At 61.9% G+C, this 41663-nt stretch carries 43 protein-coding genes and 1 pseudogene; 6 read left to right on the top strand and 38 right to left on the bottom strand.

What is annotated here, in order from left to right:
* Positions 1–289, top strand: a 289-nt coding sequence (locus tag ATC00_RS17765; RefSeq protein WP_161951928.1) for an alpha/beta hydrolase, incomplete at its 5' end; no start/stop codon positions are given.
* Between the two features lie 221 nt (positions 290–510).
* Positions 511–687: a hypothetical protein gene (locus tag ATC00_RS32630; RefSeq protein WP_161951927.1), complete on the top strand. Its 177-nt coding sequence runs from the start codon at positions 511–513 to the stop codon at positions 685–687.
* On the opposite strand, the gene ATC00_RS31265 is transcribed toward ATC00_RS32630, so the two are convergent.
* From ATC00_RS31265 to ATC00_RS17700, 14 genes are all read right to left on the bottom strand, one after another.
* Entirely contained in the window at positions 665–889 is a 225-nt protein-coding gene (locus tag ATC00_RS31265) for a DUF2934 domain-containing protein (protein ID WP_072642920.1), read from the bottom strand. The genes ATC00_RS32630 and ATC00_RS31265 overlap by 23 nt on opposite strands.
* 123 nt (positions 890–1012) lie before the next feature.
* Positions 1013–1630 (bottom strand): nitroreductase family protein, encoded by a 618-nt coding sequence (locus tag ATC00_RS17760; RefSeq protein WP_064253810.1) that lies wholly within the window; start codon positions 1628–1630, stop codon positions 1013–1015.
* Positions 1627–1884 carry a hypothetical protein gene (locus ATC00_RS17755; protein WP_064253809.1) on the bottom strand — a complete coding sequence of 86 codons (258 nt, stop codon included), beginning with the start codon at positions 1882–1884 and terminating at the stop codon, positions 1627–1629. Before ATC00_RS17755 ends, ATC00_RS17760 begins: the two co-directional genes overlap by 4 nt.
* 3 nt (positions 1885–1887) lie before the next feature.
* A complete protein-coding gene (locus ATC00_RS17750) occupies positions 1888–2964 on the bottom strand; it encodes an LLM class flavin-dependent oxidoreductase (RefSeq protein ID WP_082912402.1) in 1077 nt (358 codons plus the stop codon).
* A 10-nt stretch (positions 2965–2974) separates the two neighbouring features.
* Positions 2975–3910: an ABC transporter substrate-binding protein gene (locus tag ATC00_RS17745; protein WP_064253808.1), complete on the bottom strand. Its 936-nt coding sequence runs from the start codon at positions 3908–3910 to the stop codon at positions 2975–2977.
* Between the two features lie 67 nt (positions 3911–3977).
* A complete protein-coding gene (locus tag ATC00_RS17740; protein ID WP_064253807.1) occupies positions 3978–4922 on the bottom strand; it encodes an ABC transporter substrate-binding protein in 945 nt (314 codons plus the stop codon).
* 71 nt (positions 4923–4993) lie between these two features.
* On the bottom strand, positions 4994–6763 hold the full coding sequence (locus tag ATC00_RS33980) for an amino acid ABC transporter permease/ATP-binding protein (RefSeq protein ID WP_072642921.1): 1770 nt from the start codon (positions 6761–6763) through the stop codon (positions 4994–4996).
* A gap of 56 nt (positions 6764–6819) precedes the next feature.
* Positions 6820–7371: a GNAT family N-acetyltransferase gene (locus ATC00_RS17730; protein ID WP_064253814.1), complete on the bottom strand. Its 552-nt coding sequence runs from the start codon at positions 7369–7371 to the stop codon at positions 6820–6822.
* 16 nt (positions 7372–7387) lie between these two features.
* Positions 7388–8575 (bottom strand): M20 aminoacylase family protein, encoded by a 1188-nt coding sequence (locus ATC00_RS17725; RefSeq protein ID WP_064253806.1) that lies wholly within the window; start codon positions 8573–8575, stop codon positions 7388–7390.
* Positions 8576–8592: 17 nt separating this feature from the next.
* The gene (locus ATC00_RS17720) at positions 8593–9936 is read right to left on the bottom strand and encodes an LLM class flavin-dependent oxidoreductase (protein WP_064253805.1); all 1344 of its coding nucleotides are present in this window, start codon (positions 9934–9936) and stop codon (positions 8593–8595) included.
* Positions 9937–9959: 23 nt separating this feature from the next.
* The gene (locus ATC00_RS17715) at positions 9960–10955 is read right to left on the bottom strand and encodes an MsnO8 family LLM class oxidoreductase (protein ID WP_064253804.1); all 996 of its coding nucleotides are present in this window, start codon (positions 10953–10955) and stop codon (positions 9960–9962) included.
* Between the two features lie 203 nt (positions 10956–11158).
* Positions 11159–11986 (bottom strand): ABC transporter ATP-binding protein, encoded by an 828-nt coding sequence (locus ATC00_RS17710; protein ID WP_064253803.1) that lies wholly within the window; start codon positions 11984–11986, stop codon positions 11159–11161.
* Entirely contained in the window at positions 11983–12768 is a 786-nt protein-coding gene (locus ATC00_RS17705; protein WP_064253802.1) for an ABC transporter permease, read from the bottom strand. The genes ATC00_RS17710 and ATC00_RS17705 overlap by 4 nt, the downstream gene beginning before the upstream one ends.
* A gap of 8 nt (positions 12769–12776) precedes the next feature.
* Positions 12777–14189: an ABC transporter substrate-binding protein gene (locus ATC00_RS17700; RefSeq protein WP_064253801.1), complete on the bottom strand. Its 1413-nt coding sequence runs from the start codon at positions 14187–14189 to the stop codon at positions 12777–12779.
* A gap of 340 nt (positions 14190–14529) precedes the next feature.
* On the opposite strand from ATC00_RS17700, the gene ATC00_RS17695 reads away from it, so the two are divergent.
* Positions 14530–15333: a Crp/Fnr family transcriptional regulator gene (locus tag ATC00_RS17695; RefSeq protein WP_082912401.1), complete on the top strand. Its 804-nt coding sequence runs from the start codon at positions 14530–14532 to the stop codon at positions 15331–15333.
* Between the two features lie 21 nt (positions 15334–15354).
* Here the strand turns inward: ATC00_RS17695 and ATC00_RS17690 are convergent, their stop codons facing one another.
* The 6 genes from ATC00_RS17690 to ATC00_RS17665 form a co-directional block, all read right to left on the bottom strand.
* Positions 15355–16311: a HEAT repeat domain-containing protein gene (locus ATC00_RS17690; protein WP_064253800.1), complete on the bottom strand. Its 957-nt coding sequence runs from the start codon at positions 16309–16311 to the stop codon at positions 15355–15357.
* A 1-nt stretch (position 16312) separates the two neighbouring features.
* Complete coding sequence (locus tag ATC00_RS17685; RefSeq protein WP_064253799.1) at positions 16313–16546, bottom strand: 4Fe-4S dicluster domain-containing protein; 234 nt, start codon at positions 16544–16546, stop codon at positions 16313–16315.
* 12 nt (positions 16547–16558) lie between these two features.
* Positions 16559–18298, bottom strand: coding sequence for a fumarate reductase/succinate dehydrogenase flavoprotein subunit (locus tag ATC00_RS17680; RefSeq protein ID WP_064253798.1), 1740 nt, complete (start codon positions 18296–18298; stop codon positions 16559–16561).
* Positions 18299–18314: 16 nt separating this feature from the next.
* Positions 18315–18596: a gamma-butyrobetaine hydroxylase-like domain-containing protein gene (locus ATC00_RS17675; RefSeq protein WP_064253797.1), complete on the bottom strand. Its 282-nt coding sequence runs from the start codon at positions 18594–18596 to the stop codon at positions 18315–18317.
* A 133-nt stretch (positions 18597–18729) separates the two neighbouring features.
* Positions 18730–19050: a 4Fe-4S dicluster domain-containing protein gene (locus ATC00_RS17670; protein ID WP_064253796.1), complete on the bottom strand. Its 321-nt coding sequence runs from the start codon at positions 19048–19050 to the stop codon at positions 18730–18732.
* Complete coding sequence (locus tag ATC00_RS17665; protein ID WP_064253795.1) at positions 19050–20663, bottom strand: FAD-dependent oxidoreductase; 1614 nt, start codon at positions 20661–20663, stop codon at positions 19050–19052. The genes ATC00_RS17670 and ATC00_RS17665 overlap by 1 nt, the downstream gene beginning before the upstream one ends.
* Positions 20664–20735: 72 nt before the next feature.
* On the opposite strand from ATC00_RS17665, the gene ATC00_RS17660 reads away from it, so the two are divergent.
* Positions 20736–21545, top strand: a complete 810-nt coding sequence (locus ATC00_RS17660; RefSeq protein ID WP_064253794.1) for a phosphate/phosphite/phosphonate ABC transporter substrate-binding protein — start codon at positions 20736–20738, stop codon at positions 21543–21545.
* On the opposite strand, the gene ATC00_RS17655 is transcribed toward ATC00_RS17660, so the two are convergent.
* Genes ATC00_RS17655 through ATC00_RS17635 form a run of 5 tightly spaced genes read right to left on the bottom strand, consistent with a single transcriptional unit; the run spans position 21527 to position 26879 of the window.
* Positions 21527–22489, bottom strand: coding sequence for an oligopeptide/dipeptide ABC transporter ATP-binding protein (locus ATC00_RS17655; protein WP_064253793.1), 963 nt, complete (start codon positions 22487–22489; stop codon positions 21527–21529). The two genes, ATC00_RS17660 and ATC00_RS17655, sit on opposite strands and share 19 nt — an antisense overlap.
* Positions 22486–23463 (bottom strand): ABC transporter ATP-binding protein, encoded by a 978-nt coding sequence (locus tag ATC00_RS17650; protein ID WP_064253792.1) that lies wholly within the window; start codon positions 23461–23463, stop codon positions 22486–22488. The genes ATC00_RS17655 and ATC00_RS17650 overlap by 4 nt, the downstream gene beginning before the upstream one ends.
* Positions 23460–24293, bottom strand: coding sequence for an ABC transporter permease (locus ATC00_RS17645; protein WP_064253791.1), 834 nt, complete (start codon positions 24291–24293; stop codon positions 23460–23462). The genes ATC00_RS17650 and ATC00_RS17645 overlap by 4 nt, the downstream gene beginning before the upstream one ends.
* Positions 24294–24296: 3 nt before the next feature.
* Positions 24297–25259, bottom strand: coding sequence for an ABC transporter permease (locus ATC00_RS17640; RefSeq protein WP_234782350.1), 963 nt, complete (start codon positions 25257–25259; stop codon positions 24297–24299).
* A 57-nt stretch (positions 25260–25316) separates the two neighbouring features.
* A complete protein-coding gene (locus tag ATC00_RS17635; protein ID WP_064253789.1) occupies positions 25317–26879 on the bottom strand; it encodes an ABC transporter substrate-binding protein in 1563 nt (520 codons plus the stop codon).
* Between the two features lie 224 nt (positions 26880–27103).
* Between ATC00_RS17635 and ATC00_RS17630 the strand changes: the two genes are divergently transcribed.
* Positions 27104–28090 (top strand): fatty acid desaturase, encoded by a 987-nt coding sequence (locus ATC00_RS17630; RefSeq protein WP_234782349.1) that lies wholly within the window; start codon positions 27104–27106, stop codon positions 28088–28090.
* A 352-nt stretch (positions 28091–28442) separates the two neighbouring features.
* On the opposite strand, the gene ATC00_RS17625 is transcribed toward ATC00_RS17630, so the two are convergent.
* From ATC00_RS17625 to ATC00_RS17590, 8 genes are all read right to left on the bottom strand, one after another.
* Positions 28443–29078, bottom strand: a complete 636-nt coding sequence (locus ATC00_RS17625) for an RBBP9/YdeN family alpha/beta hydrolase (RefSeq protein ID WP_064253788.1) — start codon at positions 29076–29078, stop codon at positions 28443–28445.
* 136 nt (positions 29079–29214) lie between these two features.
* Positions 29215–30045: an ATP-binding cassette domain-containing protein gene (locus ATC00_RS17620; RefSeq protein ID WP_082912399.1), complete on the bottom strand. Its 831-nt coding sequence runs from the start codon at positions 30043–30045 to the stop codon at positions 29215–29217.
* Positions 30042–30857, bottom strand: coding sequence for an ABC transporter permease subunit (locus tag ATC00_RS17615; protein ID WP_064253787.1), 816 nt, complete (start codon positions 30855–30857; stop codon positions 30042–30044). Before ATC00_RS17615 ends, ATC00_RS17620 begins: the two co-directional genes overlap by 4 nt.
* Positions 30858–30897: 40 nt before the next feature.
* Entirely contained in the window at positions 30898–31839 is a 942-nt protein-coding gene (locus ATC00_RS17610; protein ID WP_037390731.1) for a sulfonate ABC transporter substrate-binding protein, read from the bottom strand.
* A 258-nt stretch (positions 31840–32097) separates the two neighbouring features.
* Positions 32098–33123 (bottom strand): sulfate ABC transporter substrate-binding protein, encoded by a 1026-nt coding sequence (locus ATC00_RS17605; protein WP_064253786.1) that lies wholly within the window; start codon positions 33121–33123, stop codon positions 32098–32100.
* Between the two features lie 197 nt (positions 33124–33320).
* A complete protein-coding gene (locus tag ATC00_RS17600; RefSeq protein ID WP_064253785.1) occupies positions 33321–34364 on the bottom strand; it encodes a sulfate/molybdate ABC transporter ATP-binding protein in 1044 nt (347 codons plus the stop codon).
* Between the two features lie 88 nt (positions 34365–34452).
* Positions 34453–35478, bottom strand: a complete 1026-nt coding sequence (locus ATC00_RS17595) for a sulfate ABC transporter substrate-binding protein (protein WP_064253812.1) — start codon at positions 35476–35478, stop codon at positions 34453–34455.
* Positions 35479–36135: 657 nt separating this feature from the next.
* Complete coding sequence (locus ATC00_RS17590) at positions 36136–36651, bottom strand: shikimate kinase (protein ID WP_234782347.1); 516 nt, start codon at positions 36649–36651, stop codon at positions 36136–36138.
* Positions 36652–36731: 80 nt separating this feature from the next.
* Here ATC00_RS17590 and ATC00_RS34080 point away from each other — a divergent pair.
* A pseudogene (locus tag ATC00_RS34080) lies at positions 36732–36896 on the top strand (Tn3 family transposase); the annotation flags it as partial.
* 100 nt (positions 36897–36996) lie between these two features.
* Here the strand turns inward: ATC00_RS34080 and ATC00_RS32215 are convergent.
* From ATC00_RS32215 to ATC00_RS17570, 5 genes are all read right to left on the bottom strand, one after another.
* A complete protein-coding gene (locus ATC00_RS32215; protein WP_072642922.1) occupies positions 36997–37191 on the bottom strand; it encodes a hypothetical protein in 195 nt (64 codons plus the stop codon).
* A 57-nt stretch (positions 37192–37248) separates the two neighbouring features.
* Complete coding sequence (locus tag ATC00_RS17585; protein WP_064253784.1) at positions 37249–37797, bottom strand: flavin reductase family protein; 549 nt, start codon at positions 37795–37797, stop codon at positions 37249–37251.
* Positions 37798–37940: 143 nt separating this feature from the next.
* Positions 37941–39110 carry an FMNH2-dependent alkanesulfonate monooxygenase gene (gene ssuD / locus ATC00_RS17580; RefSeq protein ID WP_064253783.1) on the bottom strand — a complete coding sequence of 390 codons (1170 nt, stop codon included), beginning with the start codon at positions 39108–39110 and terminating at the stop codon, positions 37941–37943.
* Between the two features lie 88 nt (positions 39111–39198).
* Positions 39199–40746: an FAD/NAD(P)-binding protein gene (locus ATC00_RS17575; protein WP_082912398.1), complete on the bottom strand. Its 1548-nt coding sequence runs from the start codon at positions 40744–40746 to the stop codon at positions 39199–39201.
* 16 nt (positions 40747–40762) lie between these two features.
* Positions 40763–41663 (bottom strand): acyl-CoA dehydrogenase family protein (locus ATC00_RS17570; RefSeq protein WP_064253782.1); only part of this gene is annotated, 901 nt, incomplete at its 5' end.

The following is a 41663-nucleotide window of genomic DNA, read 5'->3' as shown; positions in this document are numbered from 1 at the left end:
GTCGGTGCTGTCGCTCGCTCAGACGATTTACCCCTACTTTCCGGTTGCACTCCTTATCAAGGATCCGTTCCGCTCCGATCTGAGAATAGCGAAGGTCAGGCAACCGAAGCTTTTCATCCACGGGCGACGTGACCCTATCATTCCGCTCTCTTCGGGCGAGGCCCTATATGAGATCGCATCCAAGCCCAAGCAAATGCTGATCTACGACGGCTCCGGTCATAATGATCTTTGGGATGCCCCGATGGTCGACGACATTATCCGTTTCGTGGAGCGCTTCAACCACGCCTAGTAGCGTATCCGAGTATCTGACGACGCGGATCGCAGCGATCCCGCATCTTCGCCAGAGTTCCGCTTGACACATTGTGCGAGTCGAAGCAGAGCACGGGCGCAACAGACGCCGCGACCTTTTCCGCGTTCGGCGCAAGTGCCTACGTAGATGGTGCTTGCGCGAACTTCCGCTTCCCACCACTGCGACCGTCCGAACCGGAAGGATCGACCCTGTCGCGACGGATGGGAACCGAAAAGATCGGCCCACCCGCGACGCTGATGAAGGCGAATTCTCGACCCGAAGCCGACCTCGGCACCAGTCAACCAGAACGGCTGGATCCCGAGCCGATAGCGGCTATCGCGCTTATCTGGGCGCCGGTGATGCGCTCGCATCGCGTCACCGTCGAGCAGATGGCCTGAGTTCACTGGCGGCTTTCTTATTTCTGACAGATCCGTTGCCCGACCGGTCCGAAGCAGCGGCACCGACGCCGGATTGGCTTTCAAGTTCTTTTGCAGCCTGGTGCCAATGGCGCTCATGGTATCCGTCAAGCCGGCCTTCGCGCTCCCAAATCTCGTAAGCACGCCTGCGAACGCGCTCGACCAATTCGTTTTCCGTTGCCATCGTTTTCTCCTTGTTACTTGTGCCGCTGTCGTCACGTCGGCGCGAAAAAGCGATTCCGTGCCAACCGAGTGGACGCAGTTGCGCACGGGAGTAACGCTGCACCGCTCCCGGGAACTTCGCCCATCAGGTGACCGTCCTCGAAGCAGAAGCAAAGTGACCCTCGGAGATAATTTCCGAAAGCGCCTTGCGATGGCTCGGGGCTTCGCGCTGCTGAAGCGGCTCTGGAAGTTGCGTCTTGTCCCCGATGCGGCCGATTGCGACGGCGGCCTCGACCCGGTAATTCTCGGGAACGCCGAGTTCCGTTCGCGCCCGCTCGTAATCGATTCCCGCCATGCCGTGGGCCTGCCAACCCGAATGGGCCGCCTGCAGGGCCAGTGCGCCCCAAGCGGCGCCCGTGTCGAAGGAGTGCGTGTACGAGGGAACCTCTTCCGCCGCGCCTGGCGGCAACAGCGAGGTTTTCGAAAGCACGAAGATCAACGCCGACGCTCGCCGAGCCCAGCTTTGGTTGAATTCATTGAGCAGGCCCAGCAGCTTTTCCCAGCCGTTTGCGCCGCGGCGCGAGTAGATGAAGTGCCACGGCTGAGCATTGTAGGCGGACGGCGCCCAGCGGGCCGCTTCCAGTATCTCGAAAAGCTCGCCTTGCGAGATTTCGATGCTTGCGTAGGCGCGAGGCGACCAGCGCTCCAGAAAGAGCGGATTGATCGCATGTTCTGCAGTACGGGAGTTCACATTCACGGTCATTGATGTCTTCCAATCTTCAACGTCGCGTTTGAGTTGTCATGCAAGGACGAGTCACCAGTTTTTGTATCGGCCGCGCCGCCGCCTGAGGCTCGTGAGCTCTTCGGAGAGTTCGGCGATGCGATCTCGGAACTCATCGCTTGTCCCGTGTCGAAGTCATCGAACCCGAAGCAATCCCGTGCCTCATAAAGCTCAAGCCGGCCCTGCAGGAAATCCCGAATCGCATTCAGGCGTTCAAACTGTCTGAGCATGCTCATGGCTTATCTCCGTTTGTCGCATGTGAGGGGCAAGGCTGTCCCCCCCTCATCGCTGTCGCTGGCGTCCGGCGCAACCCAGCCAAGCTCGGGCGCGATGCGGGTCACGGCGTCCTCAAGTATCTGGCGATAGTTCTCCTCTTCGAACTCGTACGGCAGTTCGAGGCGAAGCTCGCTCACCGCCGGCAGGAGCGGATCGGCAAACAGCCGCTCCAGAATTTCCTCCGAGGTGCCGACGAGGTCGCGGGCATAGAGCGTCCGGTGTTCGCCTTGGGGCGAGAGCGTTCGCGCATGACGCCCGGCCGCATATTCGCGGTAGCGCAGCCGAGTCAGAGCATCCGCACTGTCGAAGGGCACGATGACCCGGCCGAGCGCCACCCGCTTTTCAGTGCCGCCAGACGAGCGATAGGAAGCAAGCTGGCGCGCCTGCGCGACGAAGAAATCATCGGTTTCCTCGCCGGTCGTGACGTTGCCGATCAGCAGGTTAAAGCCGTTCGCCCCCGCCCATTGGGCGGAACGAAGCGAGCCGCCGCCATACCAGAGGCGCTCAATGAGACCCTTGGCGTAGGGCTGCAGGCGCGGGCGCTTCGGGCCGAAGGGAGTCGTGAGGACGTTATCGTCGCCGCCGAGGAAATTGCCGCGCAAATTCTCGGCGAAGCGAAGCACGCGCGCATGCGAAAAGTCGTAGCCCGACCAGTCCCCATCGAAGGCCAGCGGAGCGATCAGGTCCAGATGCGCCGGCCGGCCGGCGCTCAACCCCACATTCAGCCGGCCGCGCGATAGCACGTCGACCGTCGCCAAATCCTCGGCGAGGCGAAAGGGATTCTCGTAACCGATCGGGATGACGGCGGTGCCGAGCTCGATCCGGCTCGTCCTCTGGGTTGCCGCCGCCAGGAATGCGGCCGCCGAGGAGATGCCGGGTTCGAGGTGCCTCTGGCGCACCCATGCGCCTTCAAAGCCCAGCCCCTCGCCGTATTCCAGGAGTGCCAGCGTCTTCTCCAGCCCGTCGAGCGGATCGTCGTCCCGGTAATTTCCCGGACTGAGGAAGCCGATATGGCGAATCGAGATTTTGCGGTCGGTCATGTCGCCATCCTCAGAACTTCGGCAGGCCGGGAGGATTGGTTTCCGATCTGGGCAGAGCCTCCTCGGAGAGACGCCAGCGCTCGAGGATCCTGGCATAGGCCCCGTCCTTGATCAGGCCGTTGGTGGCAATCGTCAGCGCATCGGCTAAACCGCTGCCCTTGCGCGTGGTGATCGCCACATCGGATCGCTCCGGCCAGCCGGCGCTGAGCGTCCCCACGCGCTTGATGTTCTTGTCGCGCGCCGCAATGAAGACGAGCTGTGCGTGCGGCTGGACAATGACGTCGGCACGACCGGATGCCAGCGCCAGCAAGCTTGCCGCCTCGTCATCGTAATATTGCAGTTCGATGGATTTGCGGCCGTTGGCGACATTCTCCTCGCTCCACTTCAGAAGGATGCGCTCCTGATTGGTGCCGGCCCCGACGATGATCCTCAGCCCTGCGGCATCCTTCGGCTCCCCGATCGAGGTGATGGCGCTGTCGGCTTTGACGAAGAAGCCGTGAAGACCCTGGCGATAGGAGGAGAAATCGAACTTCTCCTTGCGCTGTTCCGTAACCCCGACATTGGAGATCACTGCATCGTATTTGCCGGAGGTGAGCCCCAGCGGCCAGTCGATCCAGGCGACCGGTACCAGTTCCAGGGTCAAGCCGAGGCTGTCGGCGATGGCCTCGGCATAGTCAGGATCGGCTCCTACGACCGTCCTCGCATCGGTCGCATAGGTGGCAAGCGGCGGCCCGCCCGGGCTCACCGCGACAGTAAACTTGCCGGGGGCGACGAACTTGAAGTCGGCGGGGATCGCCGCGATCGCCTTTTCATTTCTTGTCGCCTGGACGCGGCCGGGCTGCTCGGGACTGAGGTCGAAACTGGCATCGGCCTGAGCCGGACTGAAATGAAGGAGCGCCGCTACCGTTGCGGTCACGACCGTGCGAAGTACCGGAATGCCAATCATTGCGTGCGATCTCCTTTGGAAGGCGAGAAGACCGACGGTCACCCGCCGGTCGAAACGAGCGGGCCGATCACGAGCCGCTTTTGGGCAGGCCCGGCGGGTTAGTCTGCGACGCCTCAACCGCCTCGTCGCTGATGCTCCAGCGCTTCAGCACCTCGCCGTATTTGCCGTTCTTGATCAGATCGTTGATGGCTATGGTGATCGCGTCGGCAAGGCCGGCGCCCTTGCGGGTCGTAACCGCGATTTCCGCCGTCAGCGGCCAGCCACCGCTGACGATGCCGACCACCTTGGTGTCCTTCTTGATCGAAGCGGCATAGGCGCGGGTGGAGTTCGGGTTGAACTCGGCTTCGGCACGCCCCGCCTGCAGCGCCAGGTCGGCGGCGGCGCGATCGTCGTAATACTGCACCTCGATTGGCTTCAGGCCGGCGGCGACATTCTCACGATCCCATTCGAGGATGATCTTTTCCTGGTTGGTGCCGGCGCCGGTGATGACCCTGAGCCCGGCCACGTCCTTAGGCTCCTTGATCGAGGTGATCGGGCTGTCCGCCTTGACGGTGAAGGCAAGCACGTCCTTGCGGTAAGTGGAAAAATCGAATTTCTCCTTGCGCTCCTCGGTGACCGTCACGTTGCTGATCACGGCATCGTATTTGCCGGAACTCACGCCGAGCGGCCAGTCCGCCCAGGCGATCGGAACGAGTTCCAGCTCCAGCCCGAGGGAATCGGCGAGAAGCGAGGAAAGGTCCGGATCGGCGCCGACGACCGTCTTCGAATCTGTCGCATAGGTGCCGATCGGCGGATCCCACGGGCTGATGGCCACCGTGAATTTGCCCGGCGTGACGAACTTGAAATCCGGCGCGATCGCCTTAATCGCCGCCTCGTTCCTCTCGGCCCGGACACGATTGGAGGTGTCGGGGCTGAGGTCATATTTCTCCTGACCCAAGGCCGGGCCGAGCCCGATGGCCGCCGCCGCGATTACACCGGCGAGAAGCAGTTTTGACGAACCGAAGACTGACATGCGTATTTACTCCTTTTCATCTCGGAATTTCGGATTGTATCGTTCAGGTGCGCACCGAAGGCTGGGGGGATTCAGAGAACCCGGGCCAGGAATTCGCGGGTACGGGGATGCTGTGCTTCGCTGAAGATCAGCGCCGGCGGCCCTGCCTCAAGCACCCGGCCTGCGTTCATGAAGACCACGGTGTCGGCGACCTCGCGGGCAAAGCCGATTTCGTGGGTCACGATCACCAGCGTCGTGCCGGTGCGGGCCAATTCCTTGATCACGTCGAGCACCTCGCCGACGAGCTCGGGATCGAGCGCGGAGGTCGGCTCATCGAAGAGCAGCACTTTCGGGCGGAGCGCCAGGGCACGGGCGATGGCGACCCGCTGCTGCTGACCGCCCGAAAGCTGGCGTGGATAGGCATTGATCTTGTCGCTCAAACCGACGCGGGCAAGCAGGTCCTGCGCCAGCCGGATGGCCTCGGCTCGTTCGAGACCGCGCACGTGCAGCGGCGCCTCGATGAGGTTTTCGAGCACCGTCAGATGCGGGAACAGGTTGAAATTCTGGAACACCATGCCGATGTCGGCGCGGCGCTGGAGGATGTCCTTTTCCTTCAATTCGTAGAGCGTGTCGCCTTTCTGACGGTAGCCGACAAGTTCGCCGTCGATCGAAATAAAGCCGTCTTCAACCCGCTCGAGATGATTGATCGTCCTCAGCAGCGTCGACTTGCCGGAGCCGGAGGGGCCGAGAATCGCCGTAACGCTGCCGGCGGGCAGGTTCAACTCGATATCGTCCAGAACCTTGAACGAACCAAAGCTCTTGGAGATGCCGTGAACGTGGACGGCGCCGCCGAGACGGGAGACCTGGGCGTCACGAAACCCGGCCTTGCTCTGCGGCGCTGAGGAGACTTCCGGCACGGGGCGGCGGATGCGCGCCAAGAGAGCCTGAAACGGCAGCGGCGCCGGATTGCGAATTGCGCCCTTCGAGAAATATCGCTCAATGTAGTGCTGCGCGATCGAGAGGCCAGTCATGATCACCAGGTACCAGACGGTCGCCACCATCAGGAGCGGAATGACCTCGAGGTTGCGGCGATAGATGACCTGAACAGTGTAAAAGAGTTCCGGCAGCGCGAGGACGTAGACCATCGACGTGCTCTTGGCGAGACCGATAATCTCGTTGAAGCCGGTCGGCAGGATCGAGCGCATCGCCTGCGGCAACACGATGCGGAACGCTTGCCGGCGCCTCGGCAGGCCAAGGGCGGCGGCCGCCTCGTGCTGGCCGTGGTCCACCGAAAGAATGCCGCCGCGGACGATCTCGGCGAAGAAGGCTGATTGATTGAGGGTGAGCCCCAGGAAGGCGGCCGCGAACGGCGTCAGCAATTGCGTCGTCGGGTAATTCACGAACACGGTGTCGGTGAAAGGTACGCTGAGGGTGATCGTCTCGTAGAGGTAGCCGAGATTGTTGAGCACCAGCAGCAATACGATCAGCGGGATGGAGCGCAGCAGCCAAATATAGCCGAAGGAGAGACTGGCTAGGAGCGGCGATTTCGAGACCCGGGCAAGCGCCAGCGCAGTACCGAACAGCGAGCCGGAAACGGTCGCAAGCGCGGTAAGCAGCAGCGTCCGTCCGAGGCCGGCCAATACCGGCTCTGCGAAGAACCACTCGGCGAAGACGGGCCAGCCCCAACGCGGATTGGTCAGCACCGAGTAAAGCACCGCCGCGATCATGACGCCGGCAAAAATCGTACCGAGGGCACGCCCCGGGTGGCGCGCCGGGACGATCCGGTAATGGGCATTACTCTGCCTCGCATCGCTTCGTCGTTCGATTTCGGCGCCCGCCGCATAGTCGGTCAGAAGTGCCATGCTGGATCCTTTCGGATTTGAGTGAAGGCCGCGCCTTGGTCTGGGCGCCTGCGGCGTCAGGGATGGTTCGCCAGGAGTGGCTCCTGTGGCAGCGGCCCGCCCAACAGGGCGGCCGAGGCGACGAGATGGGAGATGTCCTTCTCGAAGGGCAGTGTCTTGTAGGTTTCCGGATCGGCCTCGATGTCGAAGAGTGCCGTGTAGCCATTGGTGAGGTAGAGCCCGACGGCCTCCGGCTGCCGGAACCCGGTCGTCAAATAGATCCGCGAATAGCCTTGGCGTGCCGCCTGCGCCTCGAGTTCGAGCAGCACCGTGCGGGCCAGGCCCCGGCGGCGCAGGTCCGAGCGCGTCCAGATGCGCTTGAACTCGGCCGTACCCACGTCATAGTGCTTGAAGGCACCACCGCCGATCGTTTCTCCGTCCCGGAGCAACAGCACGAAATTGCCGTGCGGCGGCGCGAAGGCTTCGGGCGGATACCGATTGAGCTCGGCCGCGGCCCCCTCTTCGCTGAAATAGTTGCCGTAGCGGCTGTCATACTCGTAGATGAGTTGGTCGATCAGCGGTTTGGCGCGCGGATCGAGTGGGGTGGTATAGGCAAACGTGTCGCTCACTTTCGCCAATCCTTGTTCATGCAAGAAAGGTTTCGACCAGGCGCACCCAGTAGCGGGCCGCAGGCGCGATGATCGCGTCGTCGAAGTTGTATTGGGGACTGTGCAGGGAAGCCGTGTCGCCGTTGCCGACAAAGAGGTAGCTGCCCGGCTGCTCTGCCAGAAAGAATGCGAAGTCCTCGCTTGCCGTGCGCGGCTTGAATGCGGCCTCGATCCGGTTTTCGCCGAAAGTATCGATCGCCACGCGGCGGGCGAAGGATGTCTGTTCCTCGTGATTGACGACGGCCGGGAAGCCGAGCCGATAATCGACGTCGGCGGTTGCGCCGAAGCTTTCGGCCTGTGCCCGGGCCAGCGCCGGAATCCGTTCCTTCAATTGCTGGCGGACCGCCTCGCTATAGCTTCGGACCGTCAGTTTGATCTCGACTTTTTCGGGAATCACATTCGAGGCCGATCCGCCATGGATGGAACCGACTGTAACGACGGCCATCTCCCGTGGATCAATGTTGCGCGAAACCACGGTCTGCAGAGCAGTGATGAACGAAGCCGCGGCGACGACCGGGTCGACGGCGTTCTGCGGCTCCGCGCCGTGCCCGCCCTTGCCGATGATCCGGATGACCGCCTGGTCGACCGATGCCATGGCCGGCCCCGTCACGAAGCCAAACTGGCCCACGGCAACGCCCGGCCAATTGTGAAGGCCAAAAACGGCGTCGACCGGGAAGCGCTCCAACAAGCCCTCCGACAGCATCTTGCGGGCGCCCGCTCCGATCTCTTCCGCCGGCTGAAAGATCAGCCTCAGCGTGCCGGAGAAATGGCCGTTCTCGGCAAGATAGCGCGCGGCGGTCAGGAGAATCGCGGTATGGCCATCATGGCCGCAGGCATGCATGACGCCGGGATTCCGGCTCGCATAGGAGAGGTTCGTGGCCTCGTTGATGGGCAGCGCATCCATGTCCGCCCGGATACCGATGCTCCGGGTACCCTCGCGCCGCTGGAGAGTGGCGACAACACCGGTGCCGGCAATACCTCTGGCAACATCGTATCCCCAGCCGGCGAGCAGGCCGGCGACGACGTCACTGGTGCGGCTTTCCTTGAACGCCAGTTCCGGATACCGGTGGAGATCGTGGCGCAGCTCGATCATCTCCTCGATATAGGCTGCGATGCCTTGCTCGACGTCGTTTATGAATTGCGCGTTTTTGGTGATCGCGTTCATCTTGGCACCTCCAGCCGTCAGGCGCGGACCTTTTTGGGGGCTTCCTGCGCGGCGGCGGTGTACCGGCTCTCCCGGTAAGGGAGCCCGAGATGGCTACGAAGCGTCGTGCCCGTCAGCGAAGGCTCGAAATAGCCGCGCCGTTCAAGGATCGGCAGCACATGAGCGGTGAAGTCGTCGAGGCCCTCGGCGATCACGGGAAACCCGAGAATGAATCCATCGGCAGCGTCCTCCTGGATCCAGCGGATAATCTCGTCGGCGATGTGCTCGGCAGTGCCGATGAAGGCGGTCCTCGGCGTCGCGACGTCGAGCGCGATCTCGCGCAGCGTCGCCCCGGTTTCGCGCGCCGTTTTCTTGATGCGGTCAGTCGTGGCGCGGAAGCTGTTCTTGCCGATATCGCCGAGGTCGGGAAACGGCTCGTCGAGCGGATAGGCGCTGAAATCGTGGTGATCGAAGAAGCGACCAAGGTAGAGGAGCGCCTCCTCGATCGTCACGAGGCCGCGGACGGCCCGGTATTTGGCCTCGGCCTCCGCGGGCGTCGCACCGACGATCGGGGCGATGCCTGGAAAGATGCGTATTTCCGAGGCACTTCGTCCCTGCGCAACCGCGCTTTGCTTGACCTGTCTCAAGAAGGCCTTCGCCTCCTCGATCGGCCCGCCATTGGTGAAGACGGCGTCGGCATGCTTGCCGGCGAGCCTGATGCCGGCATCCGACGCGCCGGCCTGGAAAACGACCGGCTGCCCCTGTTTCGAGCGGCCGATGTTCAGAGGCCCCTCGATCTGGAAGAAACGCCCCTTGTGGTTCAGCCGACGCATCTTCGTCTTGTCGACATAGACGCCGGTCTCGCGGTCGCGCGGGAAGGCATCGTCATCCCACGAATCCCAGAGCCCCTTGGCTGCATCGAGGTATTCATCGGCGATCTCGTAGCGCAGCTCATGCTCTGGATGCGGCTTGCCATAGTTCCGGCCCGAGCCCTCGAGCGGGGAGGTCACCGCGTTCCAGCCGGCGCGCCCGCCGCTGATCAAATCAAGCGAGGCGAATTGGCGGGCGAGGGTGTAAGGATCGCTGTAGGAGGTCGAAACCGTACCGACGAGGCCGATCGTCGAGGTGGACGCCGCCAGCGCCGACAGGACCGAGATCGGCTCGAAACGATTGAGAAAATGCGGGATCGACTGTTCGTTGATGTAGAGGCCGTCAGCGACGAAGGCAAAGGCGATGCCGGCGGCCTCCGCCTTCAAGGCGGTTTCGACGAAGAAGCCGAAGTTGACGCTGGCATCGGCCGGCCCGCTCGGATGCTTCCAGGCATTCATGTGTCCGCCCGGTCCCTGCAGCATAATGCCGAAAGTCACTTTCTTGCTGGTCATCGCAATGATCCTTCTGCGAATGGTCAGGCGGCGAGGGAAAGCCGCGCTCTGGCGATGAGCTCGATGGAGGTGAGGCGCTCGGCGGCACCGACGGCGGGGGTATCGATGATGAATTCCGTCACGCCGTGGCGCTGGTGCAATGCATCGAGCTCGTCGTGCACCTGCTGCGCCGTCCCGTGGACCACGCTCGGGGTTTTCTCCTCGATGCGGTATTCGGCAACACCGGCCTGACGGGCGAATTCCGCGGCCTGTTCCTCGCTGCCGACATTGACGCTCTGGCCGTCGGCAAGGAAAACCTTGAAGATTTTCACGCCCGCGACGCGCTCGCGTGCCCCACCCTCGGTTTCTGCCGCGAGCGCCGCGAGCGCCAGGATCGGTCGGTCACCACCGGACGCCTGTTCGTAGGCCTTGAACGTCTTCTCTAGATTGTCCGGATCGCCGTTCAGGTGCCCGGCGAAGACGAGCTTCCAGCCCTTTTCGGCCGCGAGCCTGGCGCTCTCCACGCCGGCTCCGAGCAGGAAGCGGTCCGGCGCGGTTGGCGGCAAAGGGGTCGCGAATAGACCGCCGTCCCGACCCTCGTCCGGATCAAGATAGCGGTTGAGATCGGCAAGCTGCTCGGCAAAGCTTTGCCGGCGCGAAGGATCGACCGCCGCCTGAAGCGCCCGCGTCGCAAGGGGCAAGCCGCCCGGCGCCTTGCCGACGCCTAGGTCGACGCGTCCGGGCGCAAGCGTGGCGAGAAGGTTGAAGGTCTCAGCCACCTTGTAGGTGCTGTAGTGCTGCAGCATCACACCGCCTGATCCGACGCGGATCCTGGACGTCCTCGCAAGGAGATAGGCGATCAGCGTTTCCGGCGCCGAACTTGCAAGACCCGCCATGTTATGATGTTCAGCAACCCAGAACCGGCAATAGCCCAATTCCTCTGCCCTGGCTGCGAGCGCGGCCGTTGCCTGCAGCGCATCGGCGGCCGTTTTTCCTTCATCGAGGGGGCTCTTGTCGAGCAGGCTGAGCTGGTAGGCCATGGAGCTGTTCCGGTTTCCGCCAGGACTGAACTCCAGTTAATACATAAATTTTATGCACTTTAAGAAATGCGGTTCTGTTTGCGCCTGCGAATGAGGAAAGTTGTCGCTTCTACCGCCGATTGAAGAGGCGTTTACCGTCCTCAGCCTCCTGCCCGTGCTAACCGATCGACGTCAGACATTCGAGGCGCCCACGCCGGGCGGACCTAGCCGAGCGGCGAAAGTCGGGCCAGGGTGTCCCCTCGCCTGTCGCTGTGAAGCAAGTGCAGGCAGCGCCGTTTCAGGCGCATGAACTCGCTTGATGCGATGATCTTTGTGGTTCTCGGTCTGTCAAAGGGGACTTTGATTTCTTCGTGAATCCGGCCGGGCTGCGCCTGCATGACGATGATGCGGTCTGCAAGCAACAAGGCTTCGTCGATGTCATGGGTGACGAAGACGATGGTCTTGCGGAACTGCTCCCAGATTTCGAGCAACAGTTCCTGCATCCTGAGCCTCGTCAATGCATCCAGTGCTCCGAAGGGTTCGTCCATCAGCAGGAGCTTCGGCTGGTTGATGAGGACGCGCGCGATCTCCACACGCTGCTGCATACCGCCGGAAAGCTCGGACGGATAACGATCGGCAAACCCGCTCAAGCCGACCAGATCGAGCACCCTCTCCGCTTCGAGCCTCCTCTCCGAACGCCCAATGCCGCGCATCTTCGGACCGAAAGCGACGTTGTCGCGGGCATTCTTCCAGGGAAAAAGCGTGTGGTGCTGAAAAACGATGCCGCGCTCCGGATCGGGGCCGTTAACGGCTAGACCATCGACCGAGAGCCTGCCCGCGGCCGGAATGATATGCCCTGCCAATGCACCGAGCAGCGTGGATTTGCCACAGCCGGAGGGACCCAGGAGGCAAACGAACTCGCCGGGCGAAACCTCGAAGCTGACATCGCTGACGGCTTCGAACATCGTGCTGCCGCGGCCAAGCCTGATCGAAACGTGCTCGGCCTCGACTCGTCCGGTCGCAGCACCGGCTATGCGCTTCTGGATGTTCATTGACGGCCTTCCTTCTTGTTCCATGGCAGGAGTGCGGTCCCCGCCGCCTTGAGGAGCGCACTGCTCGCCATGCCGAGCAGCCCGATCACGACCATGCCGACGATGATCTCGGGATAGTTCTGCAAGGTGTAGGATTCCCAGGTGTAGTAGCCGATGCCGAACTGGCCGGAGATCATCTCCGCCGTGACGAGGCAGAACCATGACGTTCCCATGCCGATCACCAGCCCTGTGACGATATTCGGCGCCGCACCCGGAATGATGACCTCGAACAGCATGGCGGCGCGGGTGCTTCCGAGGCTCCTGGCCGAGGCGATCAGCCGCGGATCGACACTTTCCACGCCATGGACCGTGTTGATGACGATTGGAAACAAAGCCCCGGTGAAGGTGATGAAGATCATCGAGAGTTCCGACGATGGGAACATCAGAACCGCGAGCGGGATCCACGCGACGGCAGGGATCGGCCGCAACAGTTCGAGAGGCGTCTGCAGAAAATCCCCGAGAACGCGAAAGCGTCCAATGATGAGGCCGAGCGCGACTCCGACGGCAGCCGCGATCGCATAGCCTGCAAAGACCCGTCCAAGACTGCTCGAGACATGGGCGAAAAGCCGCGGCGAGGCAAGGAAATCGAGCATTGCGATAACCACATCCACCGGCGACGGCACATTCTCGAAGGTAACGATGCCGAGACTCACCTTGAGGCTGGACGCCATCTGCCAAACGAAGAGGCAGATGGCGAGCGAGCCGGCCCGGCGCAGCCAATGTCCGATGAGGGAGCCGGTCATCGGTGGCCTCAGTTGCTTGCCAGGATCGACGATTTCACGCCGGTAAAGTCAAGCACGTTTCCGCCATGTGCCTTTGCCCAGCTTTCCGCATTTTCCTTGAGGAAGAACGCGCTGACCTCGCCGCTGTCGGCACGCACGAACCAGGCCTGCTCGCCGATGAGCTTGATTCCGCTCTCGCGATCCTGGGCGTAGAAGACCCGGATCGCCTTGCCATCTCCTTCTATCGCCTTGAGGGCCTTCAGCGCGTTTTCGGGCGAGGCATAGTGCCTGACCTGCGGTTCTCCATCGACCCAGATCTCGGCGACGCGCTTCGGATCCTTGATTGGCTCGCTGGTGGCAGCATCCTTGGCTGTAAGCGGCAACTGCTCATAGTTCTTGAGGGCCGCCTCGTAATCGAGGCCCGACGCCTTGAACGCAGCGCGAATGAAGCGGTCGTCGACGAAGCTGTCGACGTCCAGCGATCCGTCCGCCTTCTTGAGAGACTTTAGGGTTTCGATGGCCGTGGCGACGGCCTGCCGATACTGAGGTTTCCATGTGAGGTCGCGGGTCTGCAGTCCGAGAGGACCGTGGAACAGATAGTCGACCTCGGCCTCGACACCGGTGACCTTGCCGATCAGCTCGCTGTATTTCTCAGGCTCCTTGGCGATCAGCTGATCCGCCTCGATCGCAGCGCGAAGATAGGCGACGACGATTTCCGGATATTTTTCCGCATAGGAGGCGTCGACCAGAGCGCCATGAAAGGTCGGCGTCTTCGCCTGCGAGCCATCATAAATCTTTCGGGCAAAGCCGCGCCACGGGAAGAGCTCGGCGAAGGGAACGAAATCGGCATGGGCCTCGATCTGGTTTGCCTTGAGTGCGGCGCCGGCGACCTCGGGAGCCTGGGTGATGATGCTCACGTCGCTCTCCGCGTCCCATCCCTGCGCCTTGACAGCGCGAAGCAGCATGCCGTGCGAGGTGGAGGCAAACGGCACCGAGATCGTCTTGCCCTTCAATTCAGGAAGCGACTGGATCGGCGAATCCGTGGGCACGACAATGCCGTTGCCGCTACCGTTCACGCTACCCGAAAGGACGGTGATGAACAGGCTCTTCCGTCCGGCCTTGAGGTGCGCGAGGCCGTTGAAGGAGCCGGGAAAATCCGCCATCACCCCGAAGTCGAGCTTGCCGGCGATCTGCTCGTTGGTGATCGGTGCGCCACTCGTGAAGTTCTTCCATTGAATGTCGTAGGTGGCGTCCTTGTACTTGCCGTCATGCGGAAGATATTTTTCAAGCAGCTTCAGCTCGCGGATGAGCAGGCCGCCGGTCGCGGTGTTGATGGTCGTATCCTGAGTGCCGATCGCCACCCGGATGGTCTCGGCCTGGGCGGTTGAAGCAAAGCCGGTTGCCGCCAAGGCAAGGGCCACGAGATGTGTGCGCAAGTTCATGGTTCTATCCCATAGTCGTGCCGCGGGTTCTTGCCCGCCGGCTTCCAGTTGACTGACCCCAGTGTCGATCGCCGAACCGCTGTCGAGCGAATTTATGAGGCGGCTGTCAAAGCGGGATAAGCAATTATTTGCGGCGTGCCGGCCGGCACTTTGGCGCAAGCGTTCGGCTACTAACCCGGATTTTTGCTTATGTAATAAGCTGTTAGCTGCGGCATAGGCATCCCGGCCGGTGGTGGTAGCGGGACAAACGTCCAAGCTCCTCCGGAAAAGAGCAATGATTTTCCTTTATATTAGATAGATTCTATATAGTTTTATCCGGGGACTGAAGAGGGAAGTCATCATGAGCCTGGAACTACGCACCGAGAATATTGGGAAAGATCGACGGCCGGAACTGCCGCCGGAGCTTCCAGACCCGGTCATCCTGCCCGGCTACCAGGCACTGTTCCTGAGCGAAAGCGTCGACGGATTGGACGAGGGCGCCCATTTCCTCGACGCTTTGAAGCCGGAGGAATGGGCAAGGCTCAACAGCCATGGCCGGCACTTAGCCTTCTCGAGCGGTGCGGCAATCTTCGCCCAGGGCGACAGCCACGACGGCATATTCATCATCAAGACCGGTCAGGTTCGGGTCTTCTATACCGCTCCGTCAGGCCGTGAGATCACACTTGCCTATTGGACGGACGGGCACTTCATCGGCGGCCCGGAAATGACAGGAGGCGGCACGCATATCTGGTCCGGCGAGGCACTCAGCGATTGCGAGATCCTGTTCCTACCGGCCTCCGCGCTCAGAAAACTCGTCGTTGAACTTCCGAGTTTCGCCCTCTGTCTTCTGCAGGGATTGGCCGCGAAGGGCAAATGCTATTCCGCCATGGCCCAGATGCTCGGGACGCGATCGGTCATCGAACGCCTGGCGCAGTTCCTCACCAATCTCGGACAGCTTCATGGCGTGCGCGACGGGCAGGCGGTGATCATCAATGCCAAGGTGACACACGACCAGATTGCCGCCATGGTCGGATCAACGCGTCAATGGGTCACGATGATGATGAAGCGCTTCCAGAAGGAGGGTCTGGTTACGGTGACGCCGCGGCATATCCGCATCGAGCGCCCGCACAAGCTTATGAACATGGTATCGAAGGGCGGCGCCTGACGCCGCCCTTGCGCGAGAGATCTACCCTAGCTTTGTAAGTGCCCAGCGAACCGTCTTGCGCACGTCCGGATCGGCATCGGATGCAAGTTCCATCAGCGACTCCCGTGCGGCGGGATCAGCGATCTCGCCGAGTGCGGCGGCCGCCTCTTTACGCAGAGCCGGGATCTCGCTTTCGAGCAGTTGCGCTATGGCCGGGACCGCCGTCTGCACCTTGAGCTTGCCCAACGCGCCGAGGCTTTTCTGCTGGACCTGCCAGTATTCATCGCCAAGACCTTTCACCAGCACGTCAGCGTCGCAGACCCGACCGATGCGGCCGAGCGATTCCGCCGCGGCCGCCCTGACTTGCCAGTTCTCGTCGCTAAGAGCGGCGGCCACGGCGGCACGGGCTGCGGCTTTCGTCGTGAAGGTCAATGCGTCGACGGCGACGGCCCGGACGCTCGCGTCGGCGTCGCACGTCGCATCGATCAGCGACGGCAGGGTCTCCTCGAGCTTGAGGTAGGCAATGACGGCAAGGGCCTCGGCCCTGACGTTCGGATCCGCGTCGCGCATTGCGCCAAGCGCCGGCCCGAGCGATGAAGACGAGCGCAGCGCTCTCAACCCCCGAAACAACGCGGCACGGACAAAGGCGCTTGGGTGGCTAAGGGAAGGCAGGATTTCCGCTGCCGCTGCCGGGTCCTTGACCTCAGCAAGACTATCCGCCGCTGCTTGTGCGACCGATGGGTCGTCATCCTTCACCAGCTTGGCGAGGGCTCTCGCGGCATCGCGCGTCTCGAACTCGCCAAGCGCGATCGCCACCTGCAAGCGCACGCTCGCATCGTGATCCTCGCCAGCGGCCAAGAGATGTGGCAGCACGTCGATGCTTGCAGTTTCGGCAAGATCAATCACCGCGAGCCTGCGTACGGCCGGGTCTGCGTCGGTGAGCCGCTCGGCGATCTCCTCGGCGTCGCCGAAGTCTTCGAAGGGGTCGAACGCACTCATGTCAGCGCAGCAGATACGGAATGTTGACGGTGACCGCGCCGGTCGGGCAGTCCGTTTCGCACGGCATGCAGTACCAGCATTCGTCGAACTTCATGAAGGCCTTTCCGGTCAGATCGCTGATCCGCAACACGTCGAGCGGGCAAACGTCGACGCAGACGGTGCAGCCTTTGTCGGCAATGCATTTCGCATCGTCGACGACGACGGGAACGGTGGTGGGCGAAAGCGCGAGGGGCATTTTCTCTCCTGGTCAGGCTTGATTGGAAACGCGCAGGCGCTCGTAGGCGGTGCGCTCCTCGTGCTCGATTGGCACGATATAAGGCTCGATCGCCCGCTTTTCGGACACCATTCGGCCGTCGACCTTGCGAAGCAGCGTATGGCAGAACCAATTGTCATCGTCCTTGTCGGGGTAGTCGACACGATTATGGTAGAGGCCCCAGCGGCTCTCGGTCCGATAGAGCGAAGCCTGGGCCGCCATGTCGGCGCAATCGAGAATCGAGGAGACTTCCAGCGAGCGCATCAGTTCATGCGGATTGCGCGCGACGAGCGCCCTCTCGAGATCTTCCCTGACTTCTGCAAGCCGCGCCTGCCCGATCTGCATCTTCGCGGTAACCTTGGGCGGCTGGAGATAGTCGTTGACGAGGCGCCGGGTCTTGTATTCCAGCTGGTTCGGCGGAATGCCGTCGTCGCGCCGGGTCGGCGCCAGCACACGTTGGCGCTCGAGGCTGACCAGTTCGCTGTCGAACTCCGGCAGGTCGATCTCACCCGCAACCCCGGCAGCGTGTTCGCCGGCGATCGCGCCATTGGTGAATGCGCCGAGCATGTAGTTGTGCGGGACACTCGCCATATCGCCTGCGGCATAGAGGCCCGGCACGGTGGTGCGGGCGAATTCATCGACGAAGACCCCGGACGCACTGTGCCCCGAGCAGAAACCGATTTCCGAGATATGCATCTCGATCATCACCTCGCGGTAGTCGGTCCCGCGCGCTTGATGGAACCTGCCGCGCGACGGCCGCTCAACCTTGTGCAAGATCTGTTCGATCTCGCCGACGGTGTCGGGATGCAGATGATTGAGTTTCAGGAAGACCGGGCCCTTGCCCGACTGCAGTTCGTTGTAGAATTCCTGCATCATCTGTCCCGACCAGTAGTCACTCTCGATGAAGCGCTTGCCTTCGCTGTTCGCCGTATAGGCGCCGAACGGACCAGCGACATAGGCGCAGGCCGGTCCATTATAGTCCTTGATCAACGGATTGATCTGGTAGCATTCGAGATTGGCCAGCGCGGCGCCTGCGTGATAGGCCATCGAATAGCCGTCACCGGAATTCGTGGGGTTCTCGTAGGTTCCGAACAGGTAGCCCGAATGCGGCAGGCCGAGCCGGCCCGCTGCACCCATGCAAAGGATCACGGTCTTGGCGCGAAGCACGAGAAACTCGGCCGAGCGCGTATTCACCGCGATGGCGCCCGCTATCCTGCCGTCCTTCGCCGTCAGCAGCCGTGTTGCCATGAAGCGGTTGGAAATCAGGATCCTTTCCCGCCTGATCTGGCGGTAGAGCGCCTTCTTCACCGTGTCGCCGTTCGGCATCGGCAGGACATAGGTTCCGAGATGATGAACCTTCTTCAGGTCGAAGTCGCCATTGGCGTTCTTCTGGAAGCGTATGCCGAAGCGGTCGAGCTCCCCGATGATTTCGAAACAGCGTGAGGCATACTTGAACACCGGCGCCTGATCGACGATGCCGTCATTGGCGATGGTGATCTCCTTGGTGTACTGCTCCGGCGTGGCGTATCCCGGCACGACGGCATTGTTCAGCCCATCCATGCCCATCGAAATCGCGCCTGAGCGCTTCACATTGGCCTTTTCGAGTAGCACCACGTTCAATTCGGGATTTCGCTGCTTCGCTTTCAACGCCGCCATCGGTCCGGCCGTACCGCCGCCGATCACCAGAACATCGCAAGTTACTTCCGTGAGGCCTTCGACAAAATTGTCTTCCATTGTTGTTCCCTAAGCCTCACGAATTGGCGATGTCACGCAGATAGCTCCACGGATAGATGCCGCGGTCATGGCCATCGGAAAAACCCAGGCGCACGGCGTAGGAGCCGATCGTCTCGGCGCTCGTGATGGTCACGTCGTCGAACGAACCCTCCCTGCCCTCGATGGAAGATCGGACGTGATGAGCCGCTCGGCTGAGCGCGCGCAACCGTGAAGCCGGGATGGAGGAGAGATTGCCGTCATCCCACGTGATGGCGAGTGAGCGGCGCTCGGCGTTGATTCTTAGTTCCAAAGGTATCATGGCGTTTCCTGATCGTTGGACGCCATTGTAGGAATCGACCCCGGTTGGACACGCAATAAATTGCCTGATCGGCCGCCGCGGTGAAAAAGCGGCGGCCACTCTCCCTTCCCTGCAGCATTGCTGACTTGTCGCTCTACTGCGGGAGGCGAAAATGGTCGTCGACCCGGCGCAGGTGGCGCGTTTCCTTCGCCCATCCGATCGATCGACGATAACTGCCGAACAAGTTCGCTTGCTTCACGTTTTCCACCGTCAGCCCGTATGAGTTCGCCGGATCGGGATCGACGTAGAGCGAATCCACCGGACAATAGACCTCGCACATGAAGCAGGTCTGGCAGTCGCCCTGGCGGGCGATAACCGGAGGGCCGTCGGCAATGGCGTCGAACACGTTGGTCGGGCAAACCTTGACGCAAAGATTGCAGTCGGTGCAGGTTTCCGTGTCGATGACTTCGATCATTACTCGGCCGCCTCGCGAAAAATCGGTTCTTCAACGGGTTCCGGCCTGACCGCGATATGTCCGAGCCCGCTGACGATCAGCCTGTGGCGCTGTGCCGGATCCTGTTTCGAGAAATCATCCCGGCGGTGCATGCCGCGCGTTTCGGTGCGCGCAAGCGCAGCGCGGTACATCCAGCGCGCCGTCGCGGTCATCGCCGCCACCTCCCGCAGACGAAGCAAGTCTAAGTGGGAGACGCCGCCGCTAGTCTCCAGTCTTTCCCAAAGATCATCGAGGCGATGAACCTCGCGGGACAGAGCAGCCTCGGTCCTGAAATAATTCACGTCGAGCGGAAAGACCGCCTGCTGCACGGCCTGCAGTGCCGCGTTCGTGTCGAGCTCTCGCGCGGCCTCCGCATAGCCCGCTCGACCAAGGCGCCGCAGCACGGGACTGGGCTTTTTCTTCAGCGCAAACTTAGCAGCAGCGGTCCCGGCAAAAGCGCCGGTCGCAATCGCCCACGCGGCATTATGGCTGCCGCCGCCGGTAAAGCCGCCGCAAATCGGCTCGCGGGTCGCATTGTCGCCGGCGGCATAGAGACCCGGCACCGTGGTGGCGCAGTCGAGCCCCGTCAGCCGCAGCCCACCGGTGCCGCGCACCGTGCCGTCGAGCCGAAGCGTAACCGGAAATCTCTCGGTGAAGGGATCGATGCCGCGCCGGTCGAAGGGAATGAAGAAATTCGGTTGTGCGCGGCGCATGATCGCCTTCAACGCGTCGGTCTCGGCGAGATCGAGCCGTGCATAAACAGGCTCCGACAACAGCGTGCGGGCGATGATCGAGCGTCCCCGCGCTGAACCGGCGCCCTCGATCAGGGTTCCATCCTCGCGATAGAACCGCGCGAAACGATAAAGCGCCGTCTTGGTAATCGAGGCGAAGCTCGGCGATATCGCGTAAGCCGACGAGAACTCCATGCCGGAAAGCTCCGCTCCCGCTTCCGCCGCCATCAGGTATCCGTCTCCGGTTAGCACGTCGCAGCCGAGCGCCTTGCTCATGAAGGCACATCCGCCTGCTGCCATGATGACGGCAGCCGCGCGCACGATCCAGTTGCCGCCCTCCTGCCGACGAATGCCGGTCGCGCCGGCGATCGCGCCGGTGTCGTCGCGGACGAGCTCAAGCGCCGGCGAATGATCGAGAATCCGAACACCGGCATTCTTCACCTTGCGGCCCATCAGCCGCATGTATTCCGGCCCCTGGACCGAGATACGCTGCTCGATCCCCTGCTCGTTGGACGGAAACGGATAGCCCCAGGCAGCCAGCCGATTGACGCTTTCCCAGGTTTTGTCGAGGACCGGAACCATCCAGCGCCGCTCAGAGAGATAGCCGCCCATCGCCTCCCGGCTTGCCATGGCGGTTTCCCGCTCGCGCGGATCGGGCGGCACGTACCAGATCTGGGTGCCGGCTGAAGCGGTGGCGCCGGAACTGCCGCAATGCCCCTTGTCGACCAGAACGACCCTTGCACCGGCCGAGATCGCATTGAGTGCTGCCCAGCAGCCAGCAGGACCACCACCCACGACGAGGACATCCGTTTCGATCTCGAGAGAGAATTCCCGATTGCCTGGTGTCGGATCGCGCTCAGTCATGACGATACCTCTTGATCGTGTTTCGTATTTAGTACACTAAAACGGTCGATTATAACTGCAACCGAGGTCCTCATGCGGATTGCCAGCCTTGCAATGTATGTCAGCCCGCCACCGGTCGCGGCGGCGACGACGGCGCTGTGGGCGTTCATTCGGGACGACTTGCGGCGGGAGGGACTCCATGATGTCCCGGAAGGCTTGAGCGCCGACATCCGCTATGACGAAAGCTGGAGTCACCCTGACCTGTTGCTGGCGCAGACCTGCGGCTATCCTTACATCCGGCATCTGCGCGGCAAGGTCCGGCTCGTCGCGACACCGGTCTATTCGCATCCGGGCTGCGACGGTCCGGCGAAATGCAGCTTCATCATCGTGCGCCAGAATTCGCCAGTGCGCGCCCTTGAAGAGCTCCGCGGCGCGCGGGCCGCCATCAACGAAGCCGGCAGCAATTCCGGAGTCAATCTGTTCCGCGCCGCCGTCGCGCCGTTTGCGAGCGGCGGCCGGTTCTTCGCCTCCGTGGTTGAGACCGGAGGCCACCGCGCCAGCATTGACGCCGTCGCGTCCGGTGCTGCGGATGTGGCCGCAATCGACTGCGTCACCTATGGCAATACGCTGCGTTTCGATCCCGAACGCCTGGCCGGCATCCGCGTGCTTGAAGAGACCGTCAAGGGTCCGGGGCTGCCGTTCATCGCTCGCGCGGCGGCATCCGACCGAGAAATCACGGCTCTGCGCGGGGCGCTCAAAAGGGCGATCGCCGAACCGTCGCTGGCCGAAACGCGCGACACGCTGGCGCTCAAGGATTTCGTCGTCCTTGCGGACGCGGATTACGAACCGTTGGCCGAGCTTGAGCGATCTGCACATCGCCTTGGCTACCCGGTCATCGCCTGAACGAAGCCTGTCTCGGACGGAAAATGGCAGGCAACGGCCCGGCCGTCCGACAGGGTCTCGAGCCGCGGCTGCGTCGTTGCGCAAACAGCCCGTGCGACGGGACAGCGACCGTGGAAGCGGCAGCCGGTCGGCGGCTCGTGCGGGCTCGGCAACTCTCCCTTCAGCACAATCCGGTCGCCGCGCCTTTGCGTATCGACTGTCAGGTTCGACGAAAGCAGCGCGCGGGTGTAGGGATGCGCCGGAGTTGAAAAGAGCTGGCGCGTGCTGCCACTCTCGACGATCTGTCCGAGGTACATGATCGCGACCCGATCGGTGACCCGCCCGACGACGTTGAGATTGTGCGAGATGAACAGGTAACTCAGTTGCAGCCGGTCCCTCAGCGATCGCAAGAGGTTGAGCAGTTCGCCCTGGACGGAGATGTCGAGACCCGCGGTCGGCTCGTCGGCAACGATGATTGAAGGCTCGGCGGCGATGGCCCGCACCAGCGCCACCCGCCGGGCCTGCCCGCCGCTCAGTTGATGCGGGTAGCGCGGCAGCAGTTGCTTGCCGAGGCCGATGCTTTCGGCCAGCGCTGCAATCCGCGCCCAGCTTTCGGCCGAATAGGTCCTGCGGATTTTCAGCGGCTCGGCCATGAGCGCGCCGACGGTGAGGCGCGGGGAAAGCGAGCTTGCCGGGTCCTGGAAGAGAAGCTGGACCTTGCGCTGCAGATCACGCCGCCGTGCGGCAGGGCTACCGCCAAGCGCTTCCCCGCCAATCGCGAGCTCGCCCGAAGACAAGGGCTGCAGTCCGGCGATCGCGCGGGCCACCGACGTCTTTCCGCATCCGCTCTCGCCCACGAGTCCCAGCGTTTCGCCGGGGCGAAGTTCGAGCGACAGGCCATCGACGGCGGTCATTCTGCCATAGCGGATTATCGCGTTCTTGAGGGAAAGAGCGAGCGCAGTCATCGTGAAGCATCCTGCCAGCAGGAGAACCTGTGTCCCGCCTCCACCTGCCGATGTGGAGGCGGTTCGCTGCATCGCGCGTGGCTTTCGGTGCAGCGCGCAGCGAAGATGCATCCGGATGGACGACGTGCCGGATCTGGTACGATCCCCGGAATCGTCGCGAGCTCCTGTTCGGGATCGAAGTCGGCATAGGGATCGATCTCGCAGGCAAGCAGCGCGCGGGTGTAGGGATGGAGCGGCTTGCGCAGGACCGCCTTGACCGGCCCGCTTTCCACCACGGTTCCGGCATACATGACGACAACGCTGTCGCAGAGTTCGGCGATCAGCCCCATGCTGTGGCTGACCACCAGCATTGAGGACCGGGTCCGCCGCCTCAGGCGCCGCAGCGCTTCGACGACCTGCGCCTCGACCGTCGCATCGAGCGCCGTCGTCGGTTCATCGGCGATCAGCAGCTTGGGCTCGACCAGCAGCGCCATGGCGATGACGACGCGCTGCCGCATGCCGCCGGAAAACTCATGCGGATAGGCACGCATCCGGCGCGGCGCATCCGGCATGCCGACTTCAGCGAGCACGCGCTCGGCACGCGCCCACAGTTGCGAGCGGCGTTCGTTGGGGAAGCGGCGGCGCTGGATGTCGATCAGTTGCGTGCCGATGGTGAAGAGTGGATTGAGCGCGCTCATCGGGTCCTGAAAGACCATGGCGATTTCGGTGCCGCGCAGGGCTTCTGCCTCTTTCGTGGCAAAGACATTCTCGCGGCCATCGAAGGCGGCGCGGCCGGCAGACACGTCGGCATCATCTGCTAGAAGGCCGAGCAGGGCGAAGGCCACGGTCGACTTGCCGCTGCCGCTCTCGCCGACGAGACCGACGGCCTCTCCATGTCCGATGGTGATGTCCACCGAATCCAGGACATGCGCGGACACGGTGGCGCCGGGATAGGAAACGTTCAGTTTCTCGATGGCGACAAGGGCTTCGCTCACAGGTGCTTCCTCAGCTTGGGATCGAGCGTGTCGCGCATGGCCTCCCCCAGCAGCGCGAAGCCGAGCGTGGCAAGGATCAGTGCCAGGCCGGAAAAGGTGGCGAGCCAGATCGATTGCTCGAGATAGGTGTAGCCGTCGTTGAGCAGACTGCCCCAGCTCGCCAGCGGCGGCCGCACACCGAGACCGAGGAAACTGAGGCCTGCCTCGATGGTGATGACGACCGGGATGTCCATGCAGGCGAGCACGAAGATCGGGCCGATGATGTTCGGAGTGACATGGTGCAGGATGACCCGCCAGCGCTCCGCCCCCAGCACCCTTTCCGCCTCGATGAAGGGGCTGTTGCGGAGCGCGACGGTCTGTGCCCGCGCGACCCGGCCGAAATGTGGGATGAAAACGATGCTGACAAGGAGCACGACGTTTCCCAGCCCCGGCCCCAGAACCGCGACGAGCGCCAGCGCAAGAATCATGCTCGGAAACGCGGTGACGATATCGAAGATTCCGACGATCGAGAAGTCGACCGCACGCGGCGATAACGCGGCCGCAATGCCGAGCGTAACGCCGGCGATAAGCGAAATGGCGATCACCGACAAGGCGACGCCGAGGGCGACACGAGAGCCGTAGATCAGGCGGCTCAGGATATCGCGGCCGAGATGGTCGGTGCCGAGAAGATGCTGGAAGGATGGATCCATCAGCCGCTTTGCTGGCGCGATCGCATTCGGGCCATAGGGTGCGATCAGCGGCGCGGCGATTGCGACCAGGCAGATCACTGTGACGGCAAAGAGCGCGAATCCTCCGCCCGGTCGGCGGGCGATCTGGAGGAGGGCCGGCATGGCTCAAGTCCCCCGCGCTGCGGCGAGGCGGGATCGCTCGCGTGGATCGAGAAGGGTCTGCGTCAGATCGGCAGAAAGATTGGTCAGCACGTAAAGAAGCACTGTGATGAACACGCCACCCTGCACCACCGGATAGTTGCGGGTGCGGATCGCGTCATAGATCAGCGAGCCGAGGCCGGGCCGATTGAAGATCACTTCGACGAAAACGGCGCCGCCGAGAAGTTCGCCGAACCCCATTGCGAGAATCGCGATGGTCGGTAGAATCGCCGGCTTCAAAGCATATTTCATCAGGATCTTCGCTTCGCTGACGCCATAGGCGCGCAGAGTGCGGATGTGGTTCTCACCCAGAACCTCCAGCAGTGACGAGCGCAACAGGCGCGCGATGTAGCCGATCCAGCCGACGGCAAGGGCGGCGGTCGGAAGCACCAGATGCCACAACTGGTCGCCGACAGCACCGGCCTCACCTGCTCCGAGTACCGGGAACCAGCGCAATGTCACCGAGAACGTCATGAGCAGGAAGACTGCGACCACGAAGCTCGGCGTAGAGATGAAACCAACGCTGAGGAACGCCACGACACGGTCCGTCTTGCCGCCGGGATTGCGCGCCGACAACAGCGCCAGCGGCACGCCGAACAGAATGGCCGAAAGCATGGCGGAGAACGCCAGCGCCACCGTGTTGGGCAGCGCCGCCGCAACGAGCCCGGCTACCGGGCGGCCGTTGAAGACATCCTCTCCGAGATCACCGGACAAAAGGTGGGCGAAGAAGACGAGCACGTGCTCGCCGACCGGCCGGTCGAGGCCGATGCGGGCGTTCAGCGCGGCGACGGCCTCCGGGGTCGCGCGCGAGCCGAGAATAACGGTTGCCGGATCGCCCGGTATGAGGCGCGTCAATGCCATCAGGATCACGACAGAACCGGCAACGGCGAGAAGCGCCGTCGCCAGCTTGAAGGCAAGATGAATCCGCAAAGGCGCGCCTCTCATTGCCGGACGCCCCTTTCAGCCTTGGCGAATACCGGCACGGTTTCACGCCGTGGCTTCGGTGAAGGCCGTGTACAGCCAGTTGTTGCCGTTCGGCAGGACACCCGGCTTCAGCCATTTGCGCGAGGCAAAGGCATTGAGGTTGTGGGTGATCCAGATAAAGGCTGCGGATTCATCGAGAAGCTTCTGGGCATCGATATAGATCTTTTCCCGTTCGGCCGGATCGACAGTGACGCCACCCTTCTCATGCAGCGCGTCGAATTCGGCATTTTTCCAACGCTGCCAGTTCCACTGCCCGACCTGGGCCGAAGTGAACCATTGCGTCTGGAAGCCCGGATCGAACTTGCCGTTGAACTTTATGAGTGACAGCTCAAGGTCCTTGCTGGCATCGTTCTCGCCGAGCGCCCAGTAAGCGGCGGATTCCAGCGCCTCGATCTCGACCTCGATGCCGATTTCGGCGAGATTCGCCTGAATGATCTGCGCGATCGCTTCATAGCGTGCGGTGGACTCGATGGTCAGCTTCGTCTTGAAGCCGTTCGGATGGCCGGCTTCGGCAAGAAGCGCCTGCGCCTTCTCGAGGTCACGCGAATAGACCGGGGCGTCCTTCCAATAGCCGAGCAGGCTCGGCGCCAAGAGCGAATTGGCGCGCTGATAGAGTCCGGAATAAGCGCCCCGCAGAATCGCATCGACGTCGACCGCATAGCGGATCGCCCGACGCACGCGAATGTCGTCGAACGGCGCTTTTTCAATATTCGGGCCAAACCAGACATAGTCGATCGCCGGGATCTCGGTGACGCTCGCATCCGACAGCCCGGCAAGCTCCTTGCCGCTTTCCGGATCGATTGCCGTGAAGTCGATCTCGCCGGAGCGGAACGCGATTTCCGCGGTCTTCTGCTCGCCGATCGGCTTCCCGACGATTTGCTGGAAATGCGGTTTTATCGGCCCCTTGTAGTCCGGGTTGATTTCAAGGACGAACTGTTCGCGCGGCGTCCATTCCTTCAGCACGTACGGGCCGCTGCCGATCAGCTTGGTGGCGATATCCTTGCCGAGCGCCTCGAACGCTTTCTTCGAGACGATGCGTCCGGACCCGTCGGCCAGCGCGATCGTGTAGAGGGCCGGCGCCGGGTTCTTCAGAATGATGCGCCCCTCCAGCGGACCGGTCACTTCTACGCGCTCGAGTGCCGCCCAATCCTTGGCATAGGTTACCGGCTTGCCCTCTGCATCGGGCTTGATGAAGCGCTCGAAGGAGAATTTCACATCCTCCGCCGTCAGCTCCCCGTACCCGCCCGTAAAGGTCAGTCCGCTGCGAAGCTTGAAACGGATCTCCCTATCGCTGACCTGCTCCAGCTCTTCGGCCGCGTCGAGCTCCCACTCGATCGAGCCGGGTTTGAAAGAAATCAGCCCCTGCTGCACCGACCAGATTACATTGAGATCGATCGGCCCGGAACGGTTCGCCGGGTCGAGATTGGATAGGTCCTTCTCCACGCGCACCACGATCTTGGTGCGATCGGCACTTGCAAATGCCGGATGAGTGCCGCCAAGGGCGACGACAGTGGCAAGCGATGCGCCGCCGATGAGAACCTGCCGGCGGGTCGGATTGAATGTCATGGGATGCCTCCAGTTTTCGCGGCATCCGACCACACTTGGCCGGTCCGCGCCCTCAACGAAGGCGATTAGAGTTCATTGTACATTAAATCTACAGACTAAATCCACTCAGTCTTAGGTCAATTTCGGAATGCCATTTCGTATTTTCACTTGAGTTGGCAACGGCATTGCGAATCCGTCGTTCGCAGCTCGCTAGCACTTGATCTAAATAGTCGTAATCTATAGAAATGATGTATTACATTACAGTGCTGTTTTTGCAGCACTTTCCTTATATCCCGGAGTTTCGAGTGTTGGCTATCGGCAGTTTTTCTGCTCTCAAGAGCCCATCCATAAGCCGACTGGAATGGCCGACCGTCGCGCTTTCGGGGGCCATCTACGGCGGCTATCTGGCGCTCACGTGGTGGTGGGCGTCACTACCGATGCCGCTGGTCATGGCCGCTGGCAGTTGGCTGATTGCCTGGCACGGCTCGCTTCAGCACGAAGTGATGCATGGCCATCCTACCCGCAATCGGCGGATAAACGATGCGATCGGCTGGGCACCACTGTCCTTGTGGCTTCCCTATGCGATCTACAAGGATAGCCACCTCACCCATCACCGCGACGAGCACCTGACCGACCCGATAGAAGATCCGGAGTCCTCTTACTTCACAAAGGCCGCCTGGGATCGGCTCGGAGCTTTCGGGCGGTTGCTCGCCGCATGGAACAGCACCCTGCTCGGCCGGCTGGCGATTGGCCCGGCCATAATGATCCTGAACTTCCTTGCCCAGGAACTGCGCGTGGTCTTTGAAGAAGGCCGCGAACGTCGGAGGATCTGGCTGAGCCACAGTGCGGGTGTGGCAGCTGTGCTCGCTTGGGTTTTGCTGGTCTGCGATATGCCTCTTTGGCTTTACGTGTTTGGCTTCATCTACGGCGGCGCAGCACTTACACGGCTTCGCTCCTATGCCGAGCATCGCTATGCCGACAATCACGAGGAGCGTACGGCGATCGTCGAAAACAGCAGGCTCCTTGGTTTGCTGTTTCTGCACAACAACCTGCACGTCCTGCATCACAGCCGGCCAGGCATTCCCTGGTACCGGATACCTGCGATCTACCGCCAGAACAGAGATGCTCTCGTCGCCCTGAACGGCGGGCTGGTCTACAACAGCTACCTCGAAATTGTCCGGCGATTTCTCCTGAACCCGCATGACGATCCGCGGCATCCGCGACATCGATGAAATCATCCGGAAAGACGCCTAAGTTCGTCAAATTGGACAGCGACCGACGCGTTATTAGCCTCGTTACCAGCCCGCATGGGCAGTGCGGGATCCCGGCCTACCGAAATTGTCACTGCCTTCGATGTCACCTCTCCGCGCTGGAATTTCCGTCAAGGGCTGGGTCGGAGCGACCTCTTGCCCGCGGGGTGCGGCTCACGGCTGTTGCTGATGGCTGAAATCCTCCACGGCCATGCTGCAATAGCCTCTGTGATCTTCCCTCTCACTGGACGCATTCTGCAGCCGGGTGCAATCACCTGACTGCAGAATGCGGCAAAAGCAAAAGCAAACGCAGAGACAGGTGGCCCACCCAGCTCTAGTTCGGGGCGAGACGCGCACCGGTGAACGCTCTCGGGAATAGCTCGTCCTTCGGTCGTCGCTCAGTAGACAAACGCTCGCTCGATGACCTGAGAAGGTCGAATAAGGCATATCCAACTTGCCAGCGACCGAAGCCGCTCGCGATGTTGATATGCCCGGCCTCGCCGAGATCGATGAGCGCACTGCCCCAATATCGTGCCGTAAGCCGTAATCTTTCCACTGACATGTAGGGATCATTAAGACTTCCGACGACGAGGCTCGGGAACGGCAGTCGCCAGCGTGGCATGTCGCCGAAATTTATTGCGCAGGGATGCAGCTCCTCCGTCGTTTCGAGGTCACATGGCGCCACCAGCAGTGCGCAACGTACGCGTGATGCAAGGGGATGGTTCGCAAGGTTTGCAGCAAGCACGCAGCCGAGGCTATGGGCGACCAGCCCGATATCGCCCGGGCTGGCTTCAATGGCGCTTTCGAGGCACCCCATCCAATTGTCCAGATCGGGACAGGTCCAGTTGTCCTGCTCGACAATTTGGCTGTCCCTATTGTCGCGCGCCCAATGACGCTGCCAATGTTCTTCGGGCGATCCATTGAGCCCCGGAAGAATGAGTGTTTCGATGTCCGGAACCAGTGGTCTCATGCGCGCGATCTCCTTCGCGAGGACTGGCAGCCACTTACATCCGGCATGCCAAGTGCTTCCACGTGCTCGTGCTCGAAGTTTTGTCACTGGCAGCGGATTGGGGTCCATTTCCAATGCCGACGCGGCCATGGTTCGCCTATACCTCGTCGAGAATTCGCGCCTGCAATGAGACGGCTGCGGTGTCCGCTGCCCCACGACGCGGGCGGGGAAGGTCGATCGGCATGTCGAGGGCGATCCCGCCGTCGCGCAGGACGATCACCCGATCGGCAAGTGCGACCGCCTCGGCGACATCATGCGTGATCAGAACCGTCGTAAAGCCGTGCTCGTACCAGATGCGTTCCAGCAGGCGGTGCATCTCCATGCGCGTGAGGGCATCGAGAGCCCCGAAGGGTTCGTCCAGCAGGAGGACGCCCGGCCGGCTCACCAATGCGCGCGCGAGGGCCACGCGCTGGGCCTGACCCCCCGAAAGAACAGCCGGCCAGTCGTTCGCCCGATCTGCAAGCCCGACATCGGCTAGAGCCGCCGCGGCGCTATCGCGCCAATTCTTTGTCCGAGCGATGCCGACATTGCTGATCACCCGATGCCAGGGAAGCAGCCTCGCATCTTGAAACAGGAGCCGCACATTCGACTGAAGCGACTTTACCTCAGCACCGCCCACTGAAATCACACCGCTGCTCGGCCGGTCGAGTCCGGCAATGAGACGCAGAAGCGTGGACTTGCCACAACCGGATCGCCCGACGATCGCCAGCAATTGGCCGGCCGGAATCTCCAGATTCAGCCGCGAGAGCACTCGCCTGCTCGCGAACGATTTCGACAATCCGTCGAGGAGCACGGTCTTCCCATTTACCGGCCGTTCCTCCTGCTTCCGCGGAATCAGCTCGCTGACGACGGTCCGCTCGGTCGGACCCGGCACTTCCCGGAGAAGGGGCCGGCCACGCACACGAAGATGGGATGCAGGCTCGCTCATGATATCGCTTCCCCGGTTGGGTTCATTCGATAGGCGGGATGCCAGGCGAGCGCGCGTGCCTCAATCAGGCGGGTGATGGTATCGGCAGCCTTGCCGAGCAGCGCATAGACGATGACGCCGAGCACGACGACATCGGTCTGCAGAAATTCCCGCGCGTTCATGGTCATGTAGCCGATACCCGAGGTCGACGAGATCGTCTCGGCGACGATGAGGGTCAACCACATAATGCCGAGGGAAAATCGCAGACCGACCAGGATTGACGGCAAAGCGCCCGGAAGGATCACCCGCCAGAACAGAGCCAGGCGGCCGAGCCCGTAAACACGTGCCATCTCGATCAAGCGGACGTCGATCGTGCGTATTCCGTGAAACGTATTCAGGTAAAGCGGAAAGGCGGTTCCTATAGCCACGAGAAAGATTTTCGCCTCCTCGCCGATTCCGAACCACAGGATGACGAGCGGGATGATGGCAAGATGCGGTACGTTGCGGAGCATCTGCATCGAGGTGTCGAACACGACTTCGACAAGCCGTGAAATTCCGGCCAGGATGCCGAGGGCAAAACCTATCCCGCCACCGATGATGAGGCCCTTCAAAGCCCGTTCCGTCGAGATCGCAGCGTTCGTCAGGAGCGTGCCGTTGCGCACGCTTTCCAAAAAGGCCGCGGCGACAGCGCTCGGCGCCGGCAGGAGACGCATCGACAATAGTCCGCTGCGCGAGGCGATCTCCCATATGACCAGAAGACCCAGCGGCAGCGCCCAGGAAGCCAGGAACGTAAGTGCCGCCGCGCTTCTGGGTTGGGGTAAACGGGTTGCCATCAGGACGCCTTTCTCGCCGGCATGGTTTCGTTGCCGCCGGTCACTTCTGGACTGCGTCGGCGATCTTGATCGCCGACGGGATCAGACCGAGCTCATGAAACACGTCGGCGATCTTCTGCTGCGCGGCGACCACCTCCGGCGTGATCGGCTTTACGCCGTATTGCCGCCGCTCGACGGCGACTTCGAGCACCTCCTTCGGAAGACCGAGTGCCGGGGAGAACTGCTCGGCAACGTCGCTGCGGTTGGCATTGATCCAGGTGTCCACCTCGCCAAGCGACGCGACAATGGTATCGACCACCTCGGGATGCGCATTGATGAAGTTCCGCGAAGCGAGATAGAACTCGTGGTTGTCCACCACGCCGGTGCCATTCGTGAGCTGTCTCGCGCCTGTAGCGGCTTCGGCGGCTGCGAGGAACGGCTCCCAAATCACCCAGGCGTCGACGGCGCCCTTTTCGAAGGCGGCGCGCGCATCCGCTGGCGGCAGGAATGAAACTTCTATGTCGGAATAGGAGAGCCCTGCCTTCTCGAGCGCCTTGACCAAGAGATAGTGGACGTTCGAGCCCTTGTTCAGCGCGACCTTCTTGCCCTTGAGGTCGGCAACCCCTTTGAGCGGGCTATCCTTCGGGACGATGATTGCTTCCGCTTCCGGGGCCGGCGGCTCATAGCCGACATAGACGAGCGGGGCCCCGGCCGCCTGCGCAAAGATGGGAGGCGCTTCACCCGTCGTACCGAAATCGACGGAACCTACGTTGAGCGCCTCGAGGAGTTGCGGTCCGGCGGGAAATTCCGTCCACTCGACCGTATAGCCCTGCGGCTCCAGCTTTTCCTCGAGCAACCCCTTTGTCTTCAGCAGAATGAGCGTGCCGTACTTCTGGAACCCTATCCTGACGATCTTGTCCTGCGCATCGGCAACCGTGGCGAGGCCAAGAGCGATACCCCCGGCGAGGGCAATCTTTGCAAGGTACCGTATAGCTGCGTTCATCGATTGGTCTCCCAAAAGCAGTGCATCCTGACCGACAAGGCTGCCACCTACGGCCCCGCGAGCCGGCAACTGCAATGGAGATTGCCGATGTGCCACTTTACGGGCTCGAAGACATCTCTCTCAAATAATAATCTACTAATTTCATCTAAATAATGGACAACATTTTTCTTCGGACCCTGAGCGCCAGTCCGGAAATCCGGAATGACGCTCGGCTGCCGAAACCGCCATTCGCGTGCTGCTGCGAATGGTCATATGCTGTTATTGTCCCGGCTTGTAGATCTGGTCGAAGACCCCGCCATCGGCGAAGAATTTCGGCTGAGCTTCCTTCCAACCGCCGAATTCGTCAATAGTGACGAGTTTCACGTCGGCGAAGCGGGCGGTGTCCTTCGGGTCGGCAAGCTCCGGCTTGAACGGCCGGTAATAGTGCTTGGCGGCGAGCTTCTGGCCGGCATCGCTGTAGAGATAGTTGAGGTAGGCTTCCGCCACCTTGCGGGTGCCCTTCGCGTCGACATTGCCGTCGACGAGCGCCACCGGCGGCTCCGCCTTGATCGAGATCGAAGGCGTGACGATTTCGAAATTGTCGGGGCCGAGTTCCTCGAGCGAAAGATAGGCTTCGTTCTCCCAGGCCAGCAGCACGTCGCCGAGGCCGCGCTGCACGAAGGTGGTGGTTGCGCCGCGCGCGCCGGTATCCAGCACCGGAACGTGCTTGAAGAGCTGCGTCACGTATTCCTGCGCCTTGCCATCGTCGCCGTTGTTGGCGGCGCGCGCCCAGGCCCAGGCGGCGAGGAAGTTCCAGCGGGCGCCGCCCGAGGTCTTCGGATTCGGGGTGATGACCTGGATGCCTTCCTTGGTCAGGTCGCTCCAATCCTTGATCCCCTTCGGGTTACCCTTGCGGACCAGGAAGACGATTGTCGACGTATAGGGCGCGCTGTTGTTTTCCAGGCGGGTCTTCCAGTCGGCGGGTATCTTGCCGGTCGCCTTGGCGATCGCGTCGATATCGGCTTCGAGCGCCAGCGTCACCACATCGGCCTCGAGACCGTCGATCACCGAGCGGGCCTGCTTGCCCGAGCCGCCATGCGAGGTCTGGATTGTTACGGTTTCGCCCGTATCGGTCTTCCATTTTTCCGCGAAGGCGGCGTTGAAATCCTTATAGAGTTCCCGCGTTGGATCATAGGACACGTTCAGAAGTGTGGTGTCTGCCTGAGCGAGACCAGCAGCACCAAGCTGCACGCTACCGAGCACGAGCGACAGTTTCAGAATTCCGGCAATTTTATTCGAAAGCATTCGAACCTCCATTATTTGCTCAGATATATCTATCCATTTAATTGATTGTCACAACGCAAACAGATGACGCGGCAGGCATCGTCCGGGGAAAGACCTATTCTCTTTGACCTTCAACCCGCAATTTCCTGCCCATCTTGAACCGAATCTCCGTTCGCGCCCGCGGATGGTTTGAATTCGAAGCGAACCCGCATACTGAATCATTCCCCCCGAAACAGCTTCCACTTGGTCGGCCGGAACGCGATGCGGGTGCGGTCAGCCGAGGACGCACGCTCGGGCGACAACTCGATTTCAACCGAAGATCGTTCCTTACCTATTTCCAATTCCAGATGGCGGGTGCCCGCCACGCGGCGGCTCGCCGTCACGCGGCCGGCGAGGCAGCCGCTCGAACCGTCGATGAGCTCGACGTCGTGCGGGCGGAAATAGAGGGTTGCCGCGCCGTCCGGCTCGTTCGCGGCACGCAGGCCGATCGGCCTGGCCTCGAACCAGATCTCGCCGCTCGCCAAAGTGACGTTCAGGCAGTTCGATTGGCCGATGAAGCCGTAGACAAAGGGCGAGACCGGGTGGTCGTAAATCTCGTCCGACGTGCCCACCTGCTCGATCACGCCCTTGCTCATCACGACGACGCGGTCGGCAAGCTCGAGCGCTTCTTCCTGATCGTGGGTAACGAAGACCGTCGTGTAGCCGGTGCGGTCGTGAATTTCCCGCAGCCAGCGACGGAGTTCCTTGCGGACCTGCGCGTCGAGCGCGCCGAAGGGTTCGTCGAGCAGCAGCACGCTCGGTTCGACCGCCATGGCACGGGCGAGAGCCACTCGCTGACGTTGGCCGCCGGAGAGCTGGGCCGGATAGCGTTTTTCGAGCCCCGCGAGTTGCACCAGCTCTATGAGGTCGATCGCCCGGCGGCGGATCTCGTCGGCCGGCGGACGCTTCTTGCTGGGCCGCACCTTCAAACCGAATGCAATGTTGTCAAGCACGGTCATGTGTCGGAAGAGAGCGTAGTGCTGGAAGACGAAGCCGATGTTTCTCTCCTGCACCGTCTTCTTCGATGCATCCTCGGTGCCGAAAAGGATCATGCCTTCGGTCGGGCTTTCAAGCCCGGCAATCAGCCGGAGCAGTGTCGTCTTGCCTGACCCCGAGGGGCCGAGCAGCGCGATCAGCTCGCCTGAGTGGATATCGAGGCTCACATCCACGAGCGCCGGAAAGCGACCGAATTCCTTGCGCAGGTTCTGGACGCGGACTTCCATGATTGTCTCGTCCCTTCGATGCCTGCCGCGCCCAGCAGTCGCGGCGCCGTAGCGAAGCTCTTCGCCGTCTGTCGACCGGTATGGAATCCTATCGACCCGGCTCGTAGATCTGGTCGAAGATCCCACCATCAGCGAAGAATTTCGCCTGAGCTTCCTTCCAACCGCCGAATTCGTCAATCGTCACCAGGTTGAGATCGGCGAAGCGGGCAACGTCATCGGGATTGGCAAGTTCTGGCTTGAACGGGCGGTAGTAATGTTCGGCAACGATCTTCTGCCCAGCGTCGCTGTAGAGAAACTTTAGGTAGGCTTCCGCCACTGTCCGCGTGCCCTTTCTGTCGACATTGCCATCGATAAGCGCCACCGGCGGTTCGGCCTTGATGGAGATCGAAGGCGTGACGATCTCGAAATTGTCTGGGCCGAGTTCCTCGAGCGCGAGATGGGCTTCGTTCTCCCAGGCGAGCAGCACGTCGCCAAAACCGCGCTGGACGAAGGTGGTCATCGCTCCCCACGCGCCGGTATCGAGAACGAGAACACGCTTGAAGAGCTGCGCCACATACTCCTGCGCCTTGGCCTCGTCACCGTTGTTGGCAGCGCGTGCCCAGGCCCAAGCCGCGAGGAAGTTCCAGCGGGCGCCGCCCGAGGTCTTCGGATTCGGCGTGATGACCTGAACGCCGCCCTTGGTCAGGTCACCCCAATCCTTGATGCTCTTCGGATTGCCCTTGCGGACCAGAAAGACGATCGTCGAGGTATAAGGAGCGCTGTTGTTTTCGAGCCGCTTCTTCCAATCGGCCGGGATCTTGCCGGTCGCCTGTGCAATGGCGTCGATATCGGCTTCGAGCGCCAGCGTCACCACATCGGCTTCGAGGCCGTCGATTACCAACCGCGTTTGCTTACCGGAACCGCCGTGTGACATATCGATGGTCACCGTCTCGCCGGTCTCCGCCTCCCATTTCTCGGCGAAGGCGGCATTGAGTTCCTTGTAGAGCTTACGCGTCGAATCGAAGGACACGTTCAGGATTGTCGTGTCGGCGAGAGCGGAGCCGATTAAGCCAATCTGCAGAGCTCCGACCACAAGAGCTCGTCTCACGAGCCCGGCAAGTCTATCCGTTCTCATCTCGATCTCCATGCTTCGTCCGGTGAAACTACGCCCCAAACGCTGGATAGGGAAAGCAGAGATGAAGGCAGTTTGCCGCGCGTGTCCGCGATCAACAACGTGCGCATGTCCTTAAGAGCATTTCTCGCCGTGATGATTTCAGGCGAAAAATCACCGGCACGTTAATTGAGGGCACAGCGTTGGTTTTCCGCTGAACAACGACAAGGTGAAACGTATCATGAACGCGAGTATCTCACGCGCTGCTTTTTGACAGGTTGAGCGGTTTTCGGTCGGTTGCTTTCGACCCGAGGAACCGACCTGCACCAGAGAGATGTCAGCACCGGCACGAAATCCATGACACGCCGCACGCTCGCCCTCGCATGACCGGCGAGATTACCGCGTCCATCCGCGCCGCGAGGATGCCGTCGCAGACCTGCACGAAATGTTCGTAGCTCTTGGAGGCTGATGCCCACCGCATCGAGACTCTGGCTAAAAGCCGTCGGATGATGATGCGCCACAAGGCTGTCGATAACGGTTGCGCAGGCTGCACTGGGGCAGAGCTTAGCAATTTCCGCGCCGGCCCATTCGATGATCGTGTCGCCGAGAGGATATCGTAACCGCGCTATCCGTGATCGAGCCGCACCTGGTCATGAAGATACTCTCTTCCGTCGGGCGGGTCTAAGGCACGGGGTGAACGTTCAGATAGGACATCAAAGCCTGCATCGTTTTCATCGCGACCATTTCGTGCGGGCCGTTGTCGGACACCACCGTCACGTCGGCCAAAGCATAAGTTGGGTAACGGTCATCGATCAATTTGCGCAGGGCGCCTTCGGGATCGGGCGTTTGCAGCAGCGGCCGGTTGGCGCGCCGGCGCACGCGGCGGATCAATACGTCGAAATCGGCCTTCAGCCAGATCGACACCGCCTTCTCCGCGACCCGCGCGCGGGTCTCGGCATTCATGAAAGCGCCGCCGCCGGTCGCCACCACTTTCGGCCCTTTGGCCAGGAGCCGCGCGAGCATCCGCCGCTCGTCGTCGCGAAAATAGGCCTCGCCGTGCTGGGCAAAGATTTCCGGGATCGTCATGCGGTGCGCCGCTTCGATTTCGGCATCGGCGTCGACAAAATTGAGCCCGAGCCGCGCCGCGAGCGGCCGGCCGACCGACGTCTTGCCCGAGCCCATCATGCCGATGAGCACAATGCAGCGCCCATCGAGAGCTGTGAGCAGAGCCGCTTTGGGCTGAGAATTGAGAGACATGTTCATGGAAGCCCCGATAACACTCCACCTATATGGCTGACGCCATTGAGCACCTGCGCTCGCGGGGGAAGTTGCTTCCAACAATCTCCTGGCCCATACCTCGCCGGTCGGGTGGGAGCATATCGCTTTTTGGCGACTTCCTTTGGGATCGCGCCTCGAAAGCAACCGGCCGAGCCGTTGCTTAGCGGGAAACCAACGCTATGCCCTCTAATTCGCCAAATCCATCGGTCGAAAATAGGCTTTGCCGCACACGCACGGCGCGGGCGGGACTGTATATGGTGCAGCCTAAAGAACTGGAAAGAAGCTCCAGAACGGCCCGTGTTCACGTTCCCGTTGTTGTTCAGTCCGAACAACTGGACCGCTTTCGTCGTGATTGTGCGTTTGTGCGGGCATGTTCCCGGCGCGGAGTTCATTCGCACCGGCTTTTAGGCGCCAGGGGGCGAAGAAATCAAAAGAAAAGTTCACCATACCGAGCGGCATTTGTCATTCCTCCCGTTTCGGACGCCGAACAGCGTCGCCCATTCTGATTGTTCGTGGCTATCCACCAAGCGCGAAATACCGCCCATCGCGGTAAACCAATGAACCACGATCGCCGAGGCGAATACCGACCACGCGGCCAAGCACGATTGCATGGCTGTGCCGTTCGATGAGCTCCTCGACTTCGCAATCGATGGCCGCCGCCGCATTCTCCAGAACCGGCGCTCCGCTCTCGAGGCGGATCCATTCAGCGCCGTGGTAACGTTCCGCCCCCTTCAGCCCGCCGAGACCGGCGAACTGGTTGGCAAGTGTTTCGTGGTCGTGTCCCACCACATTGACGCAGAAATGGCCATATCGCTCGACGACCGGCAATGTTGAGGCAGAACGGTTAAGGGTGACGATCATGCGCGGCGGATCGATCGAAAGGGCGGTCGCCGACGTGACCGTCGCTCCAGTCCGAGTCTCGCCCTCCCCGGCCGTTATGATGCTGACTCCACCGCCAAGGGCGCGCAAAGCACGTTTCAGGCCCTCGGCATCGACGTGGTGGTTGGCGGGATGGCTGGTGGTCGCTTCGACATCGAATGCGCGCACAGAAGGTTGGACGGACATCTCAATCACTCCTCTGTTGAGTATGAATTTCACTGCATGCTAGCTCTGCCGCGCCAGATCGCGACCCATGAGGAAACACGGTCATGCCTGCGATTGCCGGGGCGAGCGGCTTTGCGCCCGATTGGTCTTCAGGGCAGGGAAAATTAAGAACCCGCCACAACCCTCAAATTGCCGCCGTGACCGCCGCCGCCGAACACCTGGTGCTCGCCAAAGGTCGAACGGATCTGGTTGCGCGGCGGGCCGAGACCGATCTCCGGGAAGAGCAATTCCGAGACGCGATAGGCTTCCTCAAGATGCGGGTAGCCGGAGGCGATGACCGTATCGATTCCGAGATCCTGATACTCCCTCAGACGCGCGGCGACCGTCTTCGGCGAACCGACGAGCGCGGTCCCCGCACCTGAACGAACGAGCCCGATGCCGGCCCAGAGATTCGGCGCCACCTCGAGCTTGTCGCGCCGGCCGCCGTGAAGGGCCAGCATGCGGGCCTGTCCGACGGAATCGGAATTCTTCGCAAATCCCTCTTGCGCGGCGGCGATCGTCTCGTCAGAGAGCTTGGAAATCAGCCGGTCGGCGTCGGCCCAAGCTTCGTCGTCGGTTTCGCGCACGATGAAGTGCAGGCGGATGCCGAAGGTCACTTCACGCCCTTTGGCGGCAGCGGCCTTGCGGACCTTGGCGATCTTTTCGCCGACCTGGTCCGGCGTCTCACCCCAAGTGAGGTACTTGTCGACGAGACCGGCGGAAAACTCGATCGCCGCATCCGACGATCCGCCGAAATAGAGCGGAGGGCGCGGCTCCTGAACCGGCGGGAAACCGAGTTGCGCGTTATGCGCCTTGATGTATTTGCCATCCAGGTTGGCCTTGCCGGTCTCGAGGAGCTGATTGAAGACCTGGAAGAACTCGTCCGCATGCTCGTAGCGCTCGTCATGTGCCAGGAAGACACCGTCGCCCGCGAGTTCCTGGGCGCTTCCACCCGCGACGATGTTGAGCAGAAGACGCCCGTTCGAAACCCGGTCGAGCGTCGAGGCGAGCCGAGCATAGTAGGCAGGCGAGGCGATTCCGGGGCGAACGGCCACCAGGAACTTCAGCTTTTCCGTGAAGGCCGCGAGATTGGCCGCAAGAACGAAGGATTCCTCGCAGGCGACGCCGGTCGGGATGAGCACGCCGGAATAGCCGAGGCGGTCCACAGCCGTCGCGATCTCACGAAAATAGCCCGGATCGGAGGGTCGGCTCAGGTCATCGGATCCGAGATAGGCGCCGTCCCCCGAGGATGGAATGAACCAAAGGAAATTGAGCGGGTTGTCAGTCTTGGTCATTTTCTATCCTTTCAGCCGAAGCGCCAGCGTCTGCCTGCAAGACATCGTGATCCGCCTCTACCTTGCGCCAACCGCAGTCCATTACCGATCATGTGCTGATCATATTATAATCTATAGTTTTACTAAGGAATATTTTTCCAAAAAGAACATCTTCCCGGAGATTATCCTCACCCTCAGGGGAGTAAGCGAATGCCCGTTTTATCCGGTCGCCGCCGAGACGCTCTGGTTGCCGTTGATGGCGGAGACGACCCAAGAGCGCTTCCACTTCGCGGGCAACGAAAGCCGCATGCTCGGTCACCTGCGGTAGACCCATCAGTTCGCCAAAGGTGCCGCGAGCGAGCGGCCCCGCTATGAGCAGGCTTGGATCCGCAAGACCGCTGGCGCCGACGGCGCGCGCATGGAGATCGCAAGCAATGCCGAGCCCGGTTTCGCATGGCGTCAGTGCGCCCGCCTCTTCCAGCGCTGAGAGGAAGGGCTGGGATCTAAGGATGCCTCCGTGAGCGGGACCGGTGGTCACGACGATGACGTCCACGGCAATCCGGCGCCATGCGCCCTGCCCCCTCTCCTTGAGGTCAACTACGATCTCCTGCCCTTCGATCGCCGCAGATGCGATGGAGGCGGCGAGAACGTTTAGCCTGCCGCTTTCCACCGCGCGATCAAGCACCTCCTCGACCTGCGGCGCTATGCGGAAGCGGTGAGCGTCCCAATAGGGTCGCGCAAGGCGGGCGATGCGCCGACGTTCGACAACAGGCAGGGCCCGCCAGATCTGCTGGCCTTGCGCTCTGACGGCATCGAGGACGGGATGCCAGTCGAGCCCCTGCTGCCGAGCCGCGTGAAGCACCTGGCGGATGCGACGAAGAAGTTCTGAGGCGCGGGAGATCGGTTCGGAGACGAAGTCGCCATAAGGATCCTGCGCGACGGCGGGATGGCCTCGCGACCGCAAGCCGCGACGCGAGATGGAAATGATAGGACCATGATGGCCCCGCTGATCGAGCGCGGCGACGACATCGGCCGACGTAAGACCGTTGCCGACGATGAAGACCCGATCCGCGGGCGCAATGACCTCGAACGCCCCTGCTTTCGTCGGATCGGCCACCAGCTTCGCATGCGACAGCACGGGCAATAGGGCTTTCGGCAAAGCAGGCGCCGGATGACTGACCGCGATCACCACGATATCAGCCACCAGCTCCTGACCGTCGCTGGTGGCGATCGTCCACTGGCCCGCCGAGCGTCTGATGCCGAGCACCTGGGCGCGTCGGTGCTCGATCGCCCCGCTCGAGAGATAAGGCACAAGCTCGCTCGCCACATAATCACCGAACACGGATCGGCGGGGATAGGCTCCGCCGTCCGCGGATACGGCACCCGGGTCGCCGGCGAGCGCATCTGCCCGTTCCAGATATGCGAGGAAACTCGCCGGCTCGTCCGGGTAGAGGCTCATTTTGCCGGCGGGCACATTGATCCGATTTGTCGGTTCAGCCGTGTCATAGGCGAGGCCGGCACCCAGCCTGGCGCGCGGTTCAAACACGACCACGCGCCCCTCTGGCCGCTCACTGCGTGCCAGATGCAGTGCGACGGCGGCACCGCTGAAGCCGCCCCCGACGACAGCCACGACTGGCAAAGGCTCGAAATTCCGCATGCCGCACCCTCGAAGATCAAATGGCCCCGTGCCGCGGCGGCAAAAGCCCATTCAGGTAATAGTTGCCGATATGATGATACTTCCACCGCACCGGATCATGCAGCGAATGGGTGCGGGCGTTGCGCCAGAACCGATCGAGGCCGTAGCTCTCAAGTGTCGAGCGCGCGCCGCCGAGTTCGATCAGCTTCGTCGCTGCGAGTTGGGCGACCTCCGTTCCAAGCGTTTTGACCTCCGCTACGGCGATCGATGCCGCAGCGACCGTGTCTTCCGTGGGATTTTCAATTGCGATGTCGAGGAGCCGACCGGCGCGGAAAAGCAGCGCATCGGCCGCATGCACGCGGATGGAAACATCGCCCACGGCATAGACCGTATGTGGATCCTCGTATCCATGCTCGATCGAGAGCTCGAAAAAAGGCCGGGCATGCGCGCGCACATAGGAGATGGTTTCCAACAACGCACCGCGCGCCAGCCCGACCTGCACTGCGGAGTGAATGATCTGCGCGAATGGTCCCATCGGCGTCGGCCGTTCGAAAACGCCGTCATGGTCGACGACCTGAAAGGCCGTGACCTCAACGTCGTCGAAGGTGACCGTGCCGCTGCCAGTCGACCGCTGGCCGAACGAGGTCCAGTCGTCGACGAGATCGAGACCGGGCGTCGCCCGATCGATAAAGACGATATTCACCCGTCCGTTGTCGTCTTTCGCCACGGCGGCGATGATGTGAGCGAAGAGTGAGCCGGTCGAGTAGAACTTCTGACCGTTGAGCAGCAGCTTGCCGTCGGCTTTGCGAAGGCTTGTCTTGAAATCGACCGGCGTCTTCGTGCCGATCTCGGTGAATGCGTTGCCAAGACGATCCCCATCGAGGATACGCGCGAAGAAATGCCTCTTCTGTTCCTCGCTGCCAGCGAGCCTCAGTGCT

Source organism: Sinorhizobium americanum, from assembly GCF_001651855.1.
Taxonomy (GTDB): Bacteria; Pseudomonadota; Alphaproteobacteria; order Rhizobiales; family Rhizobiaceae; genus Sinorhizobium; species Sinorhizobium americanum.
The sequence above is the reverse complement of the archived record's forward strand: the minus strand, read 5'-3'. Positions and strand labels throughout refer to the sequence as shown.

What these genes read in the sequence shown, in the direction of transcription:
- ATC00_RS32630 (WP_161951927.1), top strand. Translation starts at nt 511, where the DNA reads ATGGGAACCGAAAAGATCGGCCCACCCGCGACGCTGATGAAGGCGAAT.
- ATC00_RS31265 (WP_072642920.1), bottom strand. Translation starts at nt 889, where the DNA reads ATGGCAACGGAAAACGAATTGGTCGAGCGCGTTCGCAGGCGTGCTTAC.
- ATC00_RS17760 (WP_064253810.1), bottom strand. Translation starts at nt 1,630, where the DNA reads ATGACCGTGAATGTGAACTCCCGTACTGCAGAACATGCGATCAATCCG.
- ATC00_RS17755 (WP_064253809.1), bottom strand. Translation starts at nt 1,884, where the DNA reads ATGAGCATGCTCAGACAGTTTGAACGCCTGAATGCGATTCGGGATTTC.
- ATC00_RS17750 (WP_082912402.1), bottom strand. Translation starts at nt 2,964, where the DNA reads ATGACCGACCGCAAAATCTCGATTCGCCATATCGGCTTCCTCAGTCCG.
- ATC00_RS17745 (WP_064253808.1), bottom strand. Translation starts at nt 3,910, where the DNA reads ATGATTGGCATTCCGGTACTTCGCACGGTCGTGACCGCAACGGTAGCG.
- ATC00_RS17740 (WP_064253807.1), bottom strand. Translation starts at nt 4,922, where the DNA reads ATGTCAGTCTTCGGTTCGTCAAAACTGCTTCTCGCCGGTGTAATCGCG.
- ATC00_RS33980 (WP_072642921.1), bottom strand. Translation starts at nt 6,763, where the DNA reads ATGGCACTTCTGACCGACTATGCGGCGGGCGCCGAAATCGAACGACGA.
- ATC00_RS17725 (WP_064253806.1), bottom strand. Translation starts at nt 8,575, where the DNA reads ATGAACGCGATCACCAAAAACGCGCAATTCATAAACGACGTCGAGCAA.
- ATC00_RS17720 (WP_064253805.1), bottom strand. Translation starts at nt 9,936, where the DNA reads ATGACCAGCAAGAAAGTGACTTTCGGCATTATGCTGCAGGGACCGGGC.
- ATC00_RS17715 (WP_064253804.1), bottom strand. Translation starts at nt 10,955, where the DNA reads ATGGCCTACCAGCTCAGCCTGCTCGACAAGAGCCCCCTCGATGAAGGA.
- ATC00_RS17710 (WP_064253803.1), bottom strand. Translation starts at nt 11,986, where the DNA reads ATGAACATCCAGAAGCGCATAGCCGGTGCTGCGACCGGACGAGTCGAG.
- ATC00_RS17705 (WP_064253802.1), bottom strand. Translation starts at nt 12,768, where the DNA reads ATGACCGGCTCCCTCATCGGACATTGGCTGCGCCGGGCCGGCTCGCTC.
- ATC00_RS17700 (WP_064253801.1), bottom strand. Translation starts at nt 14,189, where the DNA reads ATGAACTTGCGCACACATCTCGTGGCCCTTGCCTTGGCGGCAACCGGC.
- ATC00_RS17695 (WP_082912401.1), top strand. Translation starts at nt 14,530, where the DNA reads ATGAGCCTGGAACTACGCACCGAGAATATTGGGAAAGATCGACGGCCG.
- ATC00_RS17690 (WP_064253800.1), bottom strand. Translation starts at nt 16,311, where the DNA reads ATGAGTGCGTTCGACCCCTTCGAAGACTTCGGCGACGCCGAGGAGATC.
- ATC00_RS17685 (WP_064253799.1), bottom strand. Translation starts at nt 16,546, where the DNA reads ATGCCCCTCGCGCTTTCGCCCACCACCGTTCCCGTCGTCGTCGACGAT.
- ATC00_RS17680 (WP_064253798.1), bottom strand. Translation starts at nt 18,298, where the DNA reads ATGGAAGACAATTTTGTCGAAGGCCTCACGGAAGTAACTTGCGATGTT.
- ATC00_RS17675 (WP_064253797.1), bottom strand. Translation starts at nt 18,596, where the DNA reads ATGATACCTTTGGAACTAAGAATCAACGCCGAGCGCCGCTCACTCGCC.
- ATC00_RS17670 (WP_064253796.1), bottom strand. Translation starts at nt 19,050, where the DNA reads ATGATCGAAGTCATCGACACGGAAACCTGCACCGACTGCAATCTTTGC.
- ATC00_RS17665 (WP_064253795.1), bottom strand. Translation starts at nt 20,663, where the DNA reads ATGACTGAGCGCGATCCGACACCAGGCAATCGGGAATTCTCTCTCGAG.
- ATC00_RS17660 (WP_064253794.1), top strand. Translation starts at nt 20,736, where the DNA reads ATGCGGATTGCCAGCCTTGCAATGTATGTCAGCCCGCCACCGGTCGCG.
- ATC00_RS17655 (WP_064253793.1), bottom strand. Translation starts at nt 22,489, where the DNA reads ATGACTGCGCTCGCTCTTTCCCTCAAGAACGCGATAATCCGCTATGGC.
- ATC00_RS17645 (WP_064253791.1), bottom strand. Translation starts at nt 24,293, where the DNA reads ATGCCGGCCCTCCTCCAGATCGCCCGCCGACCGGGCGGAGGATTCGCG.
- ATC00_RS17635 (WP_064253789.1), bottom strand. Translation starts at nt 26,879, where the DNA reads ATGACATTCAATCCGACCCGCCGGCAGGTTCTCATCGGCGGCGCATCG.
- ATC00_RS17630 (WP_234782349.1), top strand. Translation starts at nt 27,104, where the DNA reads ATGATGTATTACATTACAGTGCTGTTTTTGCAGCACTTTCCTTATATC.
- ATC00_RS17625 (WP_064253788.1), bottom strand. Translation starts at nt 29,078, where the DNA reads ATGAGACCACTGGTTCCGGACATCGAAACACTCATTCTTCCGGGGCTC.
- ATC00_RS17620 (WP_082912399.1), bottom strand. Translation starts at nt 30,045, where the DNA reads ATGAGCGAGCCTGCATCCCATCTTCGTGTGCGTGGCCGGCCCCTTCTC.
- ATC00_RS17615 (WP_064253787.1), bottom strand. Translation starts at nt 30,857, where the DNA reads ATGGCAACCCGTTTACCCCAACCCAGAAGCGCGGCGGCACTTACGTTC.
- ATC00_RS17610 (WP_037390731.1), bottom strand. Translation starts at nt 31,839, where the DNA reads ATGAACGCAGCTATACGGTACCTTGCAAAGATTGCCCTCGCCGGGGGT.
- ATC00_RS17605 (WP_064253786.1), bottom strand. Translation starts at nt 33,123, where the DNA reads ATGCTTTCGAATAAAATTGCCGGAATTCTGAAACTGTCGCTCGTGCTC.
- ATC00_RS17600 (WP_064253785.1), bottom strand. Translation starts at nt 34,364, where the DNA reads ATGGAAGTCCGCGTCCAGAACCTGCGCAAGGAATTCGGTCGCTTTCCG.
- ATC00_RS17595 (WP_064253812.1), bottom strand. Translation starts at nt 35,478, where the DNA reads ATGAGAACGGATAGACTTGCCGGGCTCGTGAGACGAGCTCTTGTGGTC.
- ATC00_RS32215 (WP_072642922.1), bottom strand. Translation starts at nt 37,191, where the DNA reads ATGCCGCTCGGTATGGTGAACTTTTCTTTTGATTTCTTCGCCCCCTGG.
- ATC00_RS17585 (WP_064253784.1), bottom strand. Translation starts at nt 37,797, where the DNA reads ATGTCCGTCCAACCTTCTGTGCGCGCATTCGATGTCGAAGCGACCACC.
- ssuD (WP_064253783.1), bottom strand. Translation starts at nt 39,110, where the DNA reads ATGACCAAGACTGACAACCCGCTCAATTTCCTTTGGTTCATTCCATCC.
- ATC00_RS17575 (WP_082912398.1), bottom strand. Translation starts at nt 40,746, where the DNA reads ATGCGGAATTTCGAGCCTTTGCCAGTCGTGGCTGTCGTCGGGGGCGGC.